General features: G+C 50.3%; 55 protein-coding genes and 1 other RNA gene (2 of these 56 only partly in view). 28 read left to right on the top strand and 28 right to left on the bottom strand.

Annotated elements, in window-relative coordinates; all coding sequences use genetic code 11:
* The 4 genes from GBAG_RS21825 to GBAG_RS08075 form a co-directional block, all read left to right on the top strand.
* Positions 1-1,024, top strand: partial view of an EAL domain-containing protein gene (locus GBAG_RS21825; protein WP_167333337.1) — the 3' portion only. It extends 941 nt beyond the left edge of the window; the window shows 1,024 of its 1,965 coding nt (coding positions 942-1,965); its start codon lies beyond the left edge, outside the window; it ends in the stop codon at positions 1,022-1,024.
* 334 nt (positions 1,025-1,358) lie between these two features.
* Positions 1,359-3,593: a bifunctional diguanylate cyclase/phosphodiesterase gene (locus GBAG_RS08085; protein ID WP_051873660.1), complete on the top strand. Its 2,235-nt coding sequence runs from the start codon at positions 1,359-1,361 to the stop codon at positions 3,591-3,593.
* Entirely contained in the window at positions 3,581-4,498 is a 918-nt protein-coding gene (locus GBAG_RS08080; RefSeq protein ID WP_034494881.1) for an amino acid ABC transporter substrate-binding protein, read from the top strand. The genes GBAG_RS08085 and GBAG_RS08080 overlap by 13 nt, the downstream gene beginning before the upstream one ends.
* Positions 4,499-4,631: 133 nt before the next feature.
* Entirely contained in the window at positions 4,632-5,438 is an 807-nt protein-coding gene (locus tag GBAG_RS08075; protein ID WP_167333336.1) for a transporter substrate-binding domain-containing protein, read from the top strand.
* Positions 5,439-5,508: 70 nt separating this feature from the next.
* Here the strand turns inward: GBAG_RS08075 and GBAG_RS08070 are convergent, their stop codons facing one another.
* From GBAG_RS08070 to GBAG_RS08050, 5 genes are all read right to left on the bottom strand, one after another.
* On the bottom strand, positions 5,509-5,823 hold the full coding sequence (locus tag GBAG_RS08070) for a hypothetical protein (protein ID WP_034494879.1): 315 nt from the start codon (positions 5,821-5,823) through the stop codon (positions 5,509-5,511).
* Positions 5,824-5,997: 174 nt separating this feature from the next.
* Entirely contained in the window at positions 5,998-7,305 is a 1,308-nt protein-coding gene (gene hisD, locus GBAG_RS08065) for a histidinol dehydrogenase (protein WP_034494878.1), read from the bottom strand.
* 3 nt (positions 7,306-7,308) lie between these two features.
* The gene (locus GBAG_RS08060; protein ID WP_034494876.1) at positions 7,309-8,448 is read right to left on the bottom strand and encodes a nuclear transport factor 2 family protein; all 1,140 of its coding nucleotides are present in this window, start codon (positions 8,446-8,448) and stop codon (positions 7,309-7,311) included.
* Between the two features lie 148 nt (positions 8,449-8,596).
* Complete coding sequence (locus GBAG_RS08055) at positions 8,597-9,568, bottom strand: nuclear transport factor 2 family protein (protein ID WP_034494875.1); 972 nt, start codon at positions 9,566-9,568, stop codon at positions 8,597-8,599.
* A complete protein-coding gene (locus GBAG_RS08050; protein ID WP_034494874.1) occupies positions 9,565-10,635 on the bottom strand; it encodes a LacI family DNA-binding transcriptional regulator in 1,071 nt (356 codons plus the stop codon). Before GBAG_RS08050 ends, GBAG_RS08055 begins: the two co-directional genes overlap by 4 nt.
* Positions 10,636-10,916: 281 nt before the next feature.
* On the opposite strand from GBAG_RS08050, the gene GBAG_RS08045 reads away from it, so the two are divergent.
* The 6 genes from GBAG_RS08045 to GBAG_RS08020 all read left to right on the top strand — a co-directional run bounded on the left by GBAG_RS08045 (position 10,917) and on the right by GBAG_RS08020 (position 17,054).
* On the top strand, positions 10,917-12,167 hold the full coding sequence (locus tag GBAG_RS08045; protein ID WP_051873659.1) for an MFS transporter: 1,251 nt from the start codon (positions 10,917-10,919) through the stop codon (positions 12,165-12,167).
* A 94-nt stretch (positions 12,168-12,261) separates the two neighbouring features.
* Positions 12,262-13,593, top strand: coding sequence for a histidinol dehydrogenase (hisD, locus tag GBAG_RS08040; protein ID WP_034494873.1), 1,332 nt, complete (start codon positions 12,262-12,264; stop codon positions 13,591-13,593).
* Complete coding sequence (locus tag GBAG_RS08035; RefSeq protein ID WP_246864864.1) at positions 13,593-14,360, top strand: SDR family NAD(P)-dependent oxidoreductase; 768 nt, start codon at positions 13,593-13,595, stop codon at positions 14,358-14,360. The genes hisD (GBAG_RS08040) and GBAG_RS08035 overlap by 1 nt, the downstream gene beginning before the upstream one ends.
* Positions 14,357-15,088 (top strand): alpha/beta fold hydrolase, encoded by a 732-nt coding sequence (locus GBAG_RS08030; protein ID WP_345702270.1) that lies wholly within the window; start codon positions 14,357-14,359, stop codon positions 15,086-15,088. The genes GBAG_RS08035 and GBAG_RS08030 overlap by 4 nt, the downstream gene beginning before the upstream one ends.
* A complete protein-coding gene (locus GBAG_RS08025) occupies positions 15,085-15,876 on the top strand; it encodes an HpcH/HpaI aldolase family protein (RefSeq protein ID WP_034494872.1) in 792 nt (263 codons plus the stop codon). Before GBAG_RS08030 ends, GBAG_RS08025 begins: the two co-directional genes overlap by 4 nt.
* An 11-nt stretch (positions 15,877-15,887) precedes the next feature.
* Entirely contained in the window at positions 15,888-17,054 is a 1,167-nt protein-coding gene (locus GBAG_RS08020; RefSeq protein ID WP_034494871.1) for a cupin domain-containing protein, read from the top strand.
* 70 nt (positions 17,055-17,124) lie between these two features.
* Here the strand turns inward: GBAG_RS08020 and GBAG_RS08015 are convergent, their stop codons facing one another.
* Positions 17,125-17,331, bottom strand: coding sequence for a hypothetical protein (locus tag GBAG_RS08015; protein ID WP_034494870.1), 207 nt, complete (start codon positions 17,329-17,331; stop codon positions 17,125-17,127).
* A gap of 322 nt (positions 17,332-17,653) precedes the next feature.
* Between GBAG_RS08015 and ynhH the strand changes: the two genes are divergently transcribed.
* From ynhH to GBAG_RS08005, 3 genes are all read left to right on the top strand, one after another.
* Positions 17,654-17,878 (top strand): protein YnhH, encoded by a 225-nt coding sequence (ynhH, locus tag GBAG_RS23235; RefSeq protein ID WP_418230241.1) that lies wholly within the window; start codon positions 17,654-17,656, stop codon positions 17,876-17,878.
* Positions 17,875-19,287 carry a pyruvate kinase PykF gene (pykF, locus tag GBAG_RS08010; RefSeq protein WP_034494869.1) on the top strand — a complete coding sequence of 471 codons (1,413 nt, stop codon included), beginning with the start codon at positions 17,875-17,877 and terminating at the stop codon, positions 19,285-19,287. Before ynhH ends, pykF begins: the two co-directional genes overlap by 4 nt.
* Before the next feature lie 307 nt (positions 19,288-19,594).
* Positions 19,595-19,831 carry a major outer membrane lipoprotein gene (locus GBAG_RS08005; protein ID WP_034455915.1) on the top strand — a complete coding sequence of 79 codons (237 nt, stop codon included), beginning with the start codon at positions 19,595-19,597 and terminating at the stop codon, positions 19,829-19,831.
* A gap of 75 nt (positions 19,832-19,906) precedes the next feature.
* Here GBAG_RS08005 and ldtE read toward each other — a convergent pair whose 3' ends face one another.
* From ldtE to GBAG_RS07965, 8 genes are all read right to left on the bottom strand, one after another.
* Positions 19,907-20,956: a L,D-transpeptidase LdtE gene (gene ldtE / locus GBAG_RS08000; protein ID WP_034494868.1), complete on the bottom strand. Its 1,050-nt coding sequence runs from the start codon at positions 20,954-20,956 to the stop codon at positions 19,907-19,909.
* Positions 20,957-21,056: 100 nt separating this feature from the next.
* Entirely contained in the window at positions 21,057-21,473 is a 417-nt protein-coding gene (gene sufE, locus GBAG_RS07995; RefSeq protein ID WP_034494866.1) for a cysteine desulfuration protein SufE, read from the bottom strand.
* A gap of 13 nt (positions 21,474-21,486) precedes the next feature.
* The gene (sufS, locus tag GBAG_RS07990; protein WP_034494864.1) at positions 21,487-22,707 is read right to left on the bottom strand and encodes a cysteine desulfurase SufS; all 1,221 of its coding nucleotides are present in this window, start codon (positions 22,705-22,707) and stop codon (positions 21,487-21,489) included.
* A complete protein-coding gene (sufD, locus tag GBAG_RS07985; RefSeq protein WP_034494861.1) occupies positions 22,704-23,984 on the bottom strand; it encodes a Fe-S cluster assembly protein SufD in 1,281 nt (426 codons plus the stop codon). The genes sufS and sufD overlap by 4 nt, the downstream gene beginning before the upstream one ends.
* The gene (gene sufC / locus GBAG_RS07980) at positions 23,959-24,705 is read right to left on the bottom strand and encodes a Fe-S cluster assembly ATPase SufC (protein WP_034494859.1); all 747 of its coding nucleotides are present in this window, start codon (positions 24,703-24,705) and stop codon (positions 23,959-23,961) included. The genes sufD and sufC overlap by 26 nt, the downstream gene beginning before the upstream one ends.
* Before the next feature lie 16 nt (positions 24,706-24,721).
* A complete protein-coding gene (gene sufB / locus GBAG_RS07975; protein ID WP_034494857.1) occupies positions 24,722-26,206 on the bottom strand; it encodes a Fe-S cluster assembly protein SufB in 1,485 nt (494 codons plus the stop codon).
* An 8-nt stretch (positions 26,207-26,214) separates the two neighbouring features.
* Positions 26,215-26,583: a Fe-S cluster assembly scaffold SufA gene (gene sufA / locus GBAG_RS07970; RefSeq protein WP_034494855.1), complete on the bottom strand. Its 369-nt coding sequence runs from the start codon at positions 26,581-26,583 to the stop codon at positions 26,215-26,217.
* Positions 26,584-26,994: 411 nt separating this feature from the next.
* Positions 26,995-27,822, bottom strand: coding sequence for an aminoglycoside phosphotransferase family protein (locus GBAG_RS07965; protein ID WP_034494853.1), 828 nt, complete (start codon positions 27,820-27,822; stop codon positions 26,995-26,997).
* Positions 27,823-28,035: 213 nt separating this feature from the next.
* On the opposite strand from GBAG_RS07965, the gene GBAG_RS07960 reads away from it, so the two are divergent.
* Together GBAG_RS07960 and GBAG_RS07955 are read left to right on the top strand one after the other, a co-directional pair.
* Positions 28,036-28,566 (top strand): anti-virulence regulator CigR family protein, encoded by a 531-nt coding sequence (locus GBAG_RS07960; protein WP_034494851.1) that lies wholly within the window; start codon positions 28,036-28,038, stop codon positions 28,564-28,566.
* A 215-nt stretch (positions 28,567-28,781) separates the two neighbouring features.
* Positions 28,782-29,096 carry a hypothetical protein gene (locus GBAG_RS07955; protein ID WP_051873658.1) on the top strand — a complete coding sequence of 105 codons (315 nt, stop codon included), beginning with the start codon at positions 28,782-28,784 and terminating at the stop codon, positions 29,094-29,096.
* A 71-nt stretch (positions 29,097-29,167) separates the two neighbouring features.
* Here GBAG_RS07955 and GBAG_RS22905 read toward each other — a convergent pair whose 3' ends face one another.
* The 5 genes from GBAG_RS22905 to nudI all read right to left on the bottom strand — a co-directional run bounded on the left by GBAG_RS22905 (position 29,168) and on the right by nudI (position 32,539).
* On the bottom strand, positions 29,168-29,329 hold the full coding sequence (locus tag GBAG_RS22905) for a hypothetical protein (protein ID WP_167333335.1): 162 nt from the start codon (positions 29,327-29,329) through the stop codon (positions 29,168-29,170).
* Between the two features lie 217 nt (positions 29,330-29,546).
* Complete coding sequence (locus GBAG_RS07950) at positions 29,547-30,050, bottom strand: GlcG/HbpS family heme-binding protein (RefSeq protein WP_051873657.1); 504 nt, start codon at positions 30,048-30,050, stop codon at positions 29,547-29,549.
* A 101-nt stretch (positions 30,051-30,151) separates the two neighbouring features.
* Positions 30,152-30,766 carry a response regulator transcription factor gene (locus tag GBAG_RS07945; protein ID WP_034494850.1) on the bottom strand — a complete coding sequence of 205 codons (615 nt, stop codon included), beginning with the start codon at positions 30,764-30,766 and terminating at the stop codon, positions 30,152-30,154.
* Positions 30,766-32,079 carry a sensor histidine kinase gene (locus GBAG_RS07940; protein WP_034494848.1) on the bottom strand — a complete coding sequence of 438 codons (1,314 nt, stop codon included), beginning with the start codon at positions 32,077-32,079 and terminating at the stop codon, positions 30,766-30,768. The genes GBAG_RS07945 and GBAG_RS07940 overlap by 1 nt, the downstream gene beginning before the upstream one ends.
* A gap of 34 nt (positions 32,080-32,113) precedes the next feature.
* Positions 32,114-32,539: a nucleoside triphosphatase NudI gene (gene nudI, locus GBAG_RS07935; protein ID WP_034494846.1), complete on the bottom strand. Its 426-nt coding sequence runs from the start codon at positions 32,537-32,539 to the stop codon at positions 32,114-32,116.
* 274 nt (positions 32,540-32,813) lie between these two features.
* Here nudI and GBAG_RS22060 point away from each other — a divergent pair, with 274 nt between their 5' ends.
* Both GBAG_RS22060 and nadS read left to right on the top strand, forming a co-directional pair.
* Positions 32,814-33,293, top strand: coding sequence for a type II toxin-antitoxin system RelE/ParE family toxin (locus GBAG_RS22060; RefSeq protein ID WP_072011153.1), 480 nt, complete (start codon positions 32,814-32,816; stop codon positions 33,291-33,293).
* The gene (nadS, locus tag GBAG_RS07925) at positions 33,182-33,472 is read left to right on the top strand and encodes a NadS family protein (protein WP_034494842.1); all 291 of its coding nucleotides are present in this window, start codon (positions 33,182-33,184) and stop codon (positions 33,470-33,472) included. The genes GBAG_RS22060 and nadS overlap by 112 nt, the downstream gene beginning before the upstream one ends.
* On the opposite strand, the gene menI is transcribed toward nadS, so the two are convergent.
* Positions 33,473-33,883, bottom strand: coding sequence for a 1,4-dihydroxy-2-naphthoyl-CoA hydrolase (menI, locus tag GBAG_RS07920; protein WP_034494839.1), 411 nt, complete (start codon positions 33,881-33,883; stop codon positions 33,473-33,475).
* A complete protein-coding gene (gene ydiJ, locus GBAG_RS07915) occupies positions 33,880-36,936 on the bottom strand; it encodes a D-2-hydroxyglutarate dehydrogenase YdiJ (RefSeq protein WP_034494837.1) in 3,057 nt (1,018 codons plus the stop codon). The genes menI and ydiJ overlap by 4 nt, the downstream gene beginning before the upstream one ends.
* A gap of 205 nt (positions 36,937-37,141) precedes the next feature.
* Here ydiJ and ydiK point away from each other — a divergent pair, with 205 nt between their 5' ends.
* Positions 37,142-38,242 (top strand): AI-2E family transporter YdiK, encoded by a 1,101-nt coding sequence (ydiK, locus tag GBAG_RS07910; protein ID WP_034494835.1) that lies wholly within the window; start codon positions 37,142-37,144, stop codon positions 38,240-38,242.
* 207 nt (positions 38,243-38,449) lie between these two features.
* Positions 38,450-38,556: antisense sRNA RprA (gene rprA, locus GBAG_RS22055), an RNA gene on the top strand.
* Positions 38,557-38,559: 3 nt separating this feature from the next.
* Here rprA and GBAG_RS07905 read toward each other — a convergent pair.
* Positions 38,560-40,935: a glycoside hydrolase family 3 N-terminal domain-containing protein gene (locus tag GBAG_RS07905; protein ID WP_034494833.1), complete on the bottom strand. Its 2,376-nt coding sequence runs from the start codon at positions 40,933-40,935 to the stop codon at positions 38,560-38,562.
* A gap of 321 nt (positions 40,936-41,256) precedes the next feature.
* Here GBAG_RS07905 and GBAG_RS07900 point away from each other — a divergent pair, with 321 nt between their 5' ends.
* Positions 41,257-42,657 carry a glycoside-pentoside-hexuronide (GPH):cation symporter gene (locus GBAG_RS07900; protein WP_034494831.1) on the top strand — a complete coding sequence of 467 codons (1,401 nt, stop codon included), beginning with the start codon at positions 41,257-41,259 and terminating at the stop codon, positions 42,655-42,657.
* 79 nt (positions 42,658-42,736) lie between these two features.
* Here GBAG_RS07900 and ppsA read toward each other — a convergent pair whose 3' ends face one another.
* On the bottom strand, positions 42,737-45,148 hold the full coding sequence (gene ppsA / locus GBAG_RS07895) for a phosphoenolpyruvate synthase (protein ID WP_034494829.1): 2,412 nt from the start codon (positions 45,146-45,148) through the stop codon (positions 42,737-42,739).
* A gap of 289 nt (positions 45,149-45,437) precedes the next feature.
* Between ppsA and ppsR the strand changes: the two genes are divergently transcribed.
* From ppsR to GBAG_RS07855, 8 genes are all read left to right on the top strand, one after another.
* Complete coding sequence (ppsR, locus tag GBAG_RS07890) at positions 45,438-46,271, top strand: posphoenolpyruvate synthetase regulatory kinase/phosphorylase PpsR (protein WP_034494827.1); 834 nt, start codon at positions 45,438-45,440, stop codon at positions 46,269-46,271.
* Between the two features lie 159 nt (positions 46,272-46,430).
* Positions 46,431-47,477 carry a 3-deoxy-7-phosphoheptulonate synthase AroH gene (gene aroH, locus GBAG_RS07885; protein ID WP_034494825.1) on the top strand — a complete coding sequence of 349 codons (1,047 nt, stop codon included), beginning with the start codon at positions 46,431-46,433 and terminating at the stop codon, positions 47,475-47,477.
* A gap of 234 nt (positions 47,478-47,711) precedes the next feature.
* Positions 47,712-47,876, top strand: a complete 165-nt coding sequence (gene hemP, locus GBAG_RS07880; RefSeq protein ID WP_034494823.1) for a hemin uptake protein HemP — start codon at positions 47,712-47,714, stop codon at positions 47,874-47,876.
* Between the two features lie 93 nt (positions 47,877-47,969).
* Entirely contained in the window at positions 47,970-49,946 is a 1,977-nt protein-coding gene (locus GBAG_RS07875; RefSeq protein ID WP_034494822.1) for a TonB-dependent hemoglobin/transferrin/lactoferrin family receptor, read from the top strand.
* 9 nt (positions 49,947-49,955) lie between these two features.
* Positions 49,956-50,987, top strand: coding sequence for a hemin-degrading factor (locus GBAG_RS07870; protein ID WP_034494821.1), 1,032 nt, complete (start codon positions 49,956-49,958; stop codon positions 50,985-50,987).
* A complete protein-coding gene (locus GBAG_RS07865) occupies positions 50,984-51,799 on the top strand; it encodes a heme/hemin ABC transporter substrate-binding protein (protein ID WP_034494820.1) in 816 nt (271 codons plus the stop codon). Before GBAG_RS07870 ends, GBAG_RS07865 begins: the two co-directional genes overlap by 4 nt.
* A 35-nt stretch (positions 51,800-51,834) precedes the next feature.
* Positions 51,835-52,797: a FecCD family ABC transporter permease gene (locus tag GBAG_RS07860; RefSeq protein WP_034494928.1), complete on the top strand. Its 963-nt coding sequence runs from the start codon at positions 51,835-51,837 to the stop codon at positions 52,795-52,797.
* Positions 52,790-53,569 carry a heme ABC transporter ATP-binding protein gene (locus GBAG_RS07855; RefSeq protein WP_034494819.1) on the top strand — a complete coding sequence of 260 codons (780 nt, stop codon included), beginning with the start codon at positions 52,790-52,792 and terminating at the stop codon, positions 53,567-53,569. Before GBAG_RS07860 ends, GBAG_RS07855 begins: the two co-directional genes overlap by 8 nt.
* A 42-nt stretch (positions 53,570-53,611) precedes the next feature.
* On the opposite strand, the gene selO is transcribed toward GBAG_RS07855, so the two are convergent.
* The 5 genes from selO to btuD all read right to left on the bottom strand — a co-directional run.
* A complete protein-coding gene (selO, locus tag GBAG_RS07850; protein WP_034494817.1) occupies positions 53,612-55,057 on the bottom strand; it encodes a protein adenylyltransferase SelO in 1,446 nt (481 codons plus the stop codon).
* 69 nt (positions 55,058-55,126) lie between these two features.
* Positions 55,127-55,852 (bottom strand): EAL domain-containing protein, encoded by a 726-nt coding sequence (locus GBAG_RS07845; protein WP_034494815.1) that lies wholly within the window; start codon positions 55,850-55,852, stop codon positions 55,127-55,129.
* Between the two features lie 168 nt (positions 55,853-56,020).
* The gene (locus tag GBAG_RS07840) at positions 56,021-56,995 is read right to left on the bottom strand and encodes a LacI family DNA-binding transcriptional regulator (protein ID WP_034494813.1); all 975 of its coding nucleotides are present in this window, start codon (positions 56,993-56,995) and stop codon (positions 56,021-56,023) included.
* A gap of 128 nt (positions 56,996-57,123) precedes the next feature.
* The gene (locus GBAG_RS07835; protein WP_034494811.1) at positions 57,124-57,585 is read right to left on the bottom strand and encodes an NlpC/P60 family protein; all 462 of its coding nucleotides are present in this window, start codon (positions 57,583-57,585) and stop codon (positions 57,124-57,126) included.
* A gap of 79 nt (positions 57,586-57,664) precedes the next feature.
* Positions 57,665-57,671 carry the end of a vitamin B12 ABC transporter ATP-binding protein BtuD gene (gene btuD, locus GBAG_RS07830; RefSeq protein ID WP_034494809.1) on the bottom strand. It continues 740 nt past the right edge of the window, so 7 of the gene's 747 nt are visible here — the last part of the coding sequence; its start codon lies beyond the right edge, outside the window — the gene reads right to left on this strand; its stop codon occupies positions 57,665-57,667.

Below are 57,671 nucleotides of genomic sequence, written 5' to 3'. Positions count from 1 at the left end.
TTGGGCAACACCGGCCATCATTAATACATGGCTGGCCACCAATGGCGCATTCAGCGCGGTCTTCTTCCAGGTATTGCTCATTTGCGCGGGAATTGGTATTTACTGGCCTTTCCTGCGCTATATGGAAAAGCGTGACTATAAAGAAATCGCCTTGCCGTGCGGCAAAAAGCGATTTGTTCCGCTAAAAGGTAATCAGTTCCAATTGACGGTGCCGGGTCATCGAGAGGCAGAATCGCCGCATCATTACCTTTCTGAAGTAAATGAATATATAGAAGCAAGACGTCATATTAACGCTCTGCAAAATAGCGGTAATTTTGTTTTGTGGTTTCAACCTCAAATTACACTCGATGAGCGGAAAATAGTGGCAATGGAAGTTTTACTTCGTCATCAAAGTGATGATGGTAAAATTACCCCACCGTATTTTCTAAAATATTATGAACGTATTGGTATGATGCCCGAAGTTGATTTTTGGGTACTGGAAAATGCTGTTGAAGTGATTCATCACGAATTTTCTCGCTTTCCTGGCATGACACTTTCGGTAAATATTTCACCGCAAACGTTGCTTGAACCTAATTTCCTGAGCGTGGTGAGTAAATTGCTCCGTAACCCGTTGCCTTCTGGCTGGCAGTTGGAAATGGAAATTACCGAATCACAAAAAGTGAAAGAACCCCAGCAAGTGATTGAGGTTCTGGCAGTGTTACGCCAGTTTGGTATCAAAATAGCACTGGATGATTTTGGTTCGGGTTATTCAACCTTATCCTATCTGACACAATATGAACTGGATAAAATTAAGCTGGATCGTACTTTGGTGCTGGGCCTGGCCCGAGAAGGAGGAGAAGCGTTTCTCCATCATGTTGTGCAGTTATGCAAAACCTCCGGCAGCATTGTGTTGATTGAAGGGGTGGAAACCGAAGAAGAACATCAAATTGTACAAAATTGTGGAATCCATTTAGCACAAGGTTTCCTGTTTCACCGTCCACAACCTTTAAACCAATTATGCGAACTTTTAGAAACAAATACTTAGCCGGACATGGCGCCTATTTTATGCATAAAACACAGGAGTGGATTGTCCAGCCCTGAATAAATAGTTGAGTAAAAATACACGAACAGCAACACGGTTGCGTTAATATTTATCGTTGACGCTTTAATTAGCCAACTTTATAATCCTGTTAATTAAATGAAAGCGCATTTCTCATAAATCGAACAAGTCGATAAAAACCTACATTGCGCTAACATCAGTTAAACAACATATTAAAGTACAGCAGTATACAAACAACAAATAAAAACGATAATTTATCTCATTGAGAATTCCTTTCGAGCCTTCTTTAATCGCTTATAAAAGAGTACGAATAGAAAAAATGGTTGTTAAAGAACTCATTCAACATGAAGTTGTGCCTGTCTGCGAACAGGAACCCCAGCTGCGTGGGGGTTATCATTGGTATCATTCAATTACCGGGAAAGTTGCTATCTATCTGATGCTAGGGGTTTTAATTGCCTATGGCATTGGTTCTGGCGCTGGAGTTTTTGAAGTAAACCGTATTTCGCACGAACAATGGTACAAACAAGCCGCCACCAATTCTCAAATCACCAGTTATATTATTCGTAATATTTATACCTCCACCACGGTTAAATCCAACCACGAAGGACAAGTGGTTTCTATTGAATCCGAACGACCGCTCAGTGATGATGAAACCATTATCCAGACCGGATTTAACCCAGCCGATATGCTCACCCTGGTATCAACACAGACTCATAATCCAACCTGGTTATTGTTGTACGACAAGAAACACGGCTTTACCGACCTCAATAACACGGACGACATCTCGCAAAAAATCACCACCGCTACGGATACCGCCAATAGATCAGCGTTAACGGCCTATTATCGCGGCTTCGCGGATATTGGCGGCAAAGAGTATTTCGTCGGTTCGATTCCTATCGTAGACCCCTCAGGAAAGTTACTCGGTGCCGTAGTAAGCAGTATCGGAGAACGGGACGCGCTATTTGCCACCCACAATGCACTGCTGAAAAATACGCTACTGATGCTGATTTTAATCCTCGGCATTACGGTTGTGGTGGTCAATTGGCTGGTGCGTAACCTCTTTCGCCCCGTTCCACGTCTGATTCAAGCCGTCTCACTTATCGCCGATGAAAAAACCGATCAGGTCACTCCTTTCCAGACCCAGGATGATGAAATCGGTGAACTGGCGAAAGCCATTGAAAAACTTCGTGTGGCTATGGTTGACCGGGGTTATCTGCAACGGATGCAGGAAATGGCGCAAAAAATGGAGTACATGGCGCATCATGACTCTTTGACGCTGCTGCCTAACAGGGTTTCTTATCGAAATTCTATCGACGAGCGGCTGATAAAATTGAGAACCGAGGGCCGCATTTTCAATCTGTTGCTCATCGATTTAGATAATTTCAAACCGGTTAATGATACTTACGGCCACGTGGTTGGCGACGAACTCCTGATTGAATCATCAGTACGTCTGTGCGCCATTATCGGTGAAAAAGATATGGCCATTCGCCTGGGCGGCGATGAATTTGCCATTCTTCAGGAAGTGCAACGCGACTCAATTCTTGAAGCACAAACGCTGGCAAGAAAAGTGTTGGCGACGCTGAACGAACCGTTCACCTGTAGCGGGAATACATTTTCTATCAGTGGCAGCATCGGGATTTCCTGTGCTCCGCAACATGGAAACACCCGTGAAGATTTATTCGCCCATGCCGATCTTGCGTTATACACATCTAAAAGTTTCGGCCGCAATTGTTTCCATTTTTATTCTCCGGGGATGACGATGAACCCTTCCAATAACCTGCTCTTTAGCCAGGAAATTGAGAACGGCATCAGAAATAATGAGTTTTTCCTGCACTACCAAAAAATTGTCAGCCTCGATAACTGCCGCAGCGAAGGCTATGAAGCGCTAGTTCGCTGGCAACACCCGGTTCGCGGACAACTGCAACCCCATCATTTTATTTCGGTTTCTGAAGATATAGGGCTGATTGCCAGGCTTGGCGAGTGGCTGATACGCAGCGCCTGCATAGATGCAGCTAACTGGCCCGTGGCGAAAACCGTTTCAGTGAATGTTTCCCCGCACCAGCTTCGTCATCCAGGAATTTTAGATACCATTCGGAACGCCTTGCGTGACAGCGGCCTGGATCCTGCCCGTCTGGAAATAGAAATTACCGGTTCTGAGCCGTTGGACAGAGAAATTATCCTTCCTATTCTCAATGCCATCCAGGCGCTGGGGATAGGAATTGTTCTCGATGGGTTCGGCACTGGCTTTGCCACGCTCGATTATTTAATTATTTTCCCATTCAGCCATATCAAAATTGCCCGCCCACTGATTGATATGCTCGATAAGTGCGAGGACAGGCAGGCGTTAGTAAGTATGTTGGTTCGTTACGCGCTACAACGTGGGCTGAAAGTGACCGCTGAAGGCGTTGAAACCCAGCAACAGTATGAATTTTTGCTCTCACTGGGTGGCGTAAAAATGACGGCACAAGGATTTTACTTTGGCAGAGCCGTAGAAAATTCAAATGTAGTGGCAGAACTGGAGCAAGAGAAAATGGAGCAACAATGTCACTCTTAATCAAGAGTTTATATCAAGCATCATGCTTTACGGCCGCAGCATTAATATTTTCCCTTGGTATGCTCATTCCTTCGAGCGGCCATGCGGAAGACATTTTGGCTCGTATCACCCAAAACAAAACCATCACTCTGAGTTATCAGACAGATGTATTTCCTTATTCTTATTTCGAAAATAATAAGCCACAAGGTTATTCCATTGATATCTGCCATAAACTGATCGACATGATTAAACAGGAGTTAAAGCTTCCTGAGCTTCGCATCAAATGGGTTCCCGTCACCACCGCCACACAGTTTTTAACCGTCAAAAATAAAAGCATCGATATGGGCTGCATCCCCACGATTTACACGGCAGAAAGGCAAAAAATCGTGACCTTTTCTGAACCGTATTTCTTCTCAGCGACCCGCTTTGTGTCGCGTATGGAAGATGATATTACGGATATTGAAGAGCTGAACGGCCATACGGTTATCGTGAAAAGCGGTACGGTGTTCGTCAGACATATCCAGGAAGCGAACGCCCAGCACCAACTGTCATTGAATATTGATCTCGGCACCGACAATACGAAGGCTTTTTCCGAGCTGGAAAGTGGCAGAACGCCGGTGATTGTTTCCAGCGACGTGTTACTGCTTGCGCAAGCAGCGCTTTCAGGGCACCCGCAGGCATTCAGGATTTCTGCACAGACCCTCAGCCCGCGATTGCCCATCGCCATGCCGATTAAGAAAGGGAATCCGAAATTTACCGCGCTGATCAATACCTCGATGAAACGTCTGCTACAAAGTCCAGATTTCATGACTATCTATAATAAATGGTTTATGCGGCCGATAATGCCTGAAGGAGTGACTCTCAACTTGCCATTATCGCCAGAATTGAAGAAGCGTATTTCTTCGCAAACCCCGTATGCTTATTAAATATTTTTCCGGTGAGCACCCGAAGATAACGACAAACGATAAAAGCCTATCAATGAAACAGAAACCGTACCTGAGTTATATATTAAGTTTGTTTATGCTAATTACCGTGACTGCGGTGAAAGCAGAACCGAATATGTCTACGCTGGAAAGAATTTCCAGCCATAAAATCATCAATATTGGCTATCGCGATGCACCGCCCTATTCCTACAAAACTCGTGATGGACAGGTTGTTGGGTATGTCATTGAATTGTGCAAAAACGTGACGGAAAGTCTCAAAAAGAATCTGCACATTAATCATCTGGAAGTTAACTATATTCCTGTGCCCATATCCATGCGCATCCCGATGCTAAAACATAATGTGATTGATATGGATTGTTCGGTTAATACGGATACCGTAAAACGCCGAAGCGTCGTTTCATTCTCCCGCCATTATCTGTTAGTTCAAACACGATTCGGTACCCCTGTCGGTACAAATATTCATACTTTTTTAGACTTAGCGGGCAGAACAATCAGTGTAACCAAGGGAACGGCAGACTTAATTAGTGCTAATACCCTCAATCGGGTACAGAATCTTAATCTATTTGTTTTGACTCAACCGACAATGAAAGATGCCTTTATTACTATGACTCAGCATAAGAGTTTTGCGACAGCAACGAATGAGGTGTCGCTTAAGGAACTGATTGAAAGTAGTGAACATCCTGAAGATTATCAGATGTCAGATCTGACGCTGGGTACGCCGCAAAATCTGGGTATCATGCTCCGTTATGACGATCAAGAATTCAAAAAAATAGTCGATGCCTCTCTGGCAGATCGGTTCAAGCGCCATGATTTTAAGTCATTTTATGATCAATGGTTTAATAGCGTCTTACCCGATAAAAACTTCAACCTGCATCTTCCTCTAACAGCTGGAATGTATAAATACATTGCACAGAACACCTGATTTTAAAACTATAACTCCGCGCAATAAAAAAGGGAGAAAGTAAACTTTCTCCCCTGATACGTGATATTAATTACATCAGTTGAAGCAACATGCAGAAAGACATTCCGCACAATACACCATATAACAAATTGCTCTGCGCCGTTTTACGCACACGTTTTTGAGAATGAATGGTAACGTCTTCCAGTCTTTTACGAACGTTGCGCGAAACCTGTGTATGGTGTGTTATGACATCTTTTGAACAGTGCCGGAACCTTGCGATGTCATCCCTTATAAACTCATCGACAACGCCTTTGTTGGCTTTGAGTTCGCGGACAATTCCTTCAAGCATTTTTTCCATGCCTTTTACCCGCAGGACAACATCTTCTTCCATTTCCAGTGACAGCATAATCCAAATCCATGATTAATTATAACGCCTGGGGGTAATTCATTTACCGCCCATCCCTTTCAAGATAATAATGTCGTCAAGAAACAACCTAAGCAAGACAATAAACATTAATAAAACTTAAGTTGAAAATATTTCAGGTGAATTGACGCTATATTGTTCACTCATAAAAAATAATTAATCGCGATCTCCATTTGTTATTGCATCAATACTTTCTGGTAACAAACGAATTTCCGCCGCGCGGCGATGAGCCTGCATTCCTTCAGTGCGGCTTTGGCGGACAGCAGGTTGCGCGACGGCTGCAATTCCATGGTCGTCAATCCACTGGTGGGTGCAAATTTTCACATACGCGCCAACCCACAAACCGCCGGTATAGCGAGCCGCAGCCATCGTTGGCAATGTATGGTTGGTTCCGCAGCACTTGTCAGAGAACACAACGCTGGCATTTTGCCCGATGAACAACGAACCATAATTACGGATTTTGCTGGCCGTCGCATGTGGGTCGCGGGTGTGCACTTGCAGATGTTCCGTGGCCATATGGTCTGCCCAGGCGATGAGTTGTTCCTCGTCGCGGCAAATCACAATTTCGCCCTGTCGTTTCCAGGCTTCACCTGCGGTTACTGCCGTGGGTAAATTCGACAGCTGGCGTTCAATTTCAGCCAGCGTCGCGCGGGCGATTTGTGGACTGGTGGTCGCCATCCCGACGCGGGTATGCACATCATGTTCAGCCTGAGCCAAAAGGTCTGCCGCCAGAATTCGCGGGTCTGCGCTGTCATCAGCAATCACATAAATCTCACTTGGCCCAGCCAGGGCGTCGATGCCGACTTTACCAAACACCTGGCGTTTAGCTTCGTTAACAAAGGCATTGCCCGGCCCGACAACTTTATCCACTACCGGGATAGATTCTGTCCCCCAGGCCATGGCGGCAATCGCCTGTGCGCCACCAACCTTAAAGATGCGGTGCGCCCCCGCAAGGTGGCAAATGGCTATCATCGCCGGATGCGCCCCCGGCGGCAGACAGGCAATAATCTGGTCACATCCTGCCACTACCGCCGGGACAATGGACATTACCGGCGCGGATAAAATGGGGTAACGCCCGCCAGGCACATAACAGCCCACAGTCTGAATAGGGATAATGCGGTGCCCGAGATGCACGCCCGGCAGCGTTTCGATATCCAGCGGTTGCATGGTTGCCAGTTGCGCCTGCGCAAAGCGTTTAACCTGCGCAATGGCAAACTCGCTGTCCTTGCGCGTTTGCGGGTCGAGATCCGCCAGTGCGCTGGCAATTTCATGTTCCGAAACTTCAAATTTGTCCGGCGTGGTTTTATCAAACTTTGCCGAGTAGTCACGCAGCGCAGCATCGCCACGCTCGCGCACCTGGTCGATAATATTCTGCACCGTCTCGGTTAGCGTGCGGTCAGCCTGAACATCTTGCCCCTGCGGACGTTTAATAAACTCAACATCAGCCTCAGAAATCGTTGCCATTTCTTACTCCTCCATTTGTCCCAGTTTAATTTGTGCCAGCAGAGCCAGATGGTCGTAGACCACCCATTCATCAACGATTTTGCCGTTGACGATGTGATAGTGGGACATCCCCATAACGAACAGGCGCTCACCGGTCGGTTTACCCAGCTCGCCGTAACCCAAGTGGTGGCCTTCCATGATCCAACGCACCGCCACTTTGGTACCGCCTTCTTCGCAAGGATTGGAGCAGACATGCTGCGGCATCCACGCCCCGTCCGGGATCATGCCAATCAGCGCCAGCGTCTGGTGGATAACCGCCGCCTGACCGTACAACTCTTTCATCAGCGGCCCATGCCACTGCACATTCGGGGCATACACATCTTTGATTTTACCGAGCATGCGGCGGTTATAAATTTCGTGCAGCCAGCGCAGGCACTGCTCTTCGGTATCGGTATGCGCAATGGAGACATCGCATTCCATTTCTGGCGGATACTGCCCGACCATGCGGCGGTTTTCGCCGATATCGGTGACACGGAAGCCCTTATCGAACTGCTCTTTTGCCATGCCGTAGGCTATCGCGTCGGTATCCAGACCCAGCTGACGCATCATCGCCATGTTGTCGCTGACCACCCACTCGCGATAAATCTTGTTTTCGTGGATCATGCAGTCCGCCACGGTACGGGTCACAAACGTGCGGTTAGTCGGTTTACCCAGATGACTGTACTGAGTGTGACGGCCAGTGCCGGTTACCAGGTGGGAGGTGTAAAAACCGTCAACGTCGTTACCATTCCAGATAACTTGCGTTGCCATACCGCGGCGTTCAGGGAAGGCAATTAAGCGCTGCAACGTATCCTGCACAACCTGCTCGCGGTTATACATGGTACCGAGCGCATTATATAAAACACAGTTGTGGGTATAGTGGGTGTAAATTAAACCAACGTCACGCTCGTCCCATATTTTATGGGTGCAACGCACAATGTAATCGACAATATCCGTATAACAATCATCAAAGCCCCGCAATGATTGCACTCGCGGACGTTTCTCCGGAACCAAATCAATAAAGTCACGGCGCTCCACTTGTAATACCGGTTCATCGCGCGTGGATTTTACATTGGTTTTTTCCGAAGCTACCGGCGTTTTATTAGTTGTTTCAGTTGAAGACATATGACCTCCTGCGTTATTTGATTGCGCTATGGGTATTGTCAGCGCACATTATTCAGGGATAGGAATATCCCTCACCTGCAAATGGCGATAATATTTATTTTCTGGGTTAGCTATTTGGCGAGGAGGTTATCCTCGCCAATAAATGTCATTAATTAAAAATCTGTGACCATATCGCTAATTCATCGACACCCAGATATTCCCGGATAATTAACCCATCGCGTAATTCCAGTTGGCTAATACCGGTAATAGAAACCGGGCGACGGGTCGGGGTACCGAATTTCCCGTAACCGTCGTGCCAGGTTAACAGCGACCAGCGCAACGAAAGGCGCACCGGTTCATTGGCATCACGGCGCACCACCAGGTGATGGAGATGCGTTTCGCTGTCGGCAAACGACGCCCGGTATCCCGAAAGAAAACCGCCGATATCCTGCTCGCCCGTGCACAACACGTGGCCCGGCCCATGCAGCGTTGCGGCAGGATGATATAACCCTGGCACCACACCGCTGTTGCCACCTGCCCACATCGACAAATAGCGTTCAATCAGTCCGGCAAGTGGGCCATCAACGTCATCCCCTTCAGGGCCGCCCGCCCAGCGCGCGTCCATCTCTTCGGCACTGATATTTTCCAGCCCGGCTTCACGACGTGAATCTGCGAGTTGCCTCGCAAAATCACGCACTTCCATTCCCGTTTGCAAAATGATGGCTGCGCGGTCTTGCAATAACCACTCCTGACGCACTGCGCCTTCAGCGCAAACGCGATCCGCCCAGGTGCGCACCCAAATCGATTTTCCGCTCGGTTTCCCAAAGAACCCCTCGCCCTGATGCTGGATACAGGCCACCGTGCGTTGCGCGGCGTAATATTCAAACTGCGGCGAATGGGTACAAAGAATATCTTCGGTTAGCACCGTGCGATGCGGGAAACTGTGCATCGCTTCAAGCGTGAGCCGCATAAATTGCGACAGGTCATTGAGCTGTTTTTCCGGGGTGTTAAATACCACCGGAGTGGCGTAGAAATCTGCCAGTTGGCCGATATCTTTTTGCTCCCATACCACATGGGTCAGCGTCAAAATAAACTGCTGGATAGAATCAAACTGAGGGCTAAAGCCCGGCAACCTGGTCATTCAACCTCCTGCGGCTGGAACAATGACAGCCCATCTTTTTCGATAACGCCAAATTGTGGCCGCCTTGCGGAATGACGCACCACCAGCACACCAGGAACCACAACCTGTTCCGGTTCAATGTTTTCACTTTCAATCTGTTTCATCAGTAGCGCTATGGTGGCCCCGACCATGGCATCAACAGGCTGAGATGCCGACGTCAGAGCGTAAGACGGCCAACCTGAAGGGCCGGTATCGTCATAACCGATGACCGAAAGATCTTCTGGAATCCGCAGGCCAAATTCGAACCGGGCAACATCCATCACGGTAAGCGCCATATGATCATTGGCAGCAAAAATGGCATCCGGTGGCTGTGGCGAGGAAAACAGTTCCCAGGCCGCTTTTGCGGTTTTTCTGGCATCGTAATCCCCCTGCACCACGCGGACATCCTTAATTCCGTGGTGATTAAGCGTATTGATATACCCACTCTGCCGCGCCAGGTTAACCGAAGAGTCAGAAAGCCCGGCCACATACGCAAAGTGCTGGTGCTCCCCGGCGAGCAGAAATTCTGCAATCTGTTTGGCTGCCGCTTCGTTATCGGTATTCACGCTCGACGCCGTGGCATTTTCTTCGCTGCGATTAAACAGCACCACCGGGATCCCGGCAGCGACACACTCTTCGGAAAGCTCGACCGACAGCGAAACCGAAGCCAGCACAATCCCGTCAACCCGGTATTGCATGATCTGGTCGAAAATCCGGTCGACGTTACCATCGCGGTCGCCCACAAACAGCAGCAGGTGGTAATTCAGCTCATCGAGCTTTTGCGCCAGTGCTTCCAGAACCTGCGGGTAGAACTGGTTATCAAAATAGGACATCACCACACCCACAATCCTTGAGCGGGCGGTGTTTAGGGATCGGGCAATGGCATTTGGCCGATAGCCCAGTTCGCGCGCCGCCTTCAGCACCTTTTCACGCGTTGCCGGAGAAATGCTCGCTCCTGGCGTGAAAGTGCGCGATACCGCCGATTGTGATACTCCCGCTATTTGTGCCACTTGCTGAGAAGTCACGGGGCCAAAAGTCTTACGTTTCATGATTTGGTAGTCCTTATCCACATCCCTCTGGAATGCCTGTTTTTTATACTTACACCATCTTTGCATGCGTATGCAACAGACAAAATTATTTTTTTCACATTTACATTATCTGCCTTTACAAAATTGAAACCTTTTCGTAACTTCAACTTTTGAATACGTATGCAGAAAACAAAAAATACGCCGTCAGTTTTACCGGTGACGCAAGTTAGCGACAAAGGATTGCACCGGTTAATGCCGTACTTGATTGGTTATAACCCATTAATATTTAAGAGGTTCACCACATGTTTCGTGCACTCTTTAGTCGATCCGAAGTCAGACTGTTTTTTACCATTAGCGTGTTGTTCTTCATTTGCATCCACAGTATCGATGCATTTCTCGCCCCGATGTTAATCAGCGAAGGAATGCAGCCAGAAGTGGTGGGAATGATTATGGGCGCCAGTGGATTAGCCACGTTATTTATCCGTTTCCCGATTGGCATTTTGTCGGACGTGGTGAAGAGCCGAAAAATATTTATCCAGGTCAGCCTGCTGTTACCGATGGTGACCTGGCCGATAGCCTACCTGGAACCCACCGCCGTGACATTGTACCTGGCGAAGGCCGCCGATGGATTCACTGCGGCGACCTGGGTTTTGTATAACATCCTGTTTATTCGCTATTTTGATAAAAAAGATGCGCCTGCCGCTGTGGCATTACTGGCACTTGCCGGGCCATTAGGGGTTTTCCTCGGCAACTGTATTGGTGGCGCGTTAATCCACTTTTTTGACAAGAACATCGGCTATTTTGTCTCAAGCGTATCGGCGCTGCTGGCATTGATTCTGACGTTTCGCATTAAAGAATTTCACGATGCTGCCCGCGCACCCACGCTTAAAGCCTGTATTAAAAGTGCGAAGCGCCAGCTCGCGGACCCTTCCGTATGGTTTATTGGCCTGCTGGCCACCATTGTCATCCTGGTGCCTTTCGCCACCCGCGATACGCTGACCCCTATTTATGCCCAACAGCTCGGCGCGAAAGCCGGTATTTTGACCTTGCTGAGTAATATCCATTTGATCTTCTACGCGCTGGCGATAGCGATGTGTAGTTCGGTGTTTTATAAACGCCTGGGACTGGTGAATACCGCCGTTATTGGCATTATCCTGCAAGTGATTTCCAGTATTGGCATTCCTTTCACCAGCAATATGTATCTCATCTATTTCTTACAGGCGATGGCGGGTTTCTCGTTTGGTATGGCATTCGCCGTGTTTATGTCGTTAAGCGTGGTGAATACGGTTGAGGATGAACAATCAACGCGCATGGGCTTATTCCAGACCATTTATTCTGTCGGCATGTTTGTCGGCCCGGTCGCGATGGGTTTGATGTTGCAGCATATTAATTTGTCTTCCGGGTATCTGATGATTGGCGTGTTGTGCGTTATTGCGGCTTTCCTCACACCCATGGCGGCACGCAGTGTGGAGCAGCGCCAGATAAAAGCGGCGCAAAAGAATCTGCCGAACGTTTCTTCGGCACAGGAATATGCTAATAAAACCAGCCAGTAAATTTAAACCTTAATCGTTTATTTAATCCGATTCACCCCATTCACCCGCAATGCCGGGCGGGATAAACACGTATTAAAAATCAAAGGAGAGCGTCATGGCGCAATATTTAAAAACCAGTAAATCATTATCTGAACGCCAGCAGGCCAATAAACAGGTCAGTATTGTGGTGGAAAATACGCTGGCCGATATTGAACAACGCGGTAATCAGGCTATTCGTGAGTTATCCATTAAGTTCGATAATTACGATCGCCAGGATTATCGTTTATCGCAGAGTGAAATTAATGCCTGCATCAAACAATTAAGCCGCCAGGATATTAAAGATATCGAGTTTGCCCAGCAGCAAGTTTTTAATTTTGCCACGGCGCAAAAAGGTTGCCTGACCGATCTTGAAATCGAAACCCGTCCCGGCGTAATTCTTGGTCATAAAAACATTCCGATTAATGCCGTCGGTTGTTATGTCCCCGGTGGGAAATATCCGCTGCTGGCTTCAGCGCATATGTCGATTATTACGGCAAACGTAGCGGGGTGTTCGCGCATTGTGAGCTGTGCGCCGCCGTTTAATGGTCGCCCTGCCCCGGCGATTGTTGCCGCGCAGGCGATGGCGGGTGCAACGGAGATTTACGCGTTAGGCGGTATTCAGGCGATTGGCGCGATGGCGCTCGGCACCGACACTATCGCGCCTGTAGATATGCTGGTCGGCCCGGGTAACGCCTTCGTTGCAGAAGCTAAACGCCAGTTATTTGGCCGCGTCGGCATCGACTTGTTCGCCGGGCCAACGGAAACGCTGGTGATTGCCGACGAAACGGTAGACGCCGAAATCTGCGCCACCGACCTGCTGGGTCAGGCCGAACACGGCGTAACCACACCTGCGATCCTGCTCACCAACTCGCTGAAACTGGCACAAGAAACGATACGTGAAGTTGAGCGCCTGCTGACGCAATTGCCCACCGCAGAAATTGCCCGCCAGGCATGGCGCGATTATGGCGAAGTGATTGTTTGCGACAGTTACGAGGAGATGTTGCAGGAAGCAGACCGCATCGCCTCCGAGCACGTGCAGGTGATGACTAACCGCGACGACTGGTTCCTCGCCAACATGACCAACTTTGGTGCGCTGTTCCTTGGCCCGCGCACCAATGTGGCTTACGGCGATAAAGTCATCGGCACCAACCATACCCTGCCAACGCAGAAAGCAGCGCGTTATACCGGCGGACTTTGGGTCGGTAAGTTTATGAAAACCTGCACCTGGCAGAAAGTGCTGAGTGACGAAGCCTCTACAGAAATTGGCAGCTATTGCTCACGCTTGTGCCAACTCGAAGGTTTCTCGGGCCATGCGGAGCAAGCCAATATTCGCGTGCGTCGTTACGGCAACCAGGATGTGCCATACGCAGGCTCGGTTCCGGCGGCGGATATTGAGAAGGCATCGTAATGATAGCGCTTCCTCGCACACCGGAATTCCGGCTCGATAATCAGCGGGCTTTAGTGACGGGCGGTTCTCGTGGTATCGGTTTTGCGGCGGCCATCGCCCTGGCACGCGCCGGGGCGCAGGTGTGGATTATTGCCCGCCAGGCGCAGCAGCTTGAGGAGGCGGTTAAAAGTGCTGCCGCAGAAGGCCTGCAATTAAACAGCCTGGCGCTGGATATTACCGATACCGCTCAGGCGGGTGCTGCGTTGGCAGACCTACCGGGGTTCGACATTCTGGTAAACAGTGCCGGGCTTGCGCGTCATCAACCATTTCTTGAAGTGAGTGAAGAAAATTTTGATGCGGTCATGGCGCTCAATCTGCGGGCAACCTTCTTTATTAGCCAGTTAGTTGCACGCAGTATGAAAATGCGCCAGATCCCAGGTTCAATTATTCACATTTCCTCGCAAATGGGGCATGTCGGCGGCCCGCAACGCAGCGTTTATTGCGCGTCTAAGTTTGCCCTAGAGGGTTTGACGAAAACAATGGCGCTGGAGTTGGGCGATTCGGGTATTCGAGTGAATACCCTGTGCCCGACGTTTATCGAAACCGAGCTGTCGCGCGCGAATCTCGCAAACCCGGCATTTAGTCGCTATGTGTTGGACAACATAAAGCTGAAGCGGCTGGGGACGCTGGAAGATGTGATGGGGCCGGTGGTATTTCTCGCCTCGCCTGCTTCTGCCCTGATTACCGGCACGGCATTAATGGTCGATGGCGGGTGGACAGCAACATGAATACGATGCCTTTGCTGGAAAACCATCACGCGCCACTGATTCTGCTCGGCGGAACGCTGTGCAACGGGCGGCTATGGCAGCCGTTAAGCGAACAGTTAAATGTGACCTCTTTTAGCTGCATCACGCTCACCGCGGGCAAATCAGCGCATGAACTGGCAACTCAGTTGCTCGAGGTTTTGCCGCCGCGCTTTTGCCTGGCGGGTTTTTCACTCGGGGCAATGGTGGCTCTGCAAATGGTAGCTTTGGCTCCGCATCGAATTGCCGGTCTGGCGCTGCTGTCCGTGAACCCGCTGCGGGATTTACCCGCTAACGCGGCCGGGCGACGTGCGGCGGTGAAAGAAGCTGCGCGCCTGGGAGTCGCGCCGTGGCTCACGAAAACTCTCTGGCCGAAATACGTCGCCCCGCATCGTCTGGATAACGCGTCGCTTCACCAGACAATCGTACAAATGGCTGAAGAGTGCGGCATTGCGGTTTTTGCAGACCAGACTGAGGTGGCGATTTCACGCGATGACCATCGCGCGGCTCTGGCCACGTTTCCCTCTCCGATACTCATCATCAACGGCGCGTATGACGTCATTTGTACCCATTCACATCACCAGTCGGTTGCCGCTGTCGCTGCTCATGCCCGCTGGATAACGCTTCCTGAAAGCGGCCATTTCTTACCGCTTGAAGAACCGAAACTGGTGGCAATCGCCATGCGCAACTGGATACAGGAGACACAACCATGAGAAAAAATCCGCTCAAAGCGGCCTTTCGCCAGCAGCAACCCATCATTAATGGTTGGCTGGCGATACCTTCGGGCTACAGCGCCGAAATCGTCGGGCATCAGGGCTATGATTCCGTCACCGTCGATATGCAGCACGGCATGATTGATTTCGCCAACGCGTTGTCGATGCTGCAAGCCATTTCGGCGACACCTGCCACGCCGCTGGCCCGCGTGAACACCAATGAACCCGCTCAAATTATGCGCCTGCTTGATGCCGGAGCCTGGGGAATCATCTGCCCGATGATTTCGACGGCGGAACAAGCGCGGCAGTTTGTTTCAGCCTGCCGCTACCCGCCACTCGGTAACCGCTCTTTTGGCCCGGCGCGCGCCCTTTTATACGGCGGCAAAGATTACCCGCAGTATGCCAATGAAGAGATCCTGACGCTGGCGATGATTGAAACCCGCGAAGGGCTGGAAAATCTCGACGCGATTCTGGATACCGCCGGGCTGGACGGCGTATTTATCGGGCCAAACGACCTTTCTTTAACGCTCACGGGAAGTGCCAGCGCCGAGTCGCAACACCCTGAAATGTTGGCCGCGATAGAGTTAGTGCTGAGTCGTTGCAAAGCACATAACAAACTCGCCGGAATATTTTGTACATCAGGCCAGGCCGCCGCAAATCGAATTGCGCAAGGCTTTAACTTTGTGACCCCGGCCAATGACGTTATGCAACTGGGCAGTGCGTCACGCACCGCAATCGCCACCGCGCGGGGTGAAGCCGCGCCAACCAGTGGCGCATCTGGATATTAATAGAGGACATTATGCAAAATATTACTCTGACCCAAGAAGAAGCCCAGCGCCGCCTGGTTCGCCCGGAAGACCGCGTGTCCTGTAGCGTGGCGTTTATCGACTGCAAACTACCCGGCTCGCACCTCAAACAAAACTATTCCTTTATTGGCCCAGGCGTGACGCAGTCGGCTTCGCAAGTGGTGAATATTCCCGAGCCGCACGGGTTTAACATTGGTGCGGCGGCGATGCCAAAAGGCGTCACCAATAATCTGCATCTGCATTTCACCGCCGAAGTGTTTTTGATTCATGAAGGGAGCTGGCGTTTCCGTTGGGGCGCCAATGGCGAGCATCAGGCGGAATTCAGCGCACCGGCTATTTTGTCTATCCCGACGTGGATTTTCCGCGGTTTTACTAACGTCAGCCCGAATGATACCTGCGGCATGGTGTTCACCGTTTTAGGGGGCAATAACACCGGCGGGATTATCTGGCATCCGTCGATACTAGAGGCCGCAAGCGAATATGGTTTGTATCTGAGTCGCGACAATATGCTGATTGATGTCGAGGCCGGCGACAAACTGCCCGCGCAATCCGAGTTGTTGCAGCCGCTGGGGGCGGAACATATCGCCGCGTTGCGCGATTATCCGATAGAGGAAATGAGCCAGCGCGCCGTGACGGGCGAGCAGCGGACATGGTCGGCGAACGCTCTGCTGGATTCTGTTTTGCCAGGACACGGTGGCGAACTGGCACCGGTGATTGGCTATGGAATATCACAAGACCTGCATAACGCGCCGCCAATTATGAATCCGCATGGTTTCTCTGTGGAGTGGCTGCGCATTCAGGACCAGCATCGCGTTGGTTTGCATTCCTGCCCGGATGTTCAGGTGCTGATGGTGTTTAAAGGAACGCTGGAAATCACGTGGAATAGACCAGGTGAAGAAGTCACGATTGTGGCTGAAGAAGGTTCGGTGATTTCAGTTCCTGCCAATAGCTGGCGTCAGTACCGGGCGCTGGATGGCGTGATGGAAGCCACGCTGACCACTCAGGGCGATCATCGTAAAAAGATTTACTGGGATGCGGAAGTTATTGAGCAAGCGCTGGAGCGGGATCGCTGTCTCGATCCCGATGGCTACGTGGCAACGGCAAGTATCCTGCCTGCCACCGCGCGTCGGGCGGGTGAGAAAATAGCTCGCGCCGTTTAGGCGAGATCAGAGCGAGATTCTCACTTTTTGCAGGGACGCACAAAGTGCGACACATTGCCGCGTAATGCGCTTATTTCTGAGTGTTTACGCGGCTTGCCAGTGCGGAAAGGTTGTTATCGGGAAATGGACTTTCCATCGCAAAATCCCATTCGTGTGCAGCACAAACCCCATCACTGCCGCCCTGGTTTTCACATTGCGCAATTCTTTTTGCCGGAGCATTCCCGCATACCAACAGGAAAGCGACAACCACAACACCGGGGATAAACCACTTAATCATGACAAAAATTCTTCATTAATATAAAAGCCGTCAACAGGACGTTAATGCTCACCGATCCTGTCATTCAAAAAAATATTATATTCCGCAATTATATTTTAAGGAATAACTCATATTTATTATAAATAACTAAAAAAGTTGCAAAGTCGCGTCCAGGGTCGCTGAGACCAGGAATAAGCCTCCCCAACCTTTTGCGACGCCAAGTTTGTTAATAACCACTTAACGCACTGATAACACTTCGCCGTATTTCTGCGCATTCCGTATTTGAAACAGCGTTTTCAATTCCTTTCGGAGCAAGTTACCTCTATAATGAGCGCGTCTTGACTTGAATGGTTTCAGCGCATTGAACTGTCCTAATACACTAGAAAGCAATCAATATCCCCGGCAGGCTGAACCGCAAGCACACTTTCCTCTGCACGCTTTATTTCTGTCACCTATCCTTACCGGGTGGCACATGAACAATACCAGCTTTAGTTTGCGCTCCGGCGCCCGTATCGACCGGAACCGAATTTTCACAATCCTTCTCAACTTACAGATAAGACTGTCATGAAAAAGACTAAAATTGTTTGCACCATCGGTCCGAAAACCGAATCCGAAGAAATGCTGAGCAAAATGCTTGATGCTGGCATGAACGTAATGCGTCTGAACTTCTCCCACGGTGACTACGAAGAACACGGTCAGCGTATCAAGAACCTGCGCAACGTAATGGAAAAAACCGGTAAGAAAGCAGCAATCCTGCTGGACACCAAAGGTCCTGAAATCCGCACTATCAAACTGGAAGGCGGCAACGACGTCTCTCTGAAAGCGGGTCAGACCTTTACTTTCACCACCGACAAAACTGTTGTGGGTAACAGCGATATCGTTGCTGTCACTTACGAAGGTTTCACCAGCGACCTGAGCGTTGGCAACACCGTACTGGTTGACGATGGTCTGATCGGTATGGAAGTCACTGCAATTGAAGGCAAAAACGTTGTTTGTAAAGTACTGAACAACGGCGACCTGGGCGAAAACAAAGGCGTTAACCTGCCGGGCGTTTCCATCGCGCTGCCAGCTTTGGCTGAAAAAGACAAACAAGACCTGGTGTTCGGTTGCGAGCAAGGCGTTGATTTCGTAGCGGCTTCCTTCATCCGTAAACGTTCTGACGTTGTTGAAATCCGTGAGCACTTAAAAGCGCATGGCGGCGAGAACATCCAGATCATCTCCAAAATCGAAAACCAGGAAGGCCTGAACAACTTCGACGAAATCCTCGAAGCTTCTGACGGCATCATGGTTGCTCGTGGTGACCTGGGCGTTGAAATCCCGGTTGAAGAAGTTATCTTCGCGCAGAAGATGATGATTGAGAAATGTGTTCGCGCTCGTAAAGTTGTTATCACTGCAACTCAGATGCTCGACTCCATGATCAAAAACCCACGTCCTACTCGCGCAGAAGCGGGTGACGTGGCTAACGCCATCATCGACGGCACCGACGCAGTAATGCTGTCTGGTGAGTCTGCTAAAGGTAAATACCCACTGGAAGCTGTGACCATCATGGCTACTATCTGTGAGCGTACTGACCGCGTGATGACCAGCCGTCTGGATAACAACCATGACAGCCGTAAACTGCGTATCACCGAAGCAGTTTGCCGTGGTGCAGTTGAAACTGCTGAAAACCTGGCAGCTCCAATCATTGTTGTTGCAACCCAGGGCGGCAAATCAGCTAAAGCTGTGCGTAAATACTTCCCGAACGCAACTATCCTGGCGCTGACCACCAATGAACTCACTGCTCGTCAGTTAGTTCTGAGCAAAGGCGTGATTCCACAGCTGGTTAAAGAAATCGCTTCTACTGATGATTTCTACCGTCTGGGCAAAGAAGTTGCGCTGGAGAGCGGTTTAGCTCGTAAAGGCGACATCGTAGTGATGGTTTCTGGTGCATTAGTACCAAGTGGCACCACCAATACTGCGTCCGTTCACGTACTGTAAATTTCCTGTGAACGAATAATTTGCTAAAAAAGCGCCTTCGGGCGCTTTTTTTATGGGGTTTAATAGACGGTCTGAAATAAAAATCAAATCGGCTTGCTCTATTTAAGATGCAATTTAGTAAGATGAATCCGATTAAAATCCTCTGTTTTTTCTATTTTTTTTAGTTTTCAGCCCCGGTTCGCTGGTTCTTTGAGCGAACGATCAAATTTAAGTGCATTCCCATCAAAAATTTATTCTCAAGATAAAAAACTTTGTGTAATACTTGTAACGCTACATGGAGATTAACTCAATCTAGAGGGTATTAATAATGAATCGTACTAAACTGGTACTGGGCGCGGTAATCCTGGCTTCTACTATGCTGGCAGGTTGTTCTTCTAACGCTAAAATCGATCAACTGTCTTCTGACGTTCAGACTCTGAACGCTAAAGTTGATCAGCTGAGCAACGACGTGAACGCAATGCGTTCTGACGTTCAAGCTGCTAAAGACGACGCAGCTCGCGCTAACCAGCGTCTGGACAACCAAGCTCACTCTTACCGTAAGTAAGAGTACTTGTATTAAAATGGCGCACATTGTGCGCCATTTTTTTTGCCTGTCATTCCTGTTCACGTAAAAACTCCGCTAGTTCATCACCACGCTGTTTTGTCCACTCACCAGGCTTCCGCTACCGTTCGGCGCTATAGTGCCGCCAGTGGACGCTTTGACGCTCTGTATTGGCGTGATATTAACCGGTTGCGATGGCACTCCCTGCGGCGCATTCACCAGCACCGGATAACCCGCTCGCCGTACAATAGCGCTATCAACCTGCGCCTTATCGCTCATTGAGTTATCGATAAACGATGCAAAAGAGGCATTAATCGCAATCGGCACGGTCTGTGGGTTTTCCCAATCGTTTCGCGACAGCGGTTGATGCACTTCCACAAATCGCCTGCCGTCCGGCTCAATCGTAAATTTCACCGGCTCATTAATGATTTGCACTCGTGTGCCCCAGGCCACCTGGCTAAACAGCGCCTTAATATCTGGCGCCCGCATGCGCATGCAGCCAGAACTCACGCGCAGCCCAATGCTGTTACGTGCGTTGGTACCATGAATCAGATATTCACCTCCGCCCTGTTCAAGACGCAGCGCATAGCGGCCAAGCGGGTTATTCGGCCCGGCAGGGACCACTGCGGGCAACGTAATTCCTTGCGCGGCAGAACGAGCACGAATATTGGCCGTCGGCGTCCAGGTCGGATTAGGGATTTTCTGGCTGATACGCGTCACCATAACCGGTGTTTCACGCCCAAGCTGGCCAATTCCCAATGGATAGACTTCGACACGATTCTGCCCTGGCGGATAGTAATACAGCCGCAGTTCAGCAAGATTAATCACAATACCGACTCGTGGCGTATCCGGCAGGATCATTTGCGAAGGAATGGTCAATTCACTGCCCGGTTTTGGCAGGAAAGGATCGACAGTATTATTTGCCTCCAGAAGTAATAACACGCCGGTATTATATTTCGCGGCTACCGCTTCGAGGTTTTTACCATCATTCGGAACTATATAAGTTTGATTCACGCCAATAATCCGGCTACCCGGTGGCGGGAGTAAATAATCAACAGCCCATGCCGACTGGCTTGCAGCCAGGGCGCTTACCAACATAAGTGTTATTTGAGAGAACGCGCGTTTCATACTGAATTCCTGTATTCACCGGCTGAACGCCGGAATGCTGAAAGCCATGCGAGGCAATAAAATTACCTCGCGTTAACAGGATGAAAGCTGTTCTAAGAGTTTAGCTAAGATTGGTGGCTTTGGTGCGGATTGCGCGGATCATTGCCTCAAGCCCCTGAGAGCGAGACGGCGTAAGATGTTGAGCAAGTTCAAGTTTCTCAAACCATGGGCGCACATCAAACGCGACAATATCCTGCGCAGTCATCTGTTGGTAGAGAATAAATACAATAGCAATCAGCCCTTTGACAATCGCGGCGTCACTGTCACCCTCAAGCGTAATCACGCCATCCGGCTGCTGGTGCATCACAATCCACACCTGGCTTTGGCAGCCCTGAATGGTATTTTCCGCTCTATGTTCAGCCGGTGGTAGTTCAGGTAACCGCCCACCAAGCTCAATGATATAGAGATATTTCTCTTCCCAATTACTACAGCGGCTGAAATTCTTCAGCAGTTTTTCTTTGTCTGGCAACGTAGCCATGGCTTTCTCCGTGTTATCCCAGCAGGCGATGGATGCGTTGTAATCCCGTAACCAGGCGGTCCACCTCTTCTTCGGTATTGTACATCGCAAACGAAGCACGACACATTGCCGGAACCTTGTAGAACGCCATCAACGGCATCGCGCAGTGGTGCCCGGTTCGTACCGCAATACCATAGTTATCAAGGAAGCTGCCGACATCATAAGCATGATGTTTACCGAGGTTGAACGCGATAACACCGAGCCGCTGCTCAGGGCCATAAATCGTTAAATCCGGCACAGCCTTCAACGCCTGCTGCGCGTAATGCATAAGCGATTGCTCGTACTCGCCCACTTCCGCCAGGCCAAGGTTTTCAACATATCGCAAAGCGGCACCCAGCCCAATAATCCCGGCTGTATTTGGCGTGCCCGCCTCAAAACGCCACGGAGCGGCGGCGTAAGTCGTGCCTTCTGTGAGACTCACACTGGCAATCATCGACCCGCCCCCCTCCCACGGCGGCATGTTTTGCAGGATTTCTTCACGCGCATACAGCACGCCAATTCCCGTCGGGCCGTAAATTTTATGACCGGAGAAAAGATAGAAATCGCAATCCAGTGCCTGCACATCAATGGCGTGATGCATGATGGCCTGCGCGCCGTCCACCAGCACTTTTACGCCCGCCTGATGCGCAGTCGCAATCATTTGTTGTACCGGGTTTTCGGTGCCCAGTACGTTTGAAACATGCGTAATCGCCAGCAGTTTTGTGTGCTCATCAATCAGCGTCGGGAACACTTCGAGTTGTAACGTGCCGTCCTGATTGAGCGGGATAACGCGCAACGTCGCTCCCGTGTGTTCGCACAGAATTTGCCACGGCACGATATTGGCGTGGTGTTCCATCGCGGAAATAATAATATTATCTCCGCGCTGAATATTGGCTCGCCCCCAGCTGTTGGCAACCAGATTGATCCCCTCAGTGGTGCCTCGCACAAAGACAATTTCTTCTGGCGATCGCGCATTAATGAAGCGCGAAACCTGATTGCGCACGTTTTCCATGAGCTGCGTCGCTTCCGCGCTCAGCGTGTGTATCCCGCGATGTACCGCCGCGTAACCGTGGCTGTAAAAGTCCAGTTCAGCGTCGATAACCGCCTGCGGCTTTTGCGCACTGGCCGCGCTGTCTAAATAGGCCAGCGGCTGGCCGTTGACTTCGCGGCTTAGAATGGGGAAATCAGCCCGCACCCGTTCGATGGAAAAACTCATGCATCGCCTCCCGCAAAGCGCTGGCCGATCCGCGCCAGAACCTGCTGTTTTAATGCTTCGTCGCGAATACTTTCCGTAAGCTCTGCGGCAAAGGCATAAATAATCATCTGTCTGGCGGCCTCTTCTTTAATGCCGCGCGAACGTAGATAGAACATCTGTTCGTCGTCGATGCGACCGATCGTCGCGCCATGACTACATTTCACGTCATCGGCATAAATTTCCAGCTGTGGTTTGGTGTCCACTTCCGCCAGACGCCCGAGCAACAGGTTATTGTTGGTCATCTGTCCATCGGTTTTAATGGCATGTTGAGCCACTTTAATCATGCCGTTAAACACCGCACGACCTTTATCACGCACGATAGTTTTGTGCAGCTGACGGCTGTTGCAATAACCCTTGTTGTGCTCAAGCCAGGTTCTCGTGTCGCACACTTCGTTATTAATCGGCAACGCCAGGCTGTTCATGCGTAGTTGCGTGTTCTCGCCGTTAAGTTGCGTACTGGTGTTGTGGCGCAACACCGCCGCCCCCAGCAGGAAGCTATTACTCTCAACCGTCGCATCCTGGCCGACCACTAAATCGTTATGAGCGAAGTGATAGCTCTGTGCATTTTCAAACGCCATTTTGTCATGGTGCAACTGGCTGTTTGCGCCGATTTCTGCGGTAAAGCGCGCGCCAGTAAAATGTGGGTGCTCGTCAAAACTCACGTAGTGCTCGATAACCGTCGCGTTTGCGCCTTCGCCCAGAGACAAGTGGTGGCGATAATGTGCCGTATTCATCTCACCCAGCGCACTCCCCCGGCTGACGTGCATTAGCAGCAACGCTCTTGCCGGGCTGTGATTACGCGCTACGCGAATATGCGTCACAGTTTCGGCGAGACTCTCGGTAAGATGCAGGAATACTTCGCCCTGCACTGCGGCGGGCAGCGAATCCCGTTGTTCATCGACGGTCACATCAAAACCGCTATGGGTAATATCGTCGCTCAGTTCACGGCTGAATCGCCCATCAACAAACACCAGCCGCCATGCGTCTACCGGCAATGCCAGTTTATCGCGCTGAACTTCACTCAACGATTCTTGCACAGGCAGAACAAACTGATTATTCAGCAACCCTTCCAGGGGCGTGTATTTCCAGTTTTCATGTTTACGCGTCGGCAGCCCCAGGCGCAGCATTTGCTGCATATGTTCCTGAGCTTCTTTGCTGCGTTTATCACCCTGCGTTTCAAACAAATGATGCCATTGCTGCAGGGCATTGCCGTTACTGCTGTTCGGTAAGCCAGCCATAACCCTGCTCCTCCAGTTGTTTCACCAGACTGAAATCACCCGATTTCACGATTCGGCCCTGATACAGCACATGAACAAAATCAGGTTTGATATAGTCAAGGATACGCTGATAGTGAGTGACGATAATGAATGAACGGTTGCCATCACGCAGGGAATTGACCCCTTCTGCGACAATTTTCAGCGCATCAATATCCAGCCCTGAGTCGGTTTCATCGAGAATACAAAGTTCAGGTTCCAGCACCGCCATTTGCAGAATGTCGTTACGTTTTTTCTCACCACCAGAGAAACCAACGTTCACCGAACGCGTCAGTAAATCTTCTGGCATTTTCAGTAATTTGATTTTCTCTTCCATCAAATCCTGGAAATCAAAGCGGTCGAGTTCTTCTTTGCCCCGATATTCGCGCACCGCATTCAATGCGGTTTGCAGGAAGAATTGGTTGCTGACGCCGGGAATTTCTACCGGATACTGAAATGCCATGAAAATGCCTTCGCCCGCTCGGTCTTCCGGCGATAATTCCAGTAAATCCTTGCCTTTGAAATGCACCTGCCCGCCGGTGACTTCGTAATCTTCACGTCCGGCAAGCGTTGCGGACAGCGTGCTTTTCCCGGAGCCGTTCGGCCCCATGATGGCATGCACTTCACCCGGTTTTACTTCAAGGCTTAAGCCGCGCAGGATCTCTTTGTCCTCAACGCTTACCTGTAAATCTTTAATGCTCAGCATAATTTTCCCTTAATTCTTATCCGACACTGTGTTCGAGGCTAATCGCTAATAATTTTTGTGCTTCCACTGCGAACTCCAGCGGTAATTCCGAGAACACGTCTTTACAGAAGCCGTTGACGATCATTGAAATCGCATCGTCCTGGGCTATCCCACGTTGCAGGCAATAGAACAACTGGTCTTCACCGATGCGCGATGTCGTCGCTTCGTGCTCAAGCTGAGCAGTATTATTGCGGCACTCAACATACGGGAAAGTGTGCGCGCCGCTGTCCGGGCCGATAAGCATCGAATCGCACTGCGTAAAGTTACGGGCGTTGGTCGCCGTAGGCATGATTTTCACCAGTCCACGGTAGCTGTTCTGGCTATGCCCGGCAGAGATCCCTTTCGAGATAATGGTCGATTTGGTGTTTTTGCCGATGTGGATCATTTTGGTGCCGGTGTCAGCTTGCTGATGCCCTGCCGTCAGCGCCACCGAGAAGAATTCGCCAATGGAGTTATCGCCGCGCAGGATCACGCTCGGGTATTTCCAGGTGATTGCTGAACCCGTTTCAGACTGCGTCCAGGACATCTTGCTGTTCGCCCCTTCGCACAATGCACGCTTGGTCACGAAGTTAAGAATGCCGCCGGTGTTGCCATCGCCCGGGAACCAGTTCTGTACGGTCGAGTATTTCACTTCAGCATCTTTATGGATGATGACCTCCACTACCGCTGCGTGAAGCTGGTAGCTGTCGCGCACGGGAGCCGAGCACCCTTCGATATAACTGACATAACTTCCTTCGTCGGCGACTAAAATAGTGCGTTCGAACTGGCCGGTTTTTTCGGCATTGATGCGGAAATAAGTTGAAAGCTCCATCGGGCAACGCACGCCTTTCGGCACATAAATGAATGTGCCGTCGGAGGCCACAGCTGCATTTAACGCGGCAAAGAAGTTGTCGTTACTGGGAACCACTGTGCCGAGATATTTTTGCACCAGTTCAGGGAACTCATGAATTGCTTCGCCAAAGGAGCAGAAAATAATGCCCTGTTCGGAGAGTTTTTCACGGTAAGTGGTCGCCACAGAAACGGAGTCAAAAATGGCATCCATGGCGATATTCGAGCCTTCATGCACCGGGACACCAAGCTGTTTAAAAGCCTCTTCTACTTCGCCCGTCAAATACGCATTGCTGCCGGGTTGCTGAACCGCACCCGGTTGCGACTCGCAGTTATCGTCGCAACTGCCGCACGACGGCGCAGAGTAATAGCTGTAATCCTGATAGTTCAGCTTTTCGTAATTGGCTTTCAGCCAGTGTGGCTCTTCCATTTCAAGCCAGGCACGATAAGCATTCAGGCGAAATTCCAGCATCCACTCGGGCTCATTACGCCGCGCAGAGATTGCCCGCACCACATCTTCGTTGATGCCGTGCGCCATTTCGTCGGTTTTCAACTGGGTGAAAAAGCCTTCTTTATAAGAATGGCTGCCCGCCCAGGTTTGCACTTCTTCAGACGTTTCAGTGTTACGTGACATAATCCCGCCTACACCCCAAAGCTTTCACCACAACCACATTCGTGTTGTGCTTTCGGGTTGTTAAATTTGAATATTTCGTTTAATCCTTCATGCACATAATCGACTTCCGTTCCGTCGATAAACGGCATAGCTGAAAGCGGAACCCACAGCTTTGCGCCGTCCGTCTCAAAAAGTAGGTCGTCAGGGTTAGGCTCTTTTACGGTGTCCAGCACGTAGCCAAAGCCCGCGCATCCAGTTTGTTTGATACCCAGACGCACGCCCAAAAACCTCGGCTGTTGACTTGCCAGTTTGCGAATATGTGAGCACGCTTCAGGCGTGAGCGTTAGCCCCTTCCAGGCGAAGTCGGTGGGATCGAAGCTACCGGTTTGCACATCCATAGTTCACCTCTTTTATGTTTTGCCGCCCAAAGGCCAATACCCTATGTTAATGATAACAATTATCAATACAACATCCTGATAACAGGGGTATTCATGAAATGCTGCATTTTTAGGCGTATTAACTAAGGATAGACCCTGCTGAAACTCTTGCAGGTGGTGAAAAGAGCTATTTAAGCCACTGAATTGAGAAGGATTTAAATACCGGGCGAATGATTAGGTGATAGAAAGTAAAAGATGTATAGAGAATACCGATTTAAGTGATAGGTAACCTAAAATGCCTGAAAACAACGATTTACTGCAACATCAACAGTTTAACTATTTCTGCTTAATCTGGTGACGTGAAAATTGCCTCAACACTTGTTGCAAGATCCAGACAGGTGGCCTATGGGCATTTAACTCGAGACTGCATGTTCACTGATTCAGTTCGGACATTGCCAGCGCTGCAACTTCTAATGTTACGGATGCTGTTTCGTTGCTCTCGAGTGACCATGTTGTTGAGAGTCCGCACCACGCAATGATCCATTTGAGTAGACGCTCTCTATCAAGGCCCGCCAGTTCGCTAACGAGATTCAGTCGTTGTTTAAATATTCCTGGGACAGTAGCAACCCGGGGTATGGGATTGCCAAGATCCGGATTGGTAAAAATATTGGCAAAGTCGAAACCTCGTTCACCGAGGATTCCTTTTGGATCAATGGCCAACCAGCCTGAGGCACCGAAATCAAGAACGTTCTCATGATGTAAGTCGCCATGTAATACGACCAACTCTTGTGGTGTCGATAACAACTCTTCTGCTATTTCAGCACTACGTGACAGGATGCCTCCATACCGCTGGCCTGCTGATTGAAGAGGGCAAAACCACTCAGCCAGAGTCGGAAGTTGTGGTAAAGGCCGTTTTGGGGTGGTGTGAAGTCTGTTTGCTGTAAAGCATAAAATCCGACATGCCTCAGCATCCTGACCTTCCCGGGACATAGAGGAGAGTGATGCCTCCCCCATTGCGCGTGCAAGAAGAATGGCTTCATTTTCATATGCAATAACCTGTGCTGCGCCATTTCCTTCCCACCATGACATTAGAGCACTACCGGATTGCTCATCCGCATCATCTGTGATTTTAAGCATGGCTTTCATACCTCCTGTTATTGTCTCAACAGGCAAGAGTTTGGAGGTATGGGTTGTGAACGGTGTACCATCTGGAATGAGGTTCCAGCGATCTAACCAGTGTGCGAACTCGCTAATGTCCATAATATTTTCCTTACTTCCTTATCGTGTAAGTCAGTGAATGCGACAGGCATGTGAACCATTCTAACTCATAGCTTGAGTAAATTTTTCTCAACTTAAATCTGATGGTTAGGTCATTCATGCAGCTGTATTTAAAAATAAGAAAACATGAGATTGTTAAGGTTATAACCTTGTCATATCTTCTAAGTGTGTATTTACCCTCAAGGAATAAGCATCATGATTAAGCGTCGCACCCTCAAAACTGCACTTGCGGCGGTTTTTTCTCTGACTGTCCTTGCCGCCCCCGTTTATGCAAACCCGGGCAACGGCAATGGTGGCGGTAATCACGGTAACAGTGGTAATAGCGGTAACAGTGGCAATAGCGGTAACCATGGCAATAGTGCTAAAAGCGGGGACCAGGGCAACAAAGGCCAGGGTAACGGAAAATCGAATGAGGATCATGGCAACCGCAAAAACTACGGTAAACCAGACCATGTTGACTCGGATATCAACTTTTCTCGTGCACGCTCTCTAGCCGTGAATTATGGCCTTGTTGGATATCAGGCACTCCCACCAGGAATCGCTAAAAATTTAGCACGAGGTAAACCGTTGCCTCCGGGAATTGCTAAGAAAACTTTACCTGCATCCATGATTAACGATCTGCCATATTATCCTGGTTACGAATGGCAAGCGGTGGGTAATGATTTGGTGCTTATTGCTTTAAGCACAGCCATTGTGACCTCCGTCATTAACGGTGTGTTCGATTAACATATTCCCCTATCCGAGAGCCTCACATCTGCGGGGCTTTTTTATGCCCAGCGACAATATCCCTGTTCTTCATTTTGTTAAATACCGTGACCATTAGCCCGGTAATTGTACTGAGTCCTTCATACGCTTAATATATATGAGAAAGTAGCTTTGACGAGCAAGAAAAATCCGTTCGTTAAATTTGTTGGTAATTATATTCTACGGAAGGATATTTAATGCGCTATACACCTTTTATAATTGTGCCTTTATTAAGTGCCTGTAGTTTCAGTTTTATGAAGTTTGATAATGATCCGTTAGTACAAGCGACGTACGCGACTAATGCGACAAAAAGCTCCGTTATTGCAGCGGGTGGGAAACCAGACAGTGAGATGAATGTTCCTGAAATCAATGGGACTTGCATCAATTACACGCTAAAAAAAGATGCTGAGACAATGCCTTTTTATGTGGCATTCGATGAGAATGGAAACCGCAAACATTATGGTTATATCTCCTGCCAACAGGCGAGAGCCAAAGGAGTATTTAGCCAGTAAGTCATCATAAAAGATCATTCCTCTTCTCACTCTATATAGTCAGAAGAGGGATATGTGAATTTCTCTAAATATTAGTAACCTGCAGCCTTATTAGCCGCTTTTATACGCTTATTCCTGCTCTCTTTTTCATGGCTATCTTTAGCCTGCATTATGCCACCAGCAGCATCTACCCAGTCATTAGCTGTACAACCGGATAATACCACGCCCAACATAAGTGCAAGTACATACTTCATTTTAGCTCCATAAAATCATTTCTGTATAAATAACGTCCGTGTAATACTTAAAGTATTTGACGCTTACGCCATTATTTTGACAAAAAATGAGTTCATGGGCAAGGTGCGCTGGATTCAAGTCTGTTTTATATAGCGAGTGAGATACAGCTTATAGCTGAAATAATTTAAGTTGCAGACTATATAATAGACCTGCAACTTAAACAGAATGGATGGATTATTATGCGGAAGTAATGAGCAGTGATTTATTTGCTTCGAGCGCGTCAACCGCACATTGCTGGTCCAGATGCCCGCCTGGTGCGCCGCCAATACCAATAGCGCCAATAGTCTGGTTATCGACTTTCACAGGAACTCCACCGCCCAATAATAAGAAGCCTGGAATATCGCGCATATTCTGTGCACCGGCGTTATCCTGCGCACTTTTCATCACATCACCAGTGGTATTTTTTGTGGTCAGTGCGGTATACGCTTTCATACGGCTAGCTTCAACGGTATGCGGGCCTGCGTTATCCATGCGCTTAACCACTTTCACCACGCCCGCACGGTCAACAATCGTCACCGCAACGTTGTAGTTTTTGGCACTACAAGCCTGGATGGCGCTTTGGGCAAGCTTGTCAGCAAACTCGAGAGAGAGATTCTTTTCAGTCAAAACATTACTGGCAAATGCAGGCATTACCGCCATGGTACTGAACAGAGCAGCCGCTAACAGGATGGATTTTTTCATGGTTTCTTCCCTCAACTCGGAGTGATTAATTGACAAGAGTTAAGGTAACCAACTGCGCAAATCGAAACCATTCGGGTGAATACCTGGCAAACCAGGTAATTTTACGTAGTTCCTTTTAAACCGCCGTAAACTTTAATCAGCTTCGCCAGAGAATTAATTTCCAGTCTGGCAAATAAACTGGCTCGATGCGCCTCCACGGTTCGTGGTGATAACGAAAGATCGCGCGCCATTTCTTTATTTGATTTGCCCTGCATGATAAGCGCCATCACTTCCTGTTCTCGGGCAGAAAGCGTGGCCAGCTTCGCCTGTAAATCGGCCTGGCTTTCACGTTGTTGCTGGGTCAGTTTCTGCTGCTCAAATGCCGCCCCTACCGTTTCAATCAACAAATCCGCATCAATAGGTTTGGTGAGAAACTCAAAAGCCCCGTTTTTAAACGCTCGACGGCAAAGATCGATACTGCCATGGCCGGTCATCATGATAATCGGCAAGGTACTTCCCCGTTGTTCCCAGCTTTCAAGCAACGTAATGCCTGATTTACCAGGCATACGAATATCCAAAAGCAAACACCCGTTCAGGTGTTGCAACTCAGGCTGAGACGCCAGAAAACTTTGTACACTGTCATAGGCCTGCGTTTCCCAGCCCATCGTCGCCAGAAGAGCGCTTAATGAAATGCGGATTGCTTCGTCGTCGTCAATTAAGTAGATTCGTTGCGCCATCACGCCTCCTGCTGTGTGAGAGGGAAAACCAGAGTGAAACACGCGCCGCCAGTGGCGCTGTTTTGCGCCTGAATACTGCCATTCAACCGCTGCACCAGCGTTTCCGTCAGCGCCATTCCTAGCCCAAGCCCATCTTTACGCGTGGTAAAGAAAGGCATAAAAACTTGCTCTAATGCCTGTTCAGATAACCCCTGCCCACCATCAGTGACGGTCAAAATAATGCTGTCCGCCGTCTGGGATGCATGGATTGTGACCCAGGCTTTTTCCGTTTTCTGCTGCGCCTGGATCGCGTTATTGAGCAGATTATGGAAGATTTGCTCAATGCCCAATGGCGAGGCGATGAGAGAAGGCAGAGACTCAGGAACCTGGTTAATGACACTGACTTTGCCGCGCTCGATTTCGTTACCCAGCAGCATCGTCACTCGTTCCCATACCTGGCGCAAATTGACCGGTTGTAGCGCCTGTTCGTCACTGTGCAATTTTTCACGGAATGCCAGTAGCAGAGCGCTGATGCGTTTAGTTTGCATGACCGACGCATCCAGCAGCGGTTGTGCTTTTTCCGCCTGTTGCTGCTTAATTAAACGCTGTGCCGTTTGCGAATAGCTCAAAATTGCAGTGAGGGGTTGATTCAGTTCATGCACCATGCCTGCAGCGATTTCTCCCATCGCATTCAAACGCGCCAACTCTGAAAAATGGGCGCGTAAATTGGCAATGTTGCGCTGTCGTTTAGTCATCTGATACTGATTATAAAAGTAGATAACGACCGCCCAAAAAACTCCTACCAGCAGCAAAACCAACCAGGGCAAACTTCGCCAGTCCGGATTATTCGTCACCAGTAAATTCAAAGGCTGTGAAGGGCTGGCAATGTCCTTTTCCCAACGCCACCAGTCCCCCTTGCCTTCCGCGCCCTGCGTGATAAGCGGCGTATCTTTCCAGCTCAGGCTGAAATGGCGGAATTTCTGGGTGCGAACAAAATCGGCGAGCAACGTTGGCAAATCAATCAGCAAAGACCCCTGCGGCGAGTTTATCCAGTATGTGCCTGCACGCGCAGGGTTTATATCCGGGCGCGGTGGCTCATGGGGTTGGGTTTGCCAGCGCAGAATATAAGGAAATTTTTGCTGCACCACGGCAGGATCGCTGCTGTTAGAAAGCAATGCAAGAATCACATCGTTTTGCGAAAGTTTAACGGTGATGTCGCGATACAAAATGCGGAACTCCGCACTTTGCTCCTCATACTGCTGATGCAGCGCATAAACCACGACGCCACCGCCCGACAGCACGGTGAGAATCAGCCAGATGAGTGCTTTACGCATCGCATTCCTTAATGTGGGAAGGGTTGTTGGAGAATCAAATCCAGCCTTTTTTACTGAATGTCACTTTCGTCGCTTCATTCAAATCGTAGTTGCTCAACTCAGAATGTTTAACCCAGGCAATATCCTGAAACTCTTCGTTAAAGGCGACATTACGGTTGGCGCTCACACAGTCAAATATCAGGTAAATCATATAAATTTCTTCTTTTGAACCGTCAGCGTAAGTCTTCACGCGCACATCGTCAGCGAAGGTCCAGGGTTTAATACTGGTAATTTGCAGCTCAGTTCCTAGCTCTTCAGCGATCTCTCGCAGCAACGCTTCTTCCATTTGTTCACCCGGCTCCATTCCACCGCCGGATAACGCCCATTGTCCGGGGAACACACCGCGATCGTCGGCCATCTTGCACAACAGAACTTCACCATTATTTTCAATAATCGGGCAAACAATAACTCTCTGACGCATACGACCTCCTGCTGTCTTTAATTTTGCAAACGTTAGCAGAAATGCGCCCGTGAGTCTCACGGGAAGTCACGCTTATGACGCTGATAATTAATTATTTGCGAGGCGCTTTCCGCAATTCATTCGTGCAGATTTTATTACGCTGGCAATGAATCTAAAGTGACGAACTCATGGCATAACCCGTTCAATTAATCATCGCAAAAATCGTACTTAGTACGAAAAAAACATTGACACTCGCACGTCGTACGACTAAAAATACAACACAAGGACAAAACAGATGATGGAACATTTTGAGTTTATAGAGACGCCGACTTTTGTCAGGCAGCGTGAAAGCTTGTTAGATGATGATACCTTCCAACAGCTTCAGGAATATCTGCTCAGGCAGCATGTCGATGGAGACACCATACGAAACTCCGGTGGCTGTAAAAAGCTGCGCTGGAACCGGCCTGGAACGGGCAAACGTGGCGGTGTAAGGGTTATTTATTATGCGGTAACTCAAAAAGGTAAACTCTATCTGCTGACGATTTACGCAAAAAACGTCAAAGACGATATGACCGAAGCGGAGAAATCTGTACTCAAACGGTTGGCGCATCATCTGGATCTGGCATTGACTATTTTTCACAATGAAAACTCAAGGAAACCAATATGGATAAGCAACTTTTCAACGATCTGGTGCAAAGCATGGAAGAGATGGTTGCCATCGAAAAAGGGGAAATGCAGCCAGGCCGCGTTCATCGCTACCCTTTACCAGATGTAAAAGCATTGCGTGAATCAATCGGTCTAAAACAGGAAGAGTTTGCTCAGGCTGTGGGGGTTAGCCCATCACTGGTGCAAAGTTGGGAGCAAAAGCGCCGCATCCCATCCGGGTCATCGCTAAAAATACTGTTGATGCTCGAACATAATCCGGCGCTTATTAAGGTTCTGCTGGCTATTTAATTAGACCACCGCTGTGGTCAGTCGCGATGTGCAACAAAGCCGCCCTTGTTCATCGCTGATTTCTATTTGCCAGACCTGGTGCCTGCGCCCGACATGCACTGCTTTGCAAACACCGCGCACAATGCCTTCTCGCGCCGATCGCAGATGGTTAGCGTTAACTTCCAGACCAACGATTTTCTGCTCGCCTTCGGTACATAAATATCCGGCTACCGAACCGAGCGTTTCAGCCAACACCACCGATGCGCCTCCGTGAAGCAAGCCAAATGGCTGGCGCGTGCGGTTATCCACGGGCATAGTGGCTTCCAGTTCATTATCGTCGATGCGGGTAAATACGATTCCCACGTGTTCCACCATGTTGTCCGCGCCCATTTTATTGAGCGCTTCCAGATTCACTTCACGTCGCCAGATCATCCCATAATCTCCAGTAATGCCTGTAGCGGATGGCGAACACCGTTGCCTTCCACACGTTTGACCTGACTGCGGCACGAATAGCCGGTTGCCAGGCAGCGTTGGCGCGGCAGGCGCTGCATTGCCTGGTGCCACGACAGCTCGTAAATCCCCAGTGCGTTAGCATGGTTTTTTACCTCATGCCCGTAGGTTCCAGCCATGCCGCAGCAGCCGACGCTAACATTTTCAAGCTTCGCACCTAAGCGCGCAAAAATTGCCGACCATTGGTTTGGCGCCGTAGGCAATGCGGTGACTTCGGTACAATGGCCAAACAGATACCAGGATTCTCCACCAACCGCAGCGGCTTCACGGTTTGCAAGCACACCAGGCAACCATTCATGAACTAATTGAACGTGAAACTCCCCACGATCTTCACCCAGCGTTTGTTTGTATTCGTCGCGATAACACAGCACCAGCGCAGGGTCGACACCTACCATCGGCATTCCGAGTTTCGCAACGCGGTTGAGGAATTCAGATGTTTTACGTGCCGTCCTGGCGAACTTTTGCAGGAATCCTTTAATGTGCTGCGCTTTACCGTTGGGTGAAAATGGCAGTACCACCGGCTCCAGTCCTAGTTTTTCAACCAGACGCACAAAATCGGCCACCACTTGCGCATCGTAGTAACTGGTGAACGGGTCTTGTACCACCAGCACCGTTCTGGCTTTCTGTTCAGCGGAATAGCTTTCCAGCTGTTCAAGTGTGGTATTTGCCGAAGTATGCCCGACCAATTGCTGTTGCAACGAGGGTGTGGAGAGCATCGGCAAATCAATCATGCCAATATGTCTGGCAGACAAATTACGCACCCACGGCTGACTCATAAAGAAGTTAAACGTCTTCGGCGCACGAGCCATAAGAGGGGCGTAACTTTCTACGGTTGCCACCAGATGATCGCGTATCGGGCGTAAATAGCGGGTGTGATAAAGCTGCAAGAAGCGCGAGCGGAATTCCGGAACGTCGATTTTGATTGGGCATTGCGTTGAACACGCTTTGCAGGCCAGGCACCCGGACATTGCCTCTTTCACTTCATGAGAGAAATCGTATTCACCTTTGCGAGCATGCCAGGAGTTGCGTGTGCGCTCGATTAAAGTACGCAGGCTGGCGCGTTTTTCTGGCATCTGTTTTTCAAGTGCATCCGGATCAACCCCACGATCGGCCAGCAAACGTAGCCATTCGCGCGTTAATGTTGCCCGCCCTTTTGGCGAGTGAATACGATTGCTGGTGATTTTCATCGACGGACACATCGGGCTTTTCACATCGAAGTTAAAGCACAAACCGTTCCCGTTACATTCCATCGCCCCGCGCCACGAGGTTCGCACCGCAATGGGGATTTGCCTGTCGAAAGTGCCGCGCTTCACCGCATCAACCTGCATCATCGGGTCATCCACACCTAACGGCGGGCAGATTTTCCCAGGGTTCAGGCGGTTGTCTGGGTCGAATACCGCTTTGATGCGACGCAGTTCTTCATACAGCGTTTCACCAAAGAACGCCGGACTGTATTCAGCACGGAAACCTTTTCCGTGTTCGCCCCAAAGCAGACCGCCGTACTTCGCGGTGAGGGCAACCACATCATCAGAAATGCGCTTCATCAGCACTTCCTGATGCGGATCGGTCATATCCAGCGCAGGGCGCACGTGTAAAACGCCAGCATCAACATGGCCGAACATGCCATAACTGAGATTGTGGCTGTCGAGCAAAGCGCGGAACTCAGTGATGTAATCGGCCAGATGTTGCGGCGGTACACAGGTATCTTCCGCAAACGGGATTGGTTTCGCCTGCCCTTTCGCGTTACCCAGCAGGCCAACGGCTTTTTTACGCATGTTATAAATGCGTTCAATGCCTGCCAGCTCTGTACAAACCTGCCAGCCGATAACGCCACCCTCACCTTGCGAAATCAATGAATCGAGGCGCTCGCACAATGAAGCAACCTGCCCTTCAATTAATTCCAGGTCGTCGCCTGCAAATTCAACGATATTCAGGCCGAGCATTTCTTTGCCGGGAACATCGGTGATTAATTCACTGACCGAATGCCAGACGATATCTTCTCGCGCCAGGTTCAGGACTTTTGAATCGACAGTTTCGACGGACAGCGCACGCGCCTCCACCATAAACGGTGCATTACGCAGCGCCGAATCAAAAGAGTCGTACTTGATATTCACCAGACGGCGCACTTTCGGCAGGCGCGTGATGTCCAGCTTCGCCTCAGTGATAAACGCCAGCGTGCCTTCCGAACCGCAGAGAATGCGCGTCAAATCGAATTGCGAAAGGGAGTCGTTGAAGACGTGGCGTAGATCGTAACCGGTCAGGAAACGGTTAAGTTTCGGGAATTTATCGATAATCAACTGGCGCTGCTCACGGCAACGTTCGAGTACGGTGCGATAAATCTTTCCGGTCGGGCTGTCATCGCGCCCTAAATCTTCCGCGAGGGCTGTAGACATAGGATGAGTGTCAAGAATATCGCCGTTCAATAGAACAGCCCGCACGCCCATCACGTGGTCAGAGGTTTTGCCATACACCAACGAGCCTTGCCCGGAGGCGTCGGTGTTGATCATTCCACCGAGCGTTGCGCGGTTGCTGGTAGAAAGCTCAGGCGCGAAGAAATAACCGTAAGGCTTGAGGTATTGGTTCAGCTGGTCTTTGATTACCCCGGCTTCCACCCGCACCCAACCCTGCTCAGGATTGATTTCAATGATGCGATTCATGTAGCGCGACATATCAACGACAATGCCCGTATTGAGCGACTGACCGTTGGTTCCCGTTCCACCGCCGCGCGGCGTGAAGACCAGAGATTTGAAGCGTTCTTCGGAGGCGAGTCTGGCCAGCAACGCCACATCTGCCGTAGAACGCGGGAATAACACCGCATCCGGTAACAGCTGATAAATGCTGTTATCGGTCGCCATCGTGAGTCTGTCAGCGTAACTGGTGGCGGTATCGCCGGTGAAACCTTGTTGTTCCAGTGCCTGTAAAAAATTGAGCACCAATTGAACAAGACCTGGTGCCTGAGATATTTGTGGGATCATTGAAGGGTCGACCCTGCCTGACGTTATTAGTTGTGAGTTATCGTTTGCGTTTGCTTCCTTTCATTTTTTAACACATTTTTTTAGGACATGCGCGTACGTTTTGTTCCTGTCAAAAACTGAGGAAATACATCATCATTAACACATCCGCTTCGCGGCTTTAACGAAGGCACTTTGCCCGTTATCAGTTATTAAGGTGATTTTATCTATGGTTAAAGTCAGTCAGCCGAAGGATCTGCTACAGATTCTGCTGTCGGTGTTGTTTATCTCGGTGATGATCATCGCCTGTTTATGGGTTGTCCGTCCGTTCGTACTCGGTTTTGCCTGGGCAGGTACCATCGTGCTCGCGACATGGCCCCTGATGCTTAAGGTTCAGAAATTGCTGTGGGGGAAACGCTCCCTTGCCGTTCTGGTGATGACGCTGTTGCTGTTAATGTTATTCGTGATCCCCGTTGCGCTGTTGGTGAACAGCCTGGTGGATAACAGCGGCCCGGTTATCGACTGGGCGACGAAAGGCAATATGGAGCTGCCAAAGTTCGATTGGCTTAACACTATTCCATTGGTGGGCGACAAACTTTACGCAGGCTGGAATGCTCTGGTTGATAGCGGCGGCAGCGCTATTATGGCAAAAATTCGCCCTTATATCGGCACAACGACGACCTGGTTCCTCGGCCAGGCCATTCACGTTGGTAGCTTCCTGATGCATTGCGGCCTGATGCTGTTGTTCAGCGTGCTGCTGTATGCGAAAGGTGAAACGCTGGGTAACGGCATTCGACACTTTGCGTTCCGCCTGGCGGGTAAACGTGGTGATGCGGCGGTATTGCTGGCAGGACAAGCCATTCGCGCCGTCGCGTTGGGTGTTGTGGTTACGGCGCTGGTTCAGTCAGTCCTCGGTGGCGTGGGTTTAGCTATTGCAGGCATTCCTAACGCAACGCTACTCACCGTGGTGATGATGCTGTGCTGCCTGGTGCAAATCGGTCCGTTGCTGGTGTTGGTCCCATCAATTGCCTGGTTGTACTGGACCGGTGACACGACCTGGGGCACGGTGCTGCTGGTGTGGAGTTGCGTGGTAGGTACGATGGATAACGTTATCCGCCCGGTTCTGATTCGTATGGGTGCAGACTTACCAATGATCCTGATTCTCTCCGGGGTTATTGGGGGGTTAATTGCCTTCGGGATGATTGGTTTGTTTATCGGGCCAGTTCTGTTGGCGGTCTCTTACCGTTTAATTTCAGTGTGGATGCACGAAGCTCCAGCCCCGCAAGATGACCCGAATGAAGTGGTAGAGATTCTGGAAGAGCAGGAATAAACCACGCTAATACTTGTGTTGCTCGCCTGGAATGGGAGCAACACAAGCACATTGATTAACAACGCTTATCAATTCCCCGCATTTTATCTTCTGTTTAAGCCTTTGATTCTATAACCATGCAGTAATGTGATCTCAACCGTTAACTTCTTATTAACTATTGAGACGAATCCGAGTGACGCTCCAGGGCGAGATGCCTACTATTAGTTCACGGCTATGAATCAACGCATTGATTTATAAGCATGGAAATCCCCTGAGTGAAACAACGAATTGCTGTGTGTAGTCTTTGCCCATCTCTACGATGGGCTTTTTTTTGTAGATCAGTCTTCGACCTCGCAATGACTCACCATCCGCCATTTACCGGTAATGACCCGCGTTTCACCTGTGACCCGTACGACACCCGCGCTTCGGATATCCGCACTCGACGCACCAACACGAATTTCAAACTCGCCCGGTTCCACCACGCGTTCACCATTACGGCGAGTGAAATTGAGCATATCGGTTGGGATGCTGAACGTGAGTCGAGCGCTAGCACCAGGTTCAAGATGAACACGCTGGAAGGCTTTCAACTCTTGCACCGGGCGCACCATTGACGCCACTTTATCGTGAACATAAAGCTGCACCACTTCGCTGCCCGCGACGGTCCCGCTGTTGCGAACGATGACGCTAACCGTCACCACGCCACTGTCGCTGGGGACACTATCGCTTTCAATTTGTAGCGGGCTGTAGTCGAATTCCGTCCACGTCTTACCGAAGCCAAACGGATAGCGTGAGCCAAAATGGAACGCGAACGGTGTACCGCCGCTTTTGAGTTTATGGTTGTAGTAATACGGCACGGCACCGGCACTTTTCGGGATGGACACCACCAGTCGCCCGCCTGGTTCTGCGCGCCCGGTAAGCACATCGGCGATCGCGTATCCGCCCTCTTGCCCAGGCGCCCAGGCCATCAGCAATGCCGCAACGTTGTCTTCCTGCCCGCCTAAATTATACGGACGCCCGCCGGTCATCACGACGACGACCGGTTTGCCTGTCGCGATGAGTTGATCGAGTAATTGTTGCTGTACGCCAGGTAGCGCCAGGCTATCGGTATCGGAGCCTTCGCCAACGGTGCCACTCTGGAACAAACCGGATAAATCCCCCACGCATAACACCACTACATCACTTTGTTCGGCTGTTTTCACCGCGTCAGGAATCAAAGAAATATCGTGTGAAACGGGCGATGACTGCATCGGTTTTCCGCCACTGTCGCCAGGGAACACCGGAGCGCCAGCCATGCGTTTTTCGATAATGTGACAGCCTTTACTGTAGTGAACATTGTCGCCGCCCAGTTGCTCGCGCAGCGCTTGCAATGGCGTGGTCACTTGTGACGTTTGCTCAAGCATATCGCTGATGATCAGATGCACCGGGAAGCTATAACCGCTCAGCAATGCCAGCGGGTCATCAGCCGTCGGGCCAATAACTGCCACGCGGGGTTTGCCGTGCAAAGGCAAAACGCCGTTGTTTTCCAGCATAGTCATGGAACGCGTTGCTACGTCGCGGGCAATTTTTCGTGTCGATTCCGTTTGCAGCACAACGCCATTTTCATCCCGGTAAGGCTGCTCAAACAAGCCAAGGCGGAATTTCTCTTTCAGTACGCGGCTAACAATTTCATCAATCTTTTCCATGGTTATCAGGCCACGTTCCACCGCTTGCGCGAGGTGGCGGGCACAGTCATCTTTCGGCAACTCCACATCCAGGCCAGCGTTAAACGCCAGCGCCGCGGATTCTGCCGCATCGTGCGAAATCCCATGATGCTGGTGCAACAAACTCACACCGCCGTAATCCGCCACTATCAGCCCGTCAAAGCCCCACTGCTCACGCAAAACGGTGGTCATCAGGAATTCATCAGAATGCCCCGGCTGGTTATCAATATCGTGATAGGCCGGCATGACCGAACCGGCGTTTGCCAGCTTCACTGCCATTTCAAACGGTAGCAAGAAGATGTCATTCAGCTCGCAAAAACCCAGATGCACCGGGGCATGATTACGCGCGCCTTCGCTAAATGAATGGCCAACGTAATGTTTGAGCGTCGCCAGCAGGTCACGTTTTTTGCCCTGCAAACCGTTGACATAATGCGTCGCCATCATCCCCACCAGCCATGGGTCTTCACCGAAAGTCTCTTCGGTACGCCCCCAACGCACATCACGCGAAACATCAAGCACGGGCGCAAGCCCCTGGTGGCAACCCGTTGAACGGGCTTCCTCACCAATCGCGGCAGCGGCGCGCTCAACAAGGTCTAAATCCCAGGTCGAACCATAATTTAGCGATGAGGGAAATAACGTCGCGTCTTTGCACAATAAACCGACTAAACACTCTTCATGAAACAACGCTGGAATACCCAGGCGAGTCTCTTCCACCAGCGTTTTCTGTAAGCGGTTGGCCGCACGCACGCCCTCTTTCGCCTCCACAATATGCGTGCCTAACGGCCTGGTAATCTGCCCGATGCCAAGTTTAAGGCGCTCAGTCAATGCCGCTTGTTCTGTGACACCGGAAAACTCATCGCTCAAATCGGTACGTTCACGATGATTACCGTCGCTTTGTAAAATCAGCCAGTACGCATGCATTTGCGCAAATTTTTCTTCCGGCGTCATACGCGACAGCAAATCGCTGACACGTTCATTTATTTTGCGGTGAGCGTCCTTATAAATGGCTGGCATCATATTCCCCTTTCAAGTTCGGTCATCCGCGCGACTGTCGCGGATATGATATCTAATCATCAATATGAGTGATGAATAGCACAGGGAACAATTGCCAGAATAACCAGCCAGATTACGTTTTTTAGTTTTTAGCCATAACTGTGACGGGATTCAAAAATATAGTGAGCACAAATCTATTTCAGTGCAAAGCGAGGGGGATAAGAGATAACTCCGTCACATTTGATAAGAAACATAAAACACAAATGAAAAATTACAATACTCCTGACAACATTCACAACATATAACTATTGGCATATTCGGGATTTTAATAAAGGTGAATGTATGTCGGTACTGGCAGAAAAGATTACCAACAAAGAAAAACTGGGGTTTGGCCTTGGCGATGCGGCAAGTCACATCGTTTTTGATTCCTCCGTCGCTATCCTGGCTTATTTTTATACCAATATTTATGGCTTGCCCCCGGCAGTAATGGGGACATTGTTTTTAGTGGTCAGAGTCCTGGATGCGATTACCGACCCTATTATGGGTGCCATTGCCGATCAAACCAAAAGCCGTTGGGGACGTTTCCGCCCATGGTTATTGATTATCTGCGTACCCTTCGCTGTCAGTTGTGTGCTGGTTTATTCAACACCAGACTTTGAACAAACCGGTAAAATTGTTTATGCCGTCCTCGCATATATATTTATGACGCTAATGTACACAGCGATTAATATTCCCTATTGCTCGCTGGGTGCCGCCATTACTTCTGACCCACAAGAGAACCTCTCTTTGCAGTCCTGGCGTTTCGCCATCGCGCCAATCGGCGGTGCGATGGGTACTGCACTGATTCTTCCGCTGGCTGATTTTATTTCTCCAACAGACAGAGCGGCGGGGATGCAGTGGGCAATGGGTATCTTTGGCGTGATTGGCTGCGTAATGTTCCTGGTTTGCTTCTTGACGACCCGCGAGCGTATTACGCCAGTCAAAGAAGAAAACCTGAATATTATGCGCGACGTGAAAGTTTTATTGAAAAACGATCAGTGGCGTATTTTGTCGGTCTATAACCTTGCAATGCTTTGCGGTGTTGTCGTACGTGGTAGCCTGTTAGTTTACTTCGTGCAATATATCCTCAACCAGGGTAGTGGCATTATTTCTATGTTTATGCTTGCCACAACTATTGCCGCTGTATTTGGCAGCTTATTTGCCAAACACCTCGGCGGCTGGATGTGTAAAATCCGGGCATCTATATGGATTAACGTCCTTAGCGCATTAGTAGGGTTATTATTCCTCGTATTACCGACTAACTACTGGATCCCAGCTTTCCTGGTACATATTTTCCTTAATATTTTGCAAGGCATTAACGCCCCTCTGCAATGGTCAATGATTACCGATGCCAATAACTACGGAGAATGGAAAACCCAACGCCGTATTACAGGTATGAACGTCGCCGCGAATATCTTCATTATCAAATTAGGGGTGGCAATTGGTGGAGCATTAACCGGTTGGGGTCTGGCGGCGTTTGGTTATCAGGCGGGCGTAGAACAGCAATCTGCTGAAGCCGTACAGGGCGTGTTGATTCTGTTTACGGTGTTACCGGCTATTTTCTACTTAATTACCGCAATCTCGATTCGTTATTATAAATTAACCGAAGAGAGAATGAACATTGTGGTCAGCGATCTGCGTGAAGGGAAATTCCAGACCGAAAGTGAAATTCCGGTGATGATGAACCCAAAAGCTTCTGTATAAGGTGATGTAGGGTGGATAAGCGATAGCGTCATCCCCCCTACAAATATTAAAGGCTCCTCATTGTTGAGGAGCCTTTTTATTACTTATTCGCTTCCGCCAGACTCAGCCAGGTTTGCACCACGGTATCCGGGTTCAGAGAAAGACTATCAATCCCCTCTTCCATCAGCCACACGGCAAAATCTTCATGGTCGGATGGACCCTGACCACAAATCCCAACATATTTACCCTGTTTCTTCGCCGCTTTGATCGCCATCGACAGCAGCGCTTTCACCGCGTCGTTACGCTCATCAAACAGCTCGGAAACCACGCCGGAGTCGCGATCCAGACCGAGAGCCAACTGAGTCATGTCGTTTGAACCGATTGAGAAACCATCGAAGTATTGCAAGAACTCATCAGCCAACAAAGCGTTGGATGGGATCTCACACATCATGATGATTTTCAGTCCGTTTTCACCACGCTTCAGTCCCTGACGCTCCAGCTCTTCAACCACGGCTTTGGCCTGCGCCACAGTACGCACGAACGGCACCATCACTTCAACGTTAGTCAGGCCCATTTCGTTGCGCACGCGTTTCATCGCCGCACATTCCAGCGCGAAGCACTCACGGAAGCTGTCGGCAATATAACGGCCTGCGCCACGGAAACCGAGCATTGGGTTCTCTTCTTCCGGCTCATAACGCTCGCCGCCGACCAGGTTGGCGTATTCGTTAGATTTGAAATCAGAAAGACGCACAATCACGCGCTTCGGCCAGAAAGCCGCGCCCAATGTGGCAATCCCTTCGGTCAGGCGACCGACATAAAACTCAACCGGATCGTCATAGCCTTTCATCATTTCACGGATTTCGTTTTGCAAAGCAGGCTCTTGCTGATCAAATTCCAGCAAGGCACGTGGATGCACGCCAATCATACGGTTGATGATGAACTCCAGACGCGCAAGACCCACGCCTTCGTTCGGCAGGCAGGCAAAATCAAATGCACGGTCAGGGTTGCCGACGTTCATCATGATTTTCAGCGGCAGGTCCGGCATGGTATCGACGGTGGAACTTTTGATGCTGAAATCCAGCAATTCCTGGTAAACATAGCCGGTGTCGCCCTCGGCGCAGGAAACGGTCACATTCTGGTCGTCGGTCATGCGTTCTGTCGCGTCTCCGCAACCCACTACCGCAGGAATTCCCAGTTCACGGGCAATAATCGCCGCATGGCATGTACGCCCGCCCCGGTTGGTGACAATCGCGGCGGCCTTTTTCATGATAGGTTCCCAGTCCGGGTCAGTCATGTCGGTGACTAAAACGTCGCCTGGCTGGATGCGGTTCATCTCGCTGATGTCGTGAATCACTTTCACCGGACCCGCACCAATGCGATGGCCGATGGCACGTCCTTCAGCAATGATTTTGCCTTGAGAATGAAGCTGATAACGCTCCATCACCTGGCCCTGAGAACGCACGGTTTCCGGACGAGCCTGGACGATAAACAGCTTGCCCGTATGCCCATCTTTAGCCCACTCGATATCCATCGGGCGGCCGTAGTGCTTCTCGATTTGCACCGCTTGCTTCGCCAGTTCCTGCACTTCTTCCGGTGTGATAGAGAACTTATCGCGATCGGCCTGCGGTACATCTTCGATACGCACCTGCTTGCCATGCTCCTGACTTGGCGCGTACACCATCCGGATTTTTTTAGAACCCATATTACGACGCACAATCGACGGTTTACCCGCCGCAAGTGTCGGTTTGTGAACGTAGAATTCGTCCGGGTTGACTGCGCCCTGCACCACCATTTCACCCAGGCCATAAGCGGAGGTGATAAACACCACCTGGTCGAAACCAGATTCAGTGTCGATGGAGAACAGCACGCCGGAAGACGCGAGATCTGAACGCACCATGCGTTGCACACCAGCGGAAAGCGCCACACCACGGTGGTCATAACCCTGGTGAACGCGATAAGAGATAGCGCGGTCGTTAAACAACGAAGCAAAGACGTGTTTCACGGCAATCAATACCGCGTCATATCCTTGCACATTGAGGAAAGTTTCTTGTTGTCCGGCAAACGATGCATCCGGCATATCTTCGGCTGTCGCTGAGGAACGCACGGCGAAAGAAGCATCAGCATCGTCAGAGGAAAGTTGTTCGTAGGCATCGTGAATGGCTTTTTCCAGCTCAGGCTGGAAAGGCGTGTCGATTATCCATTGGCGGATTTGCGCACCTGCTTTTGCAAGCTCAGTGACATCATCAATATCCGTTTTATCCAGCAGCTCATAAATACGCTGGTTCACCCCACTTTGGTCAAGAAACAAGTTAAACGCTTCGGCCGTGGTGGCAAAACCATTCGGCACGGAAACACCCATACCAGAAAGGTTAGTAATCATTTCACCCAGAGAGGCATTTTTGCCCCCGACCCTGTCTACATCATTCATGCCGAGTTGGTTGTACCAAAGCACCAGCGGTGACGAGTTGGACATCGAAACAATCCTTTTGTGATATATGAATGAGAAATACATTACATCCTTTTTAGATTGGCATAATTAGATGAGGGAATAAAACAGGTGAATCGTTCAAGCAAAATAAAAATTTGAATTTTTCAGATATATTTACATTTTGCATAAACCCTTGATTCTTAATTTAATCCCTATATTAATAATGGTTTAAAGAAAGAGTAAAAATGAACCATGCATTTCATTAAAAATAAAAACTACGTTTCATTTTTAATTTTGAGATGAGTATGATCCCGAAGTGTGTTGTTTTAATTTATGCTTTAGGAAATTGACGAATAAATATCAGGGACAATAAATGGATAACGCGGCAGACAGACAAGTTTTTTATATCTCCGATGGCACCGCCATTACCGCCGAAGTGCTCGGACATGCGGTGATGTCGCAGTTTCCGGTTGCGATTAACAGTATTACGCTGCCGTTTGTCGAAAACGAAAGCCGGGCGAATGCTGTGAAGGAGCAAATCAATGCCCTTTACCTAAAATCTGGTGTTCGTCCGCTGGTGTTTTACTCCATCGTTATCCCGGAAATTCGCGACATTATTTTGCAAAGTGAAGGTTTTTGTCAGGATATCGTGCAAGCGTTAGTCGCCCCTTTGCAGCAAGAATTGAAGCTTGAACCGACGCCCATTGCCCACCGTACTCACGGCCTGAATCCGGGCAACTTAATTAAATACGATGCGCGTATCGCTGCGATTGATTACACACTCGCGCATGATGACGGCATTTCGATGCGCAACCTCGACCAGGCACAAGTGATTTTGCTCGGCGTTTCGCGCTGCGGCAAAACCCCGACCAGTTTGTACCTCGCAATGCAATTTGGTATCCGGGCGGCAAACTATCCGTTTATTGCCGATGATATGGATAATATTCAACTCCCTGCGGTGCTTAAGCCGCTGCAACATAAGCTTTTCGGCCTGACAATCAATCCTGAGCGTCTCGCGGCGATTCGCGAAGAACGCCGTGAAAATAGCCGTTACGCCTCCATGCGCCAGTGCCGTCTTGAAGTTGCCGAAGTTGAAGCGCTGTTTCGCAAAAACCAGATTCGCTATCTCAACAGCACCAATTATTCGGTGGAAGAGATGGCAACTAAGATCCTCGATATCATGGGATTGAATCGTCGCATGTACTAACAAACTAGTTCAAAGGTGCAATTTTGTATGGTAGGGTGTACGCAATCTGGTGGTTACGATTCAGTTTTACGGTTGAATTCAACATAAATTGGTTTATCGTGACTGCCATCACTTCCCGGTATTCCTGCCGAGCTGAAGACAAATTTTCTGAGACACCCAATGAACAAAACAGATGAATTGCGCACCGCCCGCATCGACAGTCTGGTAACACCTGCGGAACTAGCACAGCGCCTGACGGTTTCCCAGGACGTTGCGCAAAATGTGACTGCCGCGCGTCGTCGTATCGAAAAAATCCTCAATGGCGAAGACAATCGCTTACTGGTGATTGTTGGCCCTTGCTCAATCCACGACCTGGATGCGGCGATGGATTACGCGCGCCGCCTGCAAACTGCGCGTGAAAAACACCAGCATCGCCTTGAAATTGTCATGCGGACGTATTTCGAGAAGCCGCGCACCGTGGTTGGCTGGAAAGGTTTGATTTCCGATCCTGATTTAAACGGCAGCTATCGTGTGAATCACGGCATTGAGCAGGCTCGCCGTTTACTGCTGCAAGTGAACGAGCTGGGCGTGCCGACCGCCACCGAATTCCTCGATATGGTCACAGGCCAATATATTGCCGATTTAATTAGCTGGGGCGCGATTGGTGCGCGAACCACTGAAAGCCAGATTCACCGTGAAATGGCCTCAGCCCTTTCCTGCCCGGTTGGCTTCAAAAATGGCACCGATGGCAATACGCGTATTGCTGTTGATGCCATTCGTGCTGCACGCGCCAGCCACATGTTCCTGTCGCCGGATAAAAACGGTCAGATGACCATTTACCAGACCAGCGGTAATCCGTACGGCCATATCATTATGCGCGGCGGCAAGCAGCCGAACTACCATGCAGCCGATATTGCCGCCGCTTGCGATAGCCTGCATGAGTTTGATTTACCAGAACAATTGGTCATTGATTTCAGCCACGGCAACTGCCAGAAACAGCACCGTCGCCAACTCGAAGTGTGCGAAAACGTGTGTAACCAAATTCGCAATGGTTCCCGCGCGATTGCCGGTGTTATGGCTGAAAGTTTTATTCGCGAAGGCACACAGAAAATCGTTGCCGGGCAGCCATTGGTTTATGGTCAGTCGATTACCGACCCTTGTCTGAGCTGGGAAGATACTGAGACATTGCTTGATATGCTGGCTGACGCAACAGACAGCCGCTTCTGATTTTTCGAGTCCCCTCTCCTGGGGGAGAGGGCCAGGGTGAGGGCGTCCGATACCTGAACATTTTCTCTGATCCCCTCATCCCAACCTTCTCCCCCAGGAGAAGGAGAAAAGCAATCCTTCCCCAAAATTGATCCATTCACAAATTTCTTACAAATAACACTTGATGATGAAACACAGTTTATTGATAATGATTATCATTGTTACATTGATTGTCATTTGTATACAGAGTGAAACATGGATAAAACATTCGCCCCTACGAATTCGCAATCTGCGGCCGTTCCCCGTCAGATAGACAGTAAAGCCTTGCTCGGCCCTGACGGGCGTGTGGTAATTGTCCACGAAGGCCAACAATATCAATTACGTCAGACCCAGGCAGGAAAGTTAATCCTGACCAAGTAAACAAAAAAATAGCCTTACGACTACGCAAGCCACCCAGGTTTTTCACCATCCCCAGGCAGCCAGCGCTTTTAATTTTCTTATGGAGATTTGCGCATGCCTGCTTTACACACAGTCGGATTCCGTCTGTCATTACTGACTGTTGCGGTATTTTCTGCCCTGCCCGCCAGTGCAAAAGACGATCAAATGACCGTTGTCGCCACGGGAAACCAACGCAGCACGTTCGAAGCGCCAATGATGGTTACCGTCATTGATGGCGATACTCCTGAAGGCCAGACCGCCTCTTCTGCCGCTGATATGTTGCGTAAAGTCCCGGGGATTACCGTTTCCGGCTCCGGTCGCACCAACGGTCAGGACATCAATATGCGTGGTTATGACCGCCGTGGTGTGTTGATGCTGGTTGACGGCGTCCGTCAGGGAACTGACACCGGGCACCTCAACAGCACGTTTATCGATCCTGCGTTGATCAAACGTATCGAAGTGGTGCGTGGCCCTTCTGCTCTGCTCTACGGCAGCGGTGCGTTAGGCGGGGTAATCTCATATGAAACCGCTGATGCCAGCGATTTGCTGTACGAAGGCCAAAACAGCGGATACCGCGTATTTGGAACAGGAGCCACCGGCGACCATAGCGTTGGCATGGGTGCCAGTGCATTTGGCCGCACCGACAATCTTGACGGCCTGGTGGCCTGGTCAAGCCGCGATCGGGGTGATATTCGCCAGAGCGACGGTGAAACTGCCCCTAACGATGAAAGCATCAGCAACTTCCTGACCAAAGGCACGTGGTATATCGACCCGGCGCAATCTCTGGGTGGCTCCCTGCGTTACTACAACAATGCCGCTCGTGAACCCAAAAACCCGCAAACGACGACTGCTGACCCAAGCAATCCGATGGTTGATCGTTCGACCATTCAGCGTGACGCGCAGGTGAAATACCATATCGGGCCAGAGCAAAGTGACTGGCTGAATGCTGATGCCACCGCTTACTGGTCCGAAGCGCGTATTAATGCCCAGGGTCAAACCGATGGGTCTGAATTCCGCAAACAGACCACAACGGGCGGCAAACTTGAAAACCGCAGCCGCCTGTTTACCGACAGCTTCGCCGCACATTTGCTGACTTATGGTGGTGAATATTACCGCCAGGATCAAAAACCAGGCGGCAACGCAACCGGCTTCCCACAGGCCAATATCGACTTCGGCTCTGGCTGGTTGCAGGATGAAATCACCCTGCGTGACCTGCCTGTTTCTATTCTCGCGGGTACGCGTTATGACGATTACAGCGGCAGCAGCGACGGCTATCAGGATGTGAATGCTGACGAATGGTCATCTCGTGGCGCACTGTCCGTTACGCCAACCGACTGGCTGATGTTGTTCGGTTCTTACGCACAAGCCTTCCGCGCCCCGACGATGGGCGAAATGTATAACGATGCGAAACACTTCTCGATTGGTTCCCGTTACACCAACTATTGGGTGCCGAACCCTAACCTGCGCCCTGAAACCAACGAAACTCAGGAATACGGTTTCGGCCTGCGCTTCGACGATTTAATGCTGGCTGACGACGGCATTGAATTCAAAGCCAGCTACTTCGATACCAAAGCGGAAGACTATATTTCAACTACCGTCGATTTCGCCCGCGCGACCACCATGTCTTACAACGTCCCTAACGCAAAAATTTGGGGCTGGGATATGACGGCGAAATATACCAGCGCCTGGTTCAGCCTGGATCTGGCTTATAACCGCACCCGCGGGAAAGACACCGACACCGGAGAGTGGATTTCAAGTCTGAATCCGGACACCGTCACCAGCATTCTTGACGTTCCCGTTGCACAAAGCGGCTTTTCCGTGGGCTGGGTTGGCACATTTGCTGAAAGTTCCACGCATATCAGCAGCAGCTATAGCCCGCAGCCTGGCTATGGCGTGAATGATTTCTATATCAGTTATACCGGCCAGCAGCAGTTGCGCGGGCTAACCACTTCCCTGGTACTGGGTAACGCCTTTGATAAGGAATACTGGTCGCCACAGGGGCTCCCTCAAGATGGCCGTAATGGCAAAATCTTCGTTAGTTATCAATGGTAAGGAAGCAATATGACTCAGCGTTATGAAAACTGGTTGCAGCTAAAACAACAGAACCCTAAAAAATATGCTCGCGACATAGCAAAACTGATGAATATCAGCGAAGCCGAATTAACTCATGCCCGCGTCGGGCATGATGCCTGGCGCTTGAAAGGCGAAGTGCGCGACATCCTCACCTCTCTGGAGAGCGTGGGTGAAATTAAGTCCATCTGCCGGAATGAATATGCGGTACATGAGCACATCGGGCGCTTCGAAAACCAGCAATTGCACGGTCACGCCGGGCTGGTTCTTAACCCTCGAGCGCTGGACTTGCGCCTGTTCCTGAATCAGTGGGCTTTCGCCTTCCACGTTCGCGAGGAAACTGCCCGCGGTGAACGTCAAAGCATTCAATTCTTTGACCATCAGGGCGATGCACTGCTGAAGGTTTACACCACTGACAACACGGATTTTGCAGCCTGGGGCCAGGTTCTCGCGACGTATATTTATGCTGACAACCCGGAGCTTGAACTGCAAGCGGCGGAAGAAAGTGTCATGACGCCAGCTGTTGATGGCCGCCTGGTTGAAGACGAATGGCGCGCCATGCGTGACGTGCATCAGTTCTTCGGGCTGCTCAAACGCCACCAGCTTACGCGCCAACAAGCGTTCCGACTGGTCGCAGAAGACCTAGCGTGCCAGGTTGATAACAGCGCACTTTCACAACTGCTGGCGATGGCTAAGCAAGACAAAAACGAAATCATGGTGTTTGTTGGTAACAAGGGCAGCGTGCAGATTTTCACCGGCGTCGTTGAAAAAGTCGTGCCGATGGAGAACTGGATTAACATTTTCAACCCACAATTCACGCTGCACTTGCTGGCTGACACCATCGCTGAAAGCTGGATCACACGTAAGCCAAGCGGCGACGGTTTTGTTACCAGCCTTGAATTGTTTGCCGCCGATGGCACGCAAATCGCTCAACTTTACGGCCAACGTACTGAAGGCGAACCGGAGCAACAACAGTGGCGCACTCAGCTTGAGGCGCTGGTAAGTAAAGGGCTGGCCGCATGAAACGCTGGCTAATTGCCCTGCTTGCAATGCCTGTGGTTGTCACCGCCAGTGAACGGGTGGTAGCAATTGGCGGTGACGTGACAGAAATTGCCTATGCATTAGGTGCGAGCGACCAGTTAGTCGCTCGTGACAGCACCAGTCTGCATCCGGCGGCGGCAACCAAACTGCCTGACGTTGGCTATATGCGTCAGCTTAATGCCGAGGGGATTCTGGCAATGCGCCCAACGTTGGTGCTGGCGAGCGCGCAGGCGAAACCCTCACTGGCGCTGGAGCAGGTTGCCAGCAGCCACGTCAAAGTCGTGACGATTCCCGCCGCAAATTCGCTGGATGGGATTGATGACAAGATTGCTGCGGTCGCGCAGGCCATGGGAAAAACGGCCCAGGGCGACGCTTTGCGCCAGCAAGTCCATACCAGGCTGGCGGCGATCCCTGAGAACCCACTGCCGGTAAAAGTGCTGTTTATCATGAGTCATGGCGGCATGACTGCGATGGCTGCCGGGCAAGAAACTGCGGCAGATGCCGCAATTCATGCCGCTGGTTTGCAAAATGCGATGCAAGGTTTCAAACGTTACCAGCCCATGTCGCAGGAAGGTGTGATTGCCAGCCAGCCACAACTGGTGCTGGTCACTGCCGACGGCGTGAAAACACTGGGCGGTGAAGATAACGTCTGGAAGTTACCGGGGCTTGCGCAAACCCCTGCCGGGAAAAACCGCCAGCTATTAGTGGTGGATGATATGGCACTGCTGGGTTTTGGCCTGCAAACACCGGATGCGATTCTTGCATTACGTCATAAAGCGGAGCAATTGCCTTGATACGTCGGCCCCTGCCTCAACGCGCCCTGTTCGCCATGGTTTTGGCGTTGTTAGCGCTGTCTTTAGTTGCCGCCAATTTAGGTGCCATGCGGCTTTCCATTGCCGTTTTGTGGCAAGCCCAGGACGACGCATTGCGCCATATCTGGCTCAATATTCGCCTGCCTCGTGTGCTGCTGGCAACGCTGGTAGGCGGCGCACTGGCGCTTTCAGGTTGCGTGATGCAGGGACTGTTTCGTAACCCGCTTGCGGACCCTGGCTTGCTCGGGATAAGCAGCGGTGCGGCACTGGCGGTCGGTTTTTCGGTCGTCATGCCCTTCGCCTTGCCCGTTGTATTGGCGTTGTATGTTCCGATGCTTGCCGCATTTTTGGGTAGCCTCGCCGTCACTTTGGTGATTTTCTTCCTGAGCCGCCAGGGCAACAATAGCCTTTCGCGCCTGCTGTTAGTCGGTATCGCGATTAATGCGTTATGCGGTGCGGCGGTGGGAGTGCTTTCCTGGATAAGCAACGATGCGCAGCTGCGCCAGTTGTCGCTCTGGGGGATGGGCAGTCTTGGGCAGGCGCAGTGGTCAACGTTACTGGCCACCGCTTCGTTTATTCTTCCGGCTTCAGTGGCTATCGCGTTTACGTCCAGACGCCTTAATCTTTTGCAACTGGGTGACGAAGAAGCCCATTACCTGGGCGTGGACGTCAAAAAAACGCAGCGTCAGTTGCTGATTCTAAGCGCATTGCTGGTGGCGGCAGCGGTTGCCGTGAGTGGCGTGATTGGTTTCCTTGGCCTGGTGGTTCCGCATCTGATGCGGATGTGGCTCGGGGCCGATCATCGCTGGCTGATCCCGGGTTCTGTACTGGCAGGAGCAATGTTATTGCTGGTGGCGGACACCCTCGCCCGCACACTGGTTGCCCCTGCGGAAATGCCGGTAGGTTTGCTGACCAGCCTGCTCGGTGGCCCGTGGTTCCTGGCATTAATTTTCCGTCAACGGAGAGAAACAGATGGCTGATTTACTCCTGGCGCGAAACGTCACGCTACGCTCAGGCGTTCGAAAGCTGCTTGATGATATTAATCTGACGCTGGCGGCGGGCGAAGTGGTCGCGCTAATCGGCCCAAATGGTGCAGGGAAATCCACGCTACTCCGGGTGCTTACCGGTTTTCAACTGCCGGAAAGCGGCTATATTTCCCTGGACGGGCGCCCGTTACATGAATGGTCTGGCGAAGCGTTATCGCGCAAACGCGCGGTGATGCGCCAGCGCGGCGGCATGGCGTTTAGTTGGGCGGTCGAAGATGTCATCGCCATGGGACGTGCGCCGTGGCCGGAAAAAGAGACAAAAGCGGTCATTCAGGAAGTGATGGCGCTGACGGGATGCGATACGCTCGCCGGGCGCGATTTTTGCCAGCTTTCCGGCGGTGAACAACAGCGCGTCCAGCTCGCACGCGCCCTGGCGCAATTGTGGCAGAACGGGCAACCCCACGGCTGGCTGTTTTTAGATGAACCGACTTCTGCACTCGATCTCTATCATCAGCAACACATCCTGCGTTTGCTGCGCCGGTTATCGTTGATGGGGACATTATCGGTTTGCGTGGTGCTGCATGATTTGAACCTGGCCGCACTGTGGGCTGACCGGATTGTGCTGTTGCACGAAGGACGACTGGTTGCGAGTGGTTCGCCGCAAGAAGTGTTGAACGAGGCTATCTTACAACACTGGTATCAGGCCGATTTACGGGTGTTCAGTCATCCTGAACACCCGGTGCCGCAGGTTTGGTTGCAGCAGTGATCGTTTTGTCGGATAACGCTGCTGTACGACCGACAAAAAAAGTTAGCTCGAGCAACTCACTTCTAACCGCCTGCCCCAGTCCGGCGGGCGTTGGGTCAAATCAGCAGAATGTTCAGCAAATGGCTGGCGCAGTGCTTCATGCAGTTGTGCCAGCACACTCACATCCCCTTTATCTGCGGCATCAATTGCCCGTTGTGCCAACCAGTTACGCAACACGATTGAAGGGTTTGCGGCTTTCATCGCTTGTTGACGCTGTTCGTCACTGACCTGTTCGGCCTGCAAACGGGTGCGATAACGAGTAAACCAGTTATCAAAACTTGCGCGGTCGATAAATTCATCACGCAGCGGAGAGCTGGCAGAGTTTTGTTCGGTCAGGCTTAACATGCGGAATGTGCGCGTGTAATCACTCCCTTCTTTGGCCATCAGCCCGAATAGCTCGGTGAGAATTTCGTTATCCGCCGTTTGCTCGGTTAACAGCCCCAGTTTCCCACGCATTAACTCACCGAAAGCTTTCATTAGCGCGAATTGATAATGATCGAGCAACTCGTTTAACCACTCCACAGAAATAAACGGTGACAGCGTTTGCGCGAGACGTTGCAGATTCCACAGCCCAACCGCAGGTTGATTATCAAAAGCGTAACGCCCCTGATGGTCAGAATGGTTGCAGATAAAATCGGGCTGATAATCATCGAGGAAACCGTACGGGCCGTAATCCATCGTCAGTCCAAGAATCGACATATTGTCGGTATTCATTACGCCATGAGCGAAACCAATAGTTTGCCAGTGGGCAATCATTTGCGCTGTACGTTCGACAACATCACGGAACCAAAGCGGGTATTTATCGGCTTCATCGACCAGATGCGGCCAGTGATGGGCAATCACGTAATCCGCCAATTGCTGGACTTTTTGCGGTTCCCGACGATAGTAGAAATGCTCAAAGTGGCCGAAGCGAGCATGACTTTGCGCCACGCGAATCATCATCGCACCTTGTTCGGTAGTTTCACGTTGTACCGGTGTTTCGCTGGTGACAATACTGAGCGCACGCGTGGTCGGAACGCCTAACCCGTGCATGGCTTCACTCGCAAGGAACTCGCGAACCGTTGAACGCAGCACCGCGCGGCCATCGCCCATGCGCGAATAAGGCGTTAATCCCGCCCCTTTAAGGTACCAGTCGAATTTACGCCCGTCCGCTAACTGCTGTTCGCCGAGCAAAATACCGCGTCCGTCGCCAAGCTGTCCCGCCCAGACGCCAAACTGGTGCCCGCTGTACACTTGTGCCAAAGGCTGCATTCCCGGCAACAGTGTTTCACCGCTCCAGATACCCGTGTGGGCTGCATCAAACAATGAATCATCCAGACCCAGATCATCGGCCAGAGGGCGGTTATGGTAAAACAAACGCGCATTATGCAGCGGTGTTGGCTTAAGAGCCGTATAGAAGCCGGGCAATTCATCGTGCCAGCTATTGTTGAATACAGGTTTATTGGTCATGGAACCTCCTGCCGATAGTGTAGTGCTTGTGTGAAGTTTTAAACACGGCACATTGGCAGGGGTATTCTCTTAATGCAGAGAATAAGGATGAAGCCAGTCTATCAGCGCGTTTGAGGGAATAGCGGGCCAGTAATTCCCCTGCATAGCAAAGTCCGATAATGAAAGCACTTTCTGGCGAGCAGTATCTTCATCAACACCGTTAATCACCAGAGTCTGGCAAAACGGCGAAAGCTGCGCCAGTAATGCCATCATAAAAGGCTCAAAAGAACGTTGTTTAATTTGTTTATGAATAAACACTTTATCCAAAAACACACGCTTAAATAAACCGTCGAAAATCGGTTTAGTGGTCGCAATTCCAGCACCAAAATTAGCCAACGCTAATGGAAAATGCTTAATCATTGCCATTAGCCTGGCATTTTCATTGCCAAGATTTAACTCGGGAAAGTTCTCATTGATAGAGAATTCAATGAATGAAAGCTGCATCAACCGGGAATGCAGCACGGTACTGGCTAAAACCGCATCAACAATTACCACGCTTATATTCACCCAGACAACTATATTTTGAGCCTTAAAGAATTCTTGATAGTTTTCGAGTAATTCTATTTGTTCTTTGAATAATTGTAATTGCTGTTGTGGTGTAATTGTCGAGTTCACTAATTCAGTTGGAATACGCACTGGAGCGTCAACACCAACAAAATTAAGTAATAATTCAATACCTAAAACCTTACCATCAGGCAAGTAAACGGGTTGAAAATAAAAGTCTGAGCGATACAGTATTTCGAGTTCCAGGATCATGATACCAGCCGCGTATCTAAAGGGGTGGATGGCATCGCAGCACGATGATCATCCAGCATTAACTGGATTGATTTTAAAAGTATTAAGCGCAAGTTCGTCCCTGAGTCTGTATCAGAATTATCTTTGAATTTATTTTATATTATCCTGGTTATCTGACTATCGCCAGTTTTAGCGAATAACACGAACTGAATCGCGATGGATTATCTCGGGAGAAAAAGATTCATTCTCACAATGAGAGTCCAATAATTTACGGATAGCGAAGCGGGCCATTTCACTTATCGGAAAATGGACGCTGGTAATTGCAGGGCGGACAAATGCGGCTCGTTCCCCACTGTCATAACATATAAGTGAGATATCCTGGGGAATTCGCAACCCGCGTTCGGTGATAGCCAGCATCGCGCCAATCGCCAGTTCTTCGTTACAACAATAAATTGCCGTCGGCTGCGTATTTTCAAGCAGTTGCGCGGCCAGTTGATAGCCGCTGGGCATATCATACTCGCCCCCCAGAATCGCAACAGGTTCGATGTTTGACCGGTCCATGACATCAATAAAACCTTGCCTGCGCAGTAAACTTGAAGAACGGCTTACCGGCCCGTGCAGACAGGCAATTTTAGTATGCCCTGCATCAATAAATACCTGGGTGGCGCAGGCACTCGCGGCACGATGATCAAACACCACGCAACGCGGTTCGAGGCCTGGAACGTCCCGGTCTAATATGATAAATTTCTTTTCTTGTTCCGCCAGTTGATTCAGCGTTTCATCGCTGATGGCGCGAACGTGTAATACCAGCCCGTCGCAGCGCAGATTAAACAGCCGCTGAATGGCATTGAGTTCTTTCTCAGCCGTATCTCGCCCTTGCGTCACCAACAATTGCTTACCATTTAGTTCAGCTTCACTTTGTACGGTGTCCATTAAGGCACCAAAGAATCCGCCTCGATATGATGTGGTGACTAAACCGAGTGTATGACTTTGGCTCGACGCTAACGCACGAGCGGCGGGATTTGGGGAGTACCCCAATTCAACAATGGCGGCTTCAACTTTGATACGCGTCTGCGATTTAACTTTAGTATCGCCATTCACGACGCGTGAAACGGTTGCCCGGGATACACCTGCGCTGGCGGCAACATCTTCCAGAGTAACCATGAACTATCCTTTCAAGGGAGCGAAATGCACCCAGATATTACCTGAAATTATCATTAGCGCCTGGGTTAACCACGGAATTGCGGAAGGGAGTCACGTTTAGGGCCATTTGCTGGCCCTGACGCGTAAAACTAGATGCGGCGAGCCTGCCAGAATTTTTTGCTCCAGTAGACGTTATCAAGCGACGAACGCATCACGCCACGGCTGGTCGAGGCATGAATAAACTGGTTATCCGTATCGTAAATACCGACGTGCAAACCGCTTTCACCAGAACCGGTTTTAAAGAATACCAGGTCACCCGGCAGCAAATCATCTTTGTCTATTTGCGTGCCGATCTTCGCCTGCTGTTTTGTTTCACGCGGGAGTTGTAACTCGAACCTGTCGCGGAAGGTAAGAGAGACAAAGCCTGAACAATCAACGCCACGGCGGCTCATTCCCCCATAACGGTAAGGCGTGCCATGCCAGCCACTGAGCTGATCGTTGAGTTTAGCGATGACCGTTATCGAGTCCGACAAACGAGAATTTGGCGGTGGCGCATGATGGCTACACCCTGCGAGTACCAGACATGCTACAAGAAGAATCCATACACGCATTTCAGGCTAATCCTCACCCGTTTATAATTTCCAGTAATTTAGCGCTTACCTATGATTTGGTGCAAGTTTTTACCATCATCTAAAGC

It is taken from the genome of Buttiauxella agrestis ATCC 33320, from assembly GCF_000735355.1.
Taxonomy (GTDB): domain Bacteria; phylum Pseudomonadota; class Gammaproteobacteria; order Enterobacterales; family Enterobacteriaceae; genus Buttiauxella; species Buttiauxella agrestis.
This window is presented reverse-complemented; position numbering and strand designations above follow the sequence as displayed.

Coding starts and splice junctions, on each gene's coding strand:
- selO (WP_034494817.1), bottom strand. CDS start 55,057: ATGACCAATAAACCTGTATTCAACAATAGCTGGCACGATGAATTGCCC.
- GBAG_RS07960 (WP_034494851.1), top strand. CDS start 28,036: ATGATTAAGCGTCGCACCCTCAAAACTGCACTTGCGGCGGTTTTTTCT.
- hisD (WP_034494878.1), bottom strand. CDS start 7,305: ATGGCAACGATTTCTGAGGCTGATGTTGAGTTTATTAAACGTCCGCAG.
- ppsA (WP_034494829.1), bottom strand. CDS start 45,148: ATGTATTTCTCATTCATATATCACAAAAGGATTGTTTCGATGTCCAAC.
- ydiK (WP_034494835.1), top strand. CDS start 37,142: ATGGTTAAAGTCAGTCAGCCGAAGGATCTGCTACAGATTCTGCTGTCG.
- hisD (WP_034494873.1), top strand. CDS start 12,262: ATGGCGCAATATTTAAAAACCAGTAAATCATTATCTGAACGCCAGCAG.
- GBAG_RS08035 (WP_246864864.1), top strand. CDS start 13,593: ATGATAGCGCTTCCTCGCACACCGGAATTCCGGCTCGATAATCAGCGG.
- GBAG_RS07955 (WP_051873658.1), top strand. CDS start 28,782: ATGCGCTATACACCTTTTATAATTGTGCCTTTATTAAGTGCCTGTAGT.
- sufD (WP_034494861.1), bottom strand. CDS start 23,984: ATGGCTGGCTTACCGAACAGCAGTAACGGCAATGCCCTGCAGCAATGG.
- GBAG_RS07950 (WP_051873657.1), bottom strand. CDS start 30,050: ATGAAAAAATCCATCCTGTTAGCGGCTGCTCTGTTCAGTACCATGGCG.
- sufA (WP_034494855.1), bottom strand. CDS start 26,583: ATGGATGTGCAAACCGGTAGCTTCGATCCCACCGACTTCGCCTGGAAG.
- menI (WP_034494839.1), bottom strand. CDS start 33,883: ATGATCTGGCGACGTGAAGTGAATCTGGAAGCGCTCAATAAAATGGGC.
- GBAG_RS08060 (WP_034494876.1), bottom strand. CDS start 8,448: ATGTCTTCAACTGAAACAACTAATAAAACGCCGGTAGCTTCGGAAAAA.
- GBAG_RS08030 (WP_345702270.1), top strand. CDS start 14,357: ATGAATACGATGCCTTTGCTGGAAAACCATCACGCGCCACTGATTCTG.
- GBAG_RS07905 (WP_034494833.1), bottom strand. CDS start 40,935: ATGCCAGCCATTTATAAGGACGCTCACCGCAAAATAAATGAACGTGTC.
- GBAG_RS08020 (WP_034494871.1), top strand. CDS start 15,888: ATGCAAAATATTACTCTGACCCAAGAAGAAGCCCAGCGCCGCCTGGTT.
- GBAG_RS07945 (WP_034494850.1), bottom strand. CDS start 30,766: ATGGCGCAACGAATCTACTTAATTGACGACGACGAAGCAATCCGCATT.
- GBAG_RS07875 (WP_034494822.1), top strand. CDS start 47,970: ATGCCTGCTTTACACACAGTCGGATTCCGTCTGTCATTACTGACTGTT.
- GBAG_RS08050 (WP_034494874.1), bottom strand. CDS start 10,635: ATGAAACGTAAGACTTTTGGCCCCGTGACTTCTCAGCAAGTGGCACAA.
- GBAG_RS08005 (WP_034455915.1), top strand. CDS start 19,595: ATGAATCGTACTAAACTGGTACTGGGCGCGGTAATCCTGGCTTCTACT.
- nadS (WP_034494842.1), top strand. CDS start 33,182: ATGGATAAGCAACTTTTCAACGATCTGGTGCAAAGCATGGAAGAGATG.
- GBAG_RS08085 (WP_051873660.1), top strand. CDS start 1,359: ATGGTTGTTAAAGAACTCATTCAACATGAAGTTGTGCCTGTCTGCGAA.
- aroH (WP_034494825.1), top strand. CDS start 46,431: ATGAACAAAACAGATGAATTGCGCACCGCCCGCATCGACAGTCTGGTA.
- GBAG_RS07940 (WP_034494848.1), bottom strand. CDS start 32,079: ATGCGTAAAGCACTCATCTGGCTGATTCTCACCGTGCTGTCGGGCGGT.
- GBAG_RS22905 (WP_167333335.1), bottom strand. CDS start 29,329: ATGAAGTATGTACTTGCACTTATGTTGGGCGTGGTATTATCCGGTTGT.
- pykF (WP_034494869.1), top strand. CDS start 17,875: ATGAAAAAGACTAAAATTGTTTGCACCATCGGTCCGAAAACCGAATCC.
- sufS (WP_034494864.1), bottom strand. CDS start 22,707: ATGAGTTTTTCCATCGAACGGGTGCGGGCTGATTTCCCCATTCTAAGC.
- GBAG_RS08025 (WP_034494872.1), top strand. CDS start 15,085: ATGAGAAAAAATCCGCTCAAAGCGGCCTTTCGCCAGCAGCAACCCATC.
- nudI (WP_034494846.1), bottom strand. CDS start 32,539: ATGCGTCAGAGAGTTATTGTTTGCCCGATTATTGAAAATAATGGTGAA.
- GBAG_RS07855 (WP_034494819.1), top strand. CDS start 52,790: ATGGCTGATTTACTCCTGGCGCGAAACGTCACGCTACGCTCAGGCGTT.
- GBAG_RS08070 (WP_034494879.1), bottom strand. CDS start 5,823: ATGCTGTCACTGGAAATGGAAGAAGATGTTGTCCTGCGGGTAAAAGGC.
- ldtE (WP_034494868.1), bottom strand. CDS start 20,956: ATGAAACGCGCGTTCTCTCAAATAACACTTATGTTGGTAAGCGCCCTG.
- GBAG_RS07845 (WP_034494815.1), bottom strand. CDS start 55,852: ATGATCCTGGAACTCGAAATACTGTATCGCTCAGACTTTTATTTTCAA.
- GBAG_RS07865 (WP_034494820.1), top strand. CDS start 50,984: ATGAAACGCTGGCTAATTGCCCTGCTTGCAATGCCTGTGGTTGTCACC.
- GBAG_RS08075 (WP_167333336.1), top strand. CDS start 4,632: ATGTCTACGCTGGAAAGAATTTCCAGCCATAAAATCATCAATATTGGC.
- GBAG_RS07860 (WP_034494928.1), top strand. CDS start 51,835: ATGGTTTTGGCGTTGTTAGCGCTGTCTTTAGTTGCCGCCAATTTAGGT.
- GBAG_RS22060 (WP_072011153.1), top strand. CDS start 32,814: ATGATGGAACATTTTGAGTTTATAGAGACGCCGACTTTTGTCAGGCAG.
- GBAG_RS08080 (WP_034494881.1), top strand. CDS start 3,581: ATGTCACTCTTAATCAAGAGTTTATATCAAGCATCATGCTTTACGGCC.
- GBAG_RS07900 (WP_034494831.1), top strand. CDS start 41,257: ATGTCGGTACTGGCAGAAAAGATTACCAACAAAGAAAAACTGGGGTTT.
- GBAG_RS08015 (WP_034494870.1), bottom strand. CDS start 17,331: ATGATTAAGTGGTTTATCCCCGGTGTTGTGGTTGTCGCTTTCCTGTTG.
- GBAG_RS07835 (WP_034494811.1), bottom strand. CDS start 57,585: ATGCGTGTATGGATTCTTCTTGTAGCATGTCTGGTACTCGCAGGGTGT.
- ydiJ (WP_034494837.1), bottom strand. CDS start 36,936: ATGATCCCACAAATATCTCAGGCACCAGGTCTTGTTCAATTGGTGCTC.
- hemP (WP_034494823.1), top strand. CDS start 47,712: ATGGATAAAACATTCGCCCCTACGAATTCGCAATCTGCGGCCGTTCCC.
- ppsR (WP_034494827.1), top strand. CDS start 45,438: ATGGATAACGCGGCAGACAGACAAGTTTTTTATATCTCCGATGGCACC.
- sufC (WP_034494859.1), bottom strand. CDS start 24,705: ATGCTGAGCATTAAAGATTTACAGGTAAGCGTTGAGGACAAAGAGATC.
- GBAG_RS07965 (WP_034494853.1), bottom strand. CDS start 27,822: ATGGACATTAGCGAGTTCGCACACTGGTTAGATCGCTGGAACCTCATT.
- sufB (WP_034494857.1), bottom strand. CDS start 26,206: ATGTCACGTAACACTGAAACGTCTGAAGAAGTGCAAACCTGGGCGGGC.
- GBAG_RS07840 (WP_034494813.1), bottom strand. CDS start 56,995: ATGGTTACTCTGGAAGATGTTGCCGCCAGCGCAGGTGTATCCCGGGCA.
- GBAG_RS08055 (WP_034494875.1), bottom strand. CDS start 9,568: ATGACCAGGTTGCCGGGCTTTAGCCCTCAGTTTGATTCTATCCAGCAG.
- GBAG_RS08045 (WP_051873659.1), top strand. CDS start 10,917: ATGTTTCGTGCACTCTTTAGTCGATCCGAAGTCAGACTGTTTTTTACC.
- GBAG_RS07870 (WP_034494821.1), top strand. CDS start 49,956: ATGACTCAGCGTTATGAAAACTGGTTGCAGCTAAAACAACAGAACCCT.
- sufE (WP_034494866.1), bottom strand. CDS start 21,473: ATGGCTACGTTGCCAGACAAAGAAAAACTGCTGAAGAATTTCAGCCGC.